Source organism: Acidovorax sp. K2F, assembly GCF_025246485.1.
GTDB classification, from domain to species: domain Bacteria; phylum Pseudomonadota; class Gammaproteobacteria; order Burkholderiales; family Burkholderiaceae_C; genus Acidovorax; species Acidovorax delafieldii.
Window position 1 is genome coordinate 1 of the sequence record NZ_JAOBSQ010000013.1, and the last position, 54,930, is coordinate 54,930.

General features: G+C 62.4%; 60 protein-coding genes and 3 tRNA genes (1 of these 63 only partly in view). 36 read left to right on the forward strand and 27 right to left on the reverse strand.

The genetic code is table 11. The features are described from left to right. The 6 genes from N4G42_RS05315 to nudB form a co-directional block, all read left to right on the forward strand. On the forward strand, positions 1–266 hold a 266-nt coding region (locus N4G42_RS05315), incomplete at its 5' end, for an HNH endonuclease (protein WP_260666431.1). A gap of 141 nt (positions 267–407) precedes the next feature. Beyond that, entirely contained in the window at positions 408–758 is a 351-nt protein-coding gene (locus tag N4G42_RS05320; protein WP_056060401.1) for an FmdB family zinc ribbon protein, read from the forward strand. An 8-nt stretch (positions 759–766) separates the two neighbouring features. Continuing rightward, positions 767–1,387, forward strand: a complete 621-nt coding sequence (locus tag N4G42_RS05325) for a DUF502 domain-containing protein (protein WP_056747297.1) — start codon at positions 767–769, stop codon at positions 1,385–1,387. Between the two features lie 53 nt (positions 1,388–1,440). After that, on the forward strand, positions 1,441–3,258 hold the full coding sequence (aspS, locus tag N4G42_RS05330) for an aspartate--tRNA ligase (protein ID WP_056060406.1): 1,818 nt from the start codon (positions 1,441–1,443) through the stop codon (positions 3,256–3,258). A 137-nt stretch (positions 3,259–3,395) separates the two neighbouring features. Beyond that, positions 3,396–4,223 (forward strand): CsgG/HfaB family protein, encoded by an 828-nt coding sequence (locus tag N4G42_RS05335; RefSeq protein WP_056060409.1) that lies wholly within the window; start codon positions 3,396–3,398, stop codon positions 4,221–4,223. Positions 4,224–4,234: 11 nt separating this feature from the next. After that, a complete protein-coding gene (gene nudB, locus N4G42_RS05340) occupies positions 4,235–4,711 on the forward strand; it encodes a dihydroneopterin triphosphate diphosphatase (RefSeq protein ID WP_192418240.1) in 477 nt (158 codons plus the stop codon). A gap of 52 nt (positions 4,712–4,763) precedes the next feature. Here the strand turns inward: nudB and N4G42_RS05345 are convergent, their stop codons facing one another. Then, positions 4,764–6,530: a response regulator gene (locus tag N4G42_RS05345; RefSeq protein ID WP_056060415.1), complete on the reverse strand. Its 1,767-nt coding sequence runs from the start codon at positions 6,528–6,530 to the stop codon at positions 4,764–4,766. Between the two features lie 356 nt (positions 6,531–6,886). On the opposite strand from N4G42_RS05345, the gene N4G42_RS05350 reads away from it, so the two are divergent. From N4G42_RS05350 to N4G42_RS05385, 8 genes are all read left to right on the forward strand, one after another. Next, positions 6,887–7,624, forward strand: a complete 738-nt coding sequence (locus N4G42_RS05350) for an endonuclease/exonuclease/phosphatase family protein (RefSeq protein ID WP_260666432.1) — start codon at positions 6,887–6,889, stop codon at positions 7,622–7,624. 37 nt (positions 7,625–7,661) lie between these two features. Further along, positions 7,662–8,906, forward strand: coding sequence for a cardiolipin synthase ClsB (gene clsB, locus N4G42_RS05355; protein WP_121943675.1), 1,245 nt, complete (start codon positions 7,662–7,664; stop codon positions 8,904–8,906). A gap of 117 nt (positions 8,907–9,023) precedes the next feature. Then, positions 9,024–9,749: a GTP cyclohydrolase I gene (gene folE, locus N4G42_RS05360; RefSeq protein WP_060986750.1), complete on the forward strand. Its 726-nt coding sequence runs from the start codon at positions 9,024–9,026 to the stop codon at positions 9,747–9,749. 2 nt (positions 9,750–9,751) lie between these two features. Then, a complete protein-coding gene (locus N4G42_RS05365) occupies positions 9,752–10,174 on the forward strand; it encodes a BLUF domain-containing protein (RefSeq protein WP_056060427.1) in 423 nt (140 codons plus the stop codon). A gap of 206 nt (positions 10,175–10,380) precedes the next feature. After that, positions 10,381–11,262: a DMT family transporter gene (locus tag N4G42_RS05370; RefSeq protein ID WP_056060430.1), complete on the forward strand. Its 882-nt coding sequence runs from the start codon at positions 10,381–10,383 to the stop codon at positions 11,260–11,262. After that, entirely contained in the window at positions 11,259–12,113 is an 855-nt protein-coding gene (locus N4G42_RS05375; RefSeq protein ID WP_260666434.1) for a DUF429 domain-containing protein, read from the forward strand. Before N4G42_RS05370 ends, N4G42_RS05375 begins: the two co-directional genes overlap by 4 nt. 81 nt (positions 12,114–12,194) lie before the next feature. Beyond that, a complete protein-coding gene (locus N4G42_RS05380; RefSeq protein WP_260666435.1) occupies positions 12,195–12,413 on the forward strand; it encodes a hypothetical protein in 219 nt (72 codons plus the stop codon). Between the two features lie 124 nt (positions 12,414–12,537). Further along, positions 12,538–13,209, forward strand: coding sequence for a histidine phosphatase family protein (locus N4G42_RS05385; RefSeq protein WP_260666436.1), 672 nt, complete (start codon positions 12,538–12,540; stop codon positions 13,207–13,209). A gap of 15 nt (positions 13,210–13,224) precedes the next feature. Here the strand turns inward: N4G42_RS05385 and N4G42_RS05390 are convergent, their stop codons facing one another. The 10 genes from N4G42_RS05390 to N4G42_RS05435 all read right to left on the reverse strand — a co-directional run bounded on the left by N4G42_RS05390 (position 13,225) and on the right by N4G42_RS05435 (position 24,674). After that, a complete protein-coding gene (locus tag N4G42_RS05390) occupies positions 13,225–14,328 on the reverse strand; it encodes a hypothetical protein (protein WP_260666437.1) in 1,104 nt (367 codons plus the stop codon). Positions 14,329–14,330: 2 nt separating this feature from the next. Further along, the gene (locus tag N4G42_RS05395) at positions 14,331–15,227 is read right to left on the reverse strand and encodes a hypothetical protein (protein ID WP_260666438.1); all 897 of its coding nucleotides are present in this window, start codon (positions 15,225–15,227) and stop codon (positions 14,331–14,333) included. Positions 15,228–15,522: 295 nt separating this feature from the next. After that, entirely contained in the window at positions 15,523–16,866 is a 1,344-nt protein-coding gene (locus tag N4G42_RS05400; protein ID WP_260666439.1) for a tetratricopeptide repeat protein, read from the reverse strand. 23 nt (positions 16,867–16,889) lie between these two features. Next, complete coding sequence (locus tag N4G42_RS05405) at positions 16,890–17,498, reverse strand: hypothetical protein (RefSeq protein WP_015012762.1); 609 nt, start codon at positions 17,496–17,498, stop codon at positions 16,890–16,892. A gap of 105 nt (positions 17,499–17,603) precedes the next feature. Beyond that, complete coding sequence (locus N4G42_RS05410) at positions 17,604–19,007, reverse strand: amidase (protein ID WP_260666440.1); 1,404 nt, start codon at positions 19,005–19,007, stop codon at positions 17,604–17,606. A gap of 130 nt (positions 19,008–19,137) precedes the next feature. After that, positions 19,138–20,628: an ABC transporter substrate-binding protein gene (locus N4G42_RS05415; RefSeq protein WP_056747308.1), complete on the reverse strand. Its 1,491-nt coding sequence runs from the start codon at positions 20,626–20,628 to the stop codon at positions 19,138–19,140. 106 nt (positions 20,629–20,734) lie between these two features. After that, complete coding sequence (locus tag N4G42_RS05420) at positions 20,735–21,616, reverse strand: ATP-binding cassette domain-containing protein (protein WP_260666441.1); 882 nt, start codon at positions 21,614–21,616, stop codon at positions 20,735–20,737. Continuing rightward, on the reverse strand, positions 21,613–22,650 hold the full coding sequence (locus N4G42_RS05425) for an ABC transporter ATP-binding protein (protein WP_260666442.1): 1,038 nt from the start codon (positions 22,648–22,650) through the stop codon (positions 21,613–21,615). The genes N4G42_RS05420 and N4G42_RS05425 overlap by 4 nt, the downstream gene beginning before the upstream one ends. 177 nt (positions 22,651–22,827) lie before the next feature. Continuing rightward, the gene (locus N4G42_RS05430; protein ID WP_260666443.1) at positions 22,828–23,706 is read right to left on the reverse strand and encodes an ABC transporter permease; all 879 of its coding nucleotides are present in this window, start codon (positions 23,704–23,706) and stop codon (positions 22,828–22,830) included. 5 nt (positions 23,707–23,711) lie between these two features. Beyond that, entirely contained in the window at positions 23,712–24,674 is a 963-nt protein-coding gene (locus tag N4G42_RS05435) for an ABC transporter permease (protein ID WP_260666444.1), read from the reverse strand. 208 nt (positions 24,675–24,882) lie between these two features. On the opposite strand from N4G42_RS05435, the gene N4G42_RS05440 reads away from it, so the two are divergent. Further along, the gene (locus N4G42_RS05440) at positions 24,883–25,140 is read left to right on the forward strand and encodes a YfhL family 4Fe-4S dicluster ferredoxin (protein WP_056060470.1); all 258 of its coding nucleotides are present in this window, start codon (positions 24,883–24,885) and stop codon (positions 25,138–25,140) included. A gap of 101 nt (positions 25,141–25,241) precedes the next feature. Here N4G42_RS05440 and pth read toward each other — a convergent pair whose 3' ends face one another. The 7 genes from pth to N4G42_RS05475 form a co-directional block, all read right to left on the reverse strand. Then, positions 25,242–25,850: an aminoacyl-tRNA hydrolase gene (pth, locus tag N4G42_RS05445; protein WP_260666445.1), complete on the reverse strand. Its 609-nt coding sequence runs from the start codon at positions 25,848–25,850 to the stop codon at positions 25,242–25,244. 202 nt (positions 25,851–26,052) lie between these two features. Next, entirely contained in the window at positions 26,053–26,688 is a 636-nt protein-coding gene (locus N4G42_RS05450) for a 50S ribosomal protein L25/general stress protein Ctc (protein WP_056060476.1), read from the reverse strand. A gap of 160 nt (positions 26,689–26,848) precedes the next feature. Further along, positions 26,849–27,823 (reverse strand): ribose-phosphate pyrophosphokinase, encoded by a 975-nt coding sequence (locus N4G42_RS05455; protein WP_056060480.1) that lies wholly within the window; start codon positions 27,821–27,823, stop codon positions 26,849–26,851. A 46-nt stretch (positions 27,824–27,869) separates the two neighbouring features. Continuing rightward, positions 27,870–27,946, reverse strand: a tRNA-Gln gene (locus tag N4G42_RS05460). A gap of 30 nt (positions 27,947–27,976) precedes the next feature. Next, entirely contained in the window at positions 27,977–28,834 is an 858-nt protein-coding gene (gene ispE, locus N4G42_RS05465) for a 4-(cytidine 5'-diphospho)-2-C-methyl-D-erythritol kinase (RefSeq protein ID WP_260666447.1), read from the reverse strand. A 70-nt stretch (positions 28,835–28,904) separates the two neighbouring features. Beyond that, on the reverse strand, positions 28,905–29,321 hold the full coding sequence (locus N4G42_RS05470) for a lipoprotein insertase outer membrane protein LolB (RefSeq protein ID WP_108499518.1): 417 nt from the start codon (positions 29,319–29,321) through the stop codon (positions 28,905–28,907). Positions 29,322–29,431: 110 nt separating this feature from the next. Beyond that, positions 29,432–31,210, reverse strand: coding sequence for a tetratricopeptide repeat protein (locus tag N4G42_RS05475; protein ID WP_260666448.1), 1,779 nt, complete (start codon positions 31,208–31,210; stop codon positions 29,432–29,434). 29 nt (positions 31,211–31,239) lie between these two features. On the opposite strand from N4G42_RS05475, the gene mutM reads away from it, so the two are divergent. From mutM to mutY, 3 genes are all read left to right on the forward strand, one after another. Beyond that, positions 31,240–32,055 carry a bifunctional DNA-formamidopyrimidine glycosylase/DNA-(apurinic or apyrimidinic site) lyase gene (gene mutM / locus N4G42_RS05480; protein ID WP_056747316.1) on the forward strand — a complete coding sequence of 272 codons (816 nt, stop codon included), beginning with the start codon at positions 31,240–31,242 and terminating at the stop codon, positions 32,053–32,055. A 101-nt stretch (positions 32,056–32,156) separates the two neighbouring features. Continuing rightward, a complete protein-coding gene (locus N4G42_RS05485) occupies positions 32,157–34,118 on the forward strand; it encodes a dynamin family protein (protein WP_260666449.1) in 1,962 nt (653 codons plus the stop codon). Continuing rightward, complete coding sequence (mutY, locus tag N4G42_RS05490) at positions 34,115–35,185, forward strand: A/G-specific adenine glycosylase (protein WP_260666450.1); 1,071 nt, start codon at positions 34,115–34,117, stop codon at positions 35,183–35,185. Before N4G42_RS05485 ends, mutY begins: the two co-directional genes overlap by 4 nt. Before the next feature lie 116 nt (positions 35,186–35,301). Here mutY and rapZ read toward each other — a convergent pair whose 3' ends face one another. From rapZ to N4G42_RS05510, 4 genes are read right to left on the reverse strand one after another with little or no spacing between them, the layout of a single operon-like run. Continuing rightward, positions 35,302–36,165, reverse strand: coding sequence for an RNase adapter RapZ (rapZ, locus tag N4G42_RS05495; protein ID WP_056060499.1), 864 nt, complete (start codon positions 36,163–36,165; stop codon positions 35,302–35,304). Further along, complete coding sequence (recN, locus tag N4G42_RS05500; RefSeq protein WP_260666531.1) at positions 36,165–37,874, reverse strand: DNA repair protein RecN; 1,710 nt, start codon at positions 37,872–37,874, stop codon at positions 36,165–36,167. Before recN ends, rapZ begins: the two co-directional genes overlap by 1 nt. A gap of 2 nt (positions 37,875–37,876) precedes the next feature. Then, positions 37,877–38,773, reverse strand: coding sequence for an NAD kinase (locus tag N4G42_RS05505; RefSeq protein ID WP_056060503.1), 897 nt, complete (start codon positions 38,771–38,773; stop codon positions 37,877–37,879). Positions 38,774–38,788: 15 nt separating this feature from the next. After that, entirely contained in the window at positions 38,789–39,052 is a 264-nt protein-coding gene (locus N4G42_RS05510) for a hypothetical protein (protein WP_260666452.1), read from the reverse strand. A gap of 129 nt (positions 39,053–39,181) precedes the next feature. Between N4G42_RS05510 and N4G42_RS05515 the strand changes: the two genes are divergently transcribed. The 11 genes from N4G42_RS05515 (at position 39,182) to N4G42_RS05565 (ending at position 45,572) form a co-directional block, all read left to right on the forward strand. Then, positions 39,182–39,349, forward strand: a complete 168-nt coding sequence (locus N4G42_RS05515; RefSeq protein WP_260666453.1) for a hypothetical protein — start codon at positions 39,182–39,184, stop codon at positions 39,347–39,349. Beyond that, the gene (locus N4G42_RS05520; RefSeq protein ID WP_260666454.1) at positions 39,346–39,492 is read left to right on the forward strand and encodes a hypothetical protein; all 147 of its coding nucleotides are present in this window, start codon (positions 39,346–39,348) and stop codon (positions 39,490–39,492) included. The genes N4G42_RS05515 and N4G42_RS05520 overlap by 4 nt, the downstream gene beginning before the upstream one ends. 253 nt (positions 39,493–39,745) lie before the next feature. Beyond that, positions 39,746–40,969 carry a replication initiation factor domain-containing protein gene (locus N4G42_RS05525; protein WP_260666455.1) on the forward strand — a complete coding sequence of 408 codons (1,224 nt, stop codon included), beginning with the start codon at positions 39,746–39,748 and terminating at the stop codon, positions 40,967–40,969. A 26-nt stretch (positions 40,970–40,995) separates the two neighbouring features. Continuing rightward, positions 40,996–41,316: a hypothetical protein gene (locus N4G42_RS05530; protein WP_056060510.1), complete on the forward strand. Its 321-nt coding sequence runs from the start codon at positions 40,996–40,998 to the stop codon at positions 41,314–41,316. 16 nt (positions 41,317–41,332) lie between these two features. Beyond that, the gene (locus N4G42_RS05535) at positions 41,333–41,551 is read left to right on the forward strand and encodes a hypothetical protein (RefSeq protein ID WP_056060512.1); all 219 of its coding nucleotides are present in this window, start codon (positions 41,333–41,335) and stop codon (positions 41,549–41,551) included. Then, positions 41,544–41,684 carry a hypothetical protein gene (locus tag N4G42_RS05540; RefSeq protein ID WP_260666456.1) on the forward strand — a complete coding sequence of 47 codons (141 nt, stop codon included), beginning with the start codon at positions 41,544–41,546 and terminating at the stop codon, positions 41,682–41,684. The genes N4G42_RS05535 and N4G42_RS05540 overlap by 8 nt, the downstream gene beginning before the upstream one ends. Beyond that, positions 41,684–41,896: a hypothetical protein gene (locus N4G42_RS05545; protein WP_260666457.1), complete on the forward strand. Its 213-nt coding sequence runs from the start codon at positions 41,684–41,686 to the stop codon at positions 41,894–41,896. The genes N4G42_RS05540 and N4G42_RS05545 overlap by 1 nt, the downstream gene beginning before the upstream one ends. A 77-nt stretch (positions 41,897–41,973) precedes the next feature. Next, a complete protein-coding gene (locus N4G42_RS05550; protein ID WP_056060519.1) occupies positions 41,974–42,216 on the forward strand; it encodes a hypothetical protein in 243 nt (80 codons plus the stop codon). Positions 42,217–42,323: 107 nt separating this feature from the next. Next, a complete protein-coding gene (locus tag N4G42_RS05555; protein WP_260666459.1) occupies positions 42,324–43,742 on the forward strand; it encodes a hypothetical protein in 1,419 nt (472 codons plus the stop codon). 1 nt (position 43,743) lies between these two features. After that, the gene (locus N4G42_RS05560; RefSeq protein WP_056060526.1) at positions 43,744–44,082 is read left to right on the forward strand and encodes a DUF2523 family protein; all 339 of its coding nucleotides are present in this window, start codon (positions 43,744–43,746) and stop codon (positions 44,080–44,082) included. Continuing rightward, positions 44,079–45,572: a zonular occludens toxin domain-containing protein gene (locus N4G42_RS05565; protein WP_260666460.1), complete on the forward strand. Its 1,494-nt coding sequence runs from the start codon at positions 44,079–44,081 to the stop codon at positions 45,570–45,572. The genes N4G42_RS05560 and N4G42_RS05565 overlap by 4 nt, the downstream gene beginning before the upstream one ends. A gap of 35 nt (positions 45,573–45,607) precedes the next feature. On the opposite strand, the gene N4G42_RS05570 is transcribed toward N4G42_RS05565, so the two are convergent. Next, complete coding sequence (locus tag N4G42_RS05570; RefSeq protein WP_260666461.1) at positions 45,608–45,970, reverse strand: hypothetical protein; 363 nt, start codon at positions 45,968–45,970, stop codon at positions 45,608–45,610. 551 nt (positions 45,971–46,521) lie between these two features. On the opposite strand from N4G42_RS05570, the gene N4G42_RS05575 reads away from it, so the two are divergent. The 5 genes from N4G42_RS05575 (at position 46,522) to greB (ending at position 49,181) form a co-directional block, all read left to right on the forward strand. Then, positions 46,522–47,112, forward strand: a complete 591-nt coding sequence (locus N4G42_RS05575) for a recombinase family protein (RefSeq protein ID WP_260666462.1) — start codon at positions 46,522–46,524, stop codon at positions 47,110–47,112. 9 nt (positions 47,113–47,121) lie between these two features. After that, the gene (gene hrcA / locus N4G42_RS05580) at positions 47,122–48,126 is read left to right on the forward strand and encodes a heat-inducible transcriptional repressor HrcA (RefSeq protein WP_260666463.1); all 1,005 of its coding nucleotides are present in this window, start codon (positions 47,122–47,124) and stop codon (positions 48,124–48,126) included. 50 nt (positions 48,127–48,176) lie between these two features. After that, positions 48,177–48,253, forward strand: a tRNA-Ile gene (locus N4G42_RS05585). Positions 48,254–48,458: 205 nt separating this feature from the next. After that, positions 48,459–48,535: transfer RNA gene (locus N4G42_RS05590), tRNA-Arg, on the forward strand. Between the two features lie 79 nt (positions 48,536–48,614). Then, positions 48,615–49,181: a transcription elongation factor GreB gene (gene greB, locus N4G42_RS05595; RefSeq protein WP_260666464.1), complete on the forward strand. Its 567-nt coding sequence runs from the start codon at positions 48,615–48,617 to the stop codon at positions 49,179–49,181. A 71-nt stretch (positions 49,182–49,252) separates the two neighbouring features. Here greB and N4G42_RS05600 read toward each other — a convergent pair whose 3' ends face one another. The 4 genes from N4G42_RS05600 to N4G42_RS05615 form a co-directional block, all read right to left on the reverse strand. After that, entirely contained in the window at positions 49,253–51,532 is a 2,280-nt protein-coding gene (locus N4G42_RS05600; protein WP_260666465.1) for a RelA/SpoT family protein, read from the reverse strand. Between the two features lie 97 nt (positions 51,533–51,629). Further along, positions 51,630–51,833, reverse strand: coding sequence for a DNA-directed RNA polymerase subunit omega (gene rpoZ, locus N4G42_RS05605; protein WP_005794722.1), 204 nt, complete (start codon positions 51,831–51,833; stop codon positions 51,630–51,632). 16 nt (positions 51,834–51,849) lie between these two features. Further along, a complete protein-coding gene (gene gmk / locus N4G42_RS05610; protein ID WP_056060545.1) occupies positions 51,850–52,470 on the reverse strand; it encodes a guanylate kinase in 621 nt (206 codons plus the stop codon). Between the two features lie 36 nt (positions 52,471–52,506). Further along, positions 52,507–53,424 carry a YicC/YloC family endoribonuclease gene (locus N4G42_RS05615; RefSeq protein ID WP_192418269.1) on the reverse strand — a complete coding sequence of 306 codons (918 nt, stop codon included), beginning with the start codon at positions 53,422–53,424 and terminating at the stop codon, positions 52,507–52,509. Positions 53,425–53,499: 75 nt separating this feature from the next. On the opposite strand from N4G42_RS05615, the gene N4G42_RS05620 reads away from it, so the two are divergent. Continuing rightward, entirely contained in the window at positions 53,500–54,516 is a 1,017-nt protein-coding gene (locus N4G42_RS05620; protein WP_015012787.1) for a serine/threonine protein kinase, read from the forward strand. A gap of 82 nt (positions 54,517–54,598) precedes the next feature. Further along, positions 54,599–54,930 carry the 5' portion of a PP2C family protein-serine/threonine phosphatase gene (locus N4G42_RS05625; RefSeq protein WP_056747320.1) on the forward strand. 571 nt of this gene lie beyond the right edge of the window, so 332 of the gene's 903 nt are visible here — the first part of the coding sequence; its start codon is at positions 54,599–54,601; the stop codon falls past the right edge of the window.

Sequence of the window (54,930 nt, forward strand, 5' to 3'; positions counted from 1 at the left end):
CGGCAAGGAGCCTGCGCCATCGTTACGAAGCGTCAATGCTGTATATCTCCCAGGACGGGCGCTGTGCACTCTGCACAGAACCGCTCGATCATGAAGGCGGTTGGCACGATCATCACATTGTTTACAAGGTGAATGGCGGGTCGGACGCTATGTCTAACCGGGTGCTCCTGCACCCGGTGTGCCATCAGAGGCTGCATGCCCTTGGGTTGCCGGTCGCGAAGCCGGCCTCAACAAGGCTTAGGGTTCAGGATAAGAAAGGCGCGTAGAGTAAAATCGCGTGTTTTGCTTATTGCTGGACTAAGTTGTGCTTGAGCCGTGTGCGGTGAAAGTCGCACGCACGGTTCTTAGGGGGGGATGGTCCAGTAATGGGCTGTCCCTACCCTCCCACTTTCCCTCAACACACTGACATGCCTATTTACGCCTACAAATGCGGCTCCTGTGGCCATGCCAAGGATGTGCTGCAAAAAATCTCCGACGCACCCCTGACGGTGTGCCCCGCCTGCGGCGCCGAAGCCTTCTCCAAGCAGGTCACTGCCGCAGGTTTTCAGCTCAAGGGCTCGGGCTGGTACGTGACCGATTTCCGTGGCGGAAACGGTGGCAACTCCGCCCCGGCCACCGAGGCCAAGTCGGAGTCCAAGACTGAATCAGCGGCACCTGCCAGTGGCGGTGATGCTCCTAAAAAGGAAGCGGCCAGCACAAGCACTGCTAGCGCTACCGGCACCACCGGTACCAGTGGCACTTCTTCCTCTTCGAGCTGAGGACCTGCATGGCTGCCCTGCGCAAATGGCTGTTGACAGGCCTTCTGGTCATCGTGCCCGGTGTCATCACGGCCTGGGTGCTCAACTGGATTGTGAGCACGCTCGACCAGACCCTGCAGATCCTGCCCGGCGCGTGGCAGCCCGACAAGCTGCTCGGAGTGCATGTCCCGGGCTTTGGTGTGGTCCTCACGCTGGCCATCTTGCTCGTGGTGGGCGCCATTGCCAGCAACTTTGCGGGCCGCAAGCTTGTGCAGTGGGGCGACGCGCTGGTGCACCGCATTCCGGTGGTGCGCTCTATCTACTCCAGCGTCAAGCAGGTGTCGGACACGCTGTTCTCCGAGAGCGGCAATGCCTTTCGCAAGGCCGTGCTCGTGCAGTGGCCCCGCGAAGGGGTATGGACTGTGGCGTTCGTCACCGGCGCCCCCAATGGTGAAGTGGCTGCGTACCTGCGCGACGAGTTCGTCAGCGTATACGTGCCCACCACCCCCAACCCCACGGGGGGGTATTTTGTGATGGTTCGCAAGAGCGACTGTGTCGAGCTCGAAATGAGTGTGGACAGCGCCCTCAAGTACATCGTCTCCATGGGTGTGGTGGCTCCAGCGGACCCCACGCTGCCCCCACCCAAGTAAGAAAAGCAATCTCTTTCAACGTCAACGCGCCCTGCGGCGCCGGAAGTTTTGTCATGGCCATGCGTTCCCACTATTGCGGTCTTGTGACCGAAGCCCTGTTGGGCCAAACCGTTACCCTGTCGGGCTGGGTGAACCGCCGCCGTGACCATGGGGGCGTGATCTTCATCGACCTGCGCGACCGCGAAGGCTACGTGCAGGTGGTGTGCGACCCCGACCGCGCCGAGATGTTCAAGGTCGCTGAAGGCGTGCGCAACGAGTTCTGCGTGCAGGTCAAGGGTGTGGTGCGCGCACGCCCCGCAGGCACCACCAACGACAAGCTCAAAACCGGCCAGATCGAAGTGCTGTGCCATGAGCTGAACGTGCTCAACCCCTCCGTCACGCCTCCGTTCCAGATCGACGAGGAAAACCTGTCGGAAACCACGCGCCTCACGCACCGCGTGCTGGACCTGCGCCGCCCGTACATGCAGAACAACCTGATGCTGCGCTACAAGGTGGCAATGGAAGTGCGCAAGTTCCTCGATGCGAATGGCTTCATCGACATCGAAACCCCCATGCTCACCAAGAGCACGCCCGAAGGCGCGCGCGACTACCTCGTGCCCAGCCGCGTGCACGATGGCCATTTCTTCGCATTGCCCCAGTCGCCCCAGCTGTTCAAGCAGCTGCTGATGGTGGCGGGCTTCGACCGCTACTACCAGATCACCAAGTGCTTCCGCGACGAAGACTTGCGTGCTGACCGCCAGCCTGAATTCACCCAGATCGATATCGAGACATCGTTCATGGAAGAGCAGGACATTCGCGACATGTTCCAGGGCATGATCAAGACGGTGTTCCAGAACACGCTGGGCGTGGACTTGGGCGAGTTCCCCGTCATGACCTACCAGGACGCTGCGCGCCTGTATGGCTCCGACAAGCCCGACCTGCGCGTGAAGCTCGAATTCACCGAGCTGACCGACGTGATGAAGGACGTGGACTTCAAGGTGTTCTCAGGCGCCGCCAACATGAAGAATGGCCGCGTGGTCGGCCTGCGCGTGCCCGGTGGCTCGGTCGAAGGCGGCGGCATCAGCCGTGGCGAAATCGACGCCTACACTGAGTTCGTCAAGATCTACGGCGCCAAGGGCCTGGCCTACATCCGCGTCAATGAACTGGCCAAGGGCCGTGACGGTCTGCAGTCGCCCATCGTGAAGAACATCCACGACGCAGCCCTGCAAGCCGTGCTGGAGCGCACTGGCGCACAGGATGGCGACCTGATCTTCTTCGGTGCCGACAAGGAAAAGATCGTCAATGACGCGATTGGCGCGCTGCGTATCAAGATCGGCCACAGCGAGTTCGGCAAGAAGAACGGCCTGTTCGAGAACCGCTGGGCCCCGCTGTGGGTGGTCGACTTCCCGATGTTCGAGTACGACGAGGAAAACCAGCGCTGGAACTCGGTGCACCACCCCTTCACCAGCCCCAAGGATGGTCACGAAGACTGGATGGTCACTGCGCCCGAGAAGTGCATCTCCAAGGGCTACGACATGGTGCTCAACGGCTGGGAAATGGGTGGCGGCTCCGTCCGTATCCACCGCGCCGACGTGCAGCAGAAGGTGTTTGACGCCCTCAACATCACGCCCGAAGAAGCCCAGCTCAAGTTCGGCTTCCTGCTGGATGCGCTGCAGTACGGCGCGCCTCCGCACGGCGGCCTGGCCTTTGGCCTGGACCGCATCGTGACGCTGATGACCGGTGCCGAGTCGATCCGCGACGTGATCGCCTTCCCCAAGACCCAACGCGCCCAGTGTCTGCTCACACAGGCGCCCAGCCCTGTGGACGAAAAGCAGCTGCGCGAGCTGCACATCCGCCTGCGCAACCCCGACGCGGTCAAGACTGCGGCCTGATTCCGGACGCACACGTCCTTCGCGCATGCAGCCATGCATCGCACACCGAGCGGCTCGGGCCTTGCGCCCTGGCCGCTTTTTTCATGCACGGCGCATCGGGCACTGGCCGCCGTGCACGGACTGAAAGAGGTACTTCCATGCGTTTGTTGACACGCTCCCATTGGCTGCTTGCGGCCGCATGCATCGCCCTGGCCGGATGCGGCGAGAAGAAGACCGAACTGGGGCAGGGCGGCTCGGTGGTCACGGGCTCGGCCGGGCCCCAGGGCGCGCAGAACGCGGCCCGTGAGCTGGTGCGTTGCGATGCACCGGTGGCCACACTGGCGCTGGCCGAGAACCCCAATGGCTACATCATGGGCTCGGGCTACCAGCTGCCCGCGTCGCCGGTGCCGCTGGTCAAGCTGCTGGCCCAGCAGAGCGGGTGTTTCCGCGTGGTGGACCGGGCAGCGGGCCTGAAGGGCACTGTGCAGGAGCAGGAATTGAAGGACGCAGGCATCCTGCGCAAGAACAACTCCACCGTGGCCAAGGGCAAGGGGTACGAGGCGCAGTACACGCTCACGCCCAGCCTCACGTTCAGCGAGCAGGATGCGGGCCGGGGCCTTGCCGGAGTGATTGCCATGATCCCGGTACTGCGCGACATCGCAGGCCTGGCCGGGCTGGTGGAGCAGGTCAAGTTCAAGGAAGCACAGACGGCCTTGCTGCTGTCGGACAACGAAACCACCGAACAGGTAGCAGCGGCCACCGGCTCAGCGCGCACCACCGACCTGGGGGTGGGCGGCCTGGTGTTCGGCAAGCTGGGGGGGGCTGCGGGCGCTGGCTGGAGCAATACCAACGAAGGCAAGGTCATTGCTGCGGCGTTTCTGGACGCGCACAACCAGCTGGTGGTGCAGGCGCGTGCGTTGCAGGCCAAGGAGCTGCCCCCGCCCGTGCCCACCACCACGGCAGCCCAGCGCCCCAAGGGGGGCTGAAGGCACAGGCCATGGCAGCCGCCGGGCCACCGCGGCCTTACAAGCTTCCAGAGTCGGTGCTGGTGGTGATCCACACCCCCGCGCTGGAGGTGCTGCTGATCCGCCGCACCGGGGGCGAGGGGCATTGGCAGTCGGTCACCGGTAGCAAGGATGCGCTGGACGAGCCTTTTGCCGAGACCGCACGCCGTGAAGTGGCCGAAGAAACCGGGATAGACACCCAGGCACCGGGTTGCCTGCTGACCGACTGGGCGCTGGAGAACGTGTACGACATCTGGCCCCAATGGCTGCACCGTTATGCCCCTGGCGTGGTGCGCAACCGTGAGCGCGTGTTTGGCCTGCGTGTGCCCGCAGGCACGCCCGTGGTGCTGAGCCCACGTGAGCACGACGCCTATGAGTGGCTGCCCTGGCAGCAGGCCGCTGACCGGTGCTTTTCCGCGTCCAATGCCGAGGCGTGCCTGTTGCTCCCCCGGTTTTTGCATCTCGGGTGAGTGGACTCCGAATGGCCCGGCGGCAACAGGGGCAAGGCCGGGCGGCGTCGCCTCAAGAGGCGTCTGGAGGCCGCAAGCGCAGGGCGGCAGCAGGATCGTCGGCATCGTCTGCGGGCGACGGGCCGAGGGCCGAGCTGTCGGGCGATGGCTGCGGAGTGCGCGTGGGCGTGTTGTCGCTGCTGCCCCGCACCCTCAGCGCCACACCGCCTGGGTGACGTTCACTGTCTTGCCCCAGGATGGCCCTCGCCGGGGTGCTGCCCATGCGGGCGCGCAGTGCGTCGATGCTCTCTTGCAGCGGTTGCGGGGCAGCCATGCGCGCGCCATGGCGTAGCAGCACTTGCTGTGCCATATCGAGCAGTTTGGAGTTGAGTGTGCGTTCGGCTTCGGCCAGCAGGTTTTGCACGGCACCGCCAGGGTCGCCGCCCAGGCTTTGCGCCATGGCGACTTCGGCCGTCTTGTTGACGCGTTGCAGGCAGTCTCGCACCAGTTGGCTATAAGGCTCATGCAGATTGCAGGCGTTGGCCATCAGCTCGGTCAAGCCGCGTGTGTTGGCATAGCGCATGCCCAGTGCCAGCACCCAGCTGTCGCCCTCGGGCAGCTCGATCGACGTGACGGCCAATACGGCCAGCAGGCTGCCCAGGTTGCAGGCAGCCTCAAAGTCGAAGGTGCTGGACGTGATCTCGCGGGCCATGCCACGCACCGATTCAACCGCTTGCGAGAACTGCCGCTGCTGGATGAGCTGCAGCGCCCGCGCCACCTCGGCAAAACGCCGGATGCGCGCGCTGCCGTAGTGGCGCTCCAGGATGCGCGCAAAGTCGGCCATGCAGCGCTCGATGCCCTTGCGGTCGTTCTCGGCGTAATACGCAAACGTCAGCAGCACCAGCGACTGGTAGTCGAACAGCTTGGAGTCAATGCCCAGCACTGTGGCGCGTGCCAGCACCTTGGTGGCGGTGGCGCGGTCGCCCATGTAGTACGACATCATCCCCAGCTTCTGCAGCCGCACCACCGAGTCGGGCGTGAGGGTGCTGGCCGTGCGGTAGGTTTCGATGGCCTGCGAAAAATTGCCCATCTCCACCTGCGCGCGGCCCAGCACGTCGTAGGCGTCGGCGAACGACGCGTCTTCGCCAATCAACTCCTGCAAGGTGGTGATGGCGCGCGCGGCCTGGCCTGATTCGATCTGTGCGCGGGCCACGCCCAGCTTGGCCCAGGGCAGGGCCCGTGCCGCGATGACGGCCTCGAACAGGGTGCGCGCCTCGTCGTGGCGGCCCAGGCGCAGCAGCAGCTCCGACCCGATGCGGGCGGCGTACAGCCAATAGGGCTTGCGGGCCTCGAAACGCTCCACGCACAGCGCGGCGGCCTGCTCGAAGTCCTCGGCCTCGATGGCATCGAAAATGGGCTTGAGGTGGATCTTGCGCAGGCGCGCCAGGCTCAGGCGCTCGAACAGCGCGCTGGGCGTGAAGGGCTTGAGCAGGTAGCCGTCCAGGGCCGACTCGGCGGCCTCGGCCACTGCGGCGTACGACGCCTCGGCCGTGACCATGAAGAACACCGTAGAAAACGGCAGCAACTGCGCGCGCCGCAGGTCGTCCAGCAGGGTCTGGCCCGAGTAGTTGGATTCGCCAAAAAACTGGTCGCACAACACGTAGTCGAACACCGTGTGCTCCAGTCGGGCGCGCGCGTCCTGCACACGGGAGCATTGCACGATGCGGGTCACGCCGTACTCGCGCAGCTGCCCCACCAGAATGCTGCGCGATGTGGCATTGCTGTCCACGATCAGCGCCTGGGTCTGTGGGGCGGGATTGGGGCCGCTCTCGGTAGCCATGGGGGTCGGGGCCGTCCCTGCGTGCTCAAAATGTTGGAGTCTCCAGTGTAAAGCGCTGCCGTCCCCTGCCTGCGTCGGGCAAACCCCTTGCCACCACGGCTTGCGACACAATCTCCAGTCCTAGGAGCGGCAATTGACCGCTTGCCGTTTTCAAGGGCGCCTCATGGATACTGACTCTCGCTGCTTCGTTGATGTTCGCTTGTCGAGTGGGCACGCTACGCATTCGCCAGCACCGCGCTGGGCGCGCCATGCGGCGTTGCTCCTTCTTGCGGGCATGAGCCCGCCGCGTCCTCGCGCCTTACCTGGCGCACCCATCGCGACGCTGGCGAGCGCGTTCAATTACCCCTCCTAGGACCATGCAACACGACGACATCCTGCGCGTAGCCACCTACAACATCCACAAGGGTGTGCAAGGCATCGGGCCCGCGCGGCGGCTGGAGATTCACAACCTGGGCCTGGCGGTGGAGCAGCTCGACGCCGACATCGTTTGCCTGCAGGAGGTGCGCAAGCTGCACCGGCGCGAGGCGGCCTACTTTCAGCGCTGGCCTGATCTGCCGCAGGCCGAGTTCCTGGCGCCCGAAGGCTACGAGGCGGTGTACCGCACCAATGCGGTCACCAAACACGGCGAACATGGCAACGCGTTGCTGACCCGCTGGCCGGTGATCGGGCACCAGCATGAAGACATCTCGGACCACCGTTTCGAGCAGCGCGGGCTGCTACATGTGGAGGTGGATGTGCAGGGCCGCAACGTGCACGTGATCGTGGTGCACCTGGGCCTGATCCCTGGCAGCCGCATCCGCCAGGTCGAGCGTCTGCAGGGCTTCATCGAGCGCGAGGTGCCGTCTGGCACGCCGCTGGTGGTGGCCGGTGACTTCAACGACTGGGGGCAGTTGCTCAAGCGCATGCTGGCTGGCTTTGGCCTGTATGAATGGGATGCGCCCCGCACCTTCACCTACCCCGCGCGCCTGCCGCTGGCGCAGCTGGACCATGTGTACGCGCGTGGGCTCACGCCGCTGTCGCTGCAGGTGCCCCGTGGGCGCATCTGGTGGCGCATGTCGGACCATCTGCCCCTGATCGCGGAGTTCCGGCTGTGAGGCGCTGCCGGGGTGTGCGCGGTGGCGGGGTGGCGGGATGAGGCGCAAGCCCTTTGCGCAGACCCCGGGCACCGGGCCCGCCGACGACCACCAGGTCCGACTGCTGCAAGGCGCCGAGGAGTTCTTTCCGGCGCTCACCGAGGCCATGGATGCTGCGATGGCGGACATCCAGTTCGAGACCTACATCTTTGACTTCACCGGCGCCGGAGCCACAGTGGCCCAGGCGCTGATGCGCGCTGCAGCGCGCGGCGTGCGCACCCATCTGGTGGTCGATGGCGTGGGCACGGGTGCGTTGCCCAAGGCCTGGGCCGATCAGTTTCAGGCCGCCGGGGTGCTGTGCAGCGTGTATTCGCCGCTGGGGCCGCTGGGGCTGCTGCTGCCACACCGCTGGCGGCGCCTGCACCGCAAGCTGTGTGTGGTGGATGGGCGGGTGCTGTTTTGCGGCGGCATCAATGTGCTGGACGACTTTCACGACCCCAACCACGGCGCGCTGGAGGCCCCCCGTTTTGACTTTGCCGTGCGGGCCACGGGCAGCCTGGTGGCATCGGCCAGCGACACGATGGACCAGCTTTGGTGGCGCATGCAGGCCGTACGCGATGCACGCCAGCGCCGCTTGCCGGAGGCCCTGCAGGCCTTGCGCGCGGCCAGCGCGGCACGGCACGCGGAGCAGGGCGGCGATCCCGGCGCAGGCCCGCCTGTGCGCGCCACCCTGGTGCTGCGCGACAACGTGCGCAACCGCAGCCGCATCGAGAAGGCCTACCGCCGCGCCATCGGCGCGGCGCGGCACGAGGTCATCATTGCCAATGCCTACTTCATGCCCGGCGGCAAGCTGCGCCGCGCGCTGGTGATGGCCGCACGCCGGGGTGTGCGGGTGCGCCTGCTGTTGCAGGGACGGTACGAATACTTCATGCAGTACCACGCGGCCCGTCCCGTGTACGGCGCGCTGCTGGAGGCCGGCGTCGAGATCTACGAGTACGCCCCCAGCTTTCTGCATGCCAAGGTGGCCGTCATCGATGCGCAGGGCGACCGGCCCTGGGCCACGGTGGGCTCGTCCAACCTCGACCCGCTTTCGTTGCTGCTGGCGCGCGAGGCCAACGTGGTGGTGGAAGACGCCGCCTTCGCCATTGACCTGCGCCAGCGCCTGGTGCACGCCATGCAGCACGCGGGCCGCCGCATGGACCCGGCGCGCTACGCAGGCCGCCCGCTGCGCCAGCGGGTGCTGGACCGCGTGGCGTTTGGTCTCATGCGCCTGGCGCTGTGGGTGACGGGCAAGCGGTATTGAGGGCGCCTTTGTCGAGATTGCTACTTTATTGATAGCTTCTAAGGCATATTCCACTAGCGCTTGCTGCCTAAAACCCTTGTAATTGATCAAACTGGGTTCGCTGGTACGATGCCAGCCATGTCCAGCCAACCTGCCGCCGATATGACGCCCACCTCACCGGACGAAGGCACGCCCGTTTCCGTCAAGATCCGAGAACGCCTTGCCGCCGCGCGCAAGCGCTTTCACGCCAACGACAACATTGCCGAATTCATCGAGCCCGGCGAGCTGGAAAAGCTGCTCGACGAGGTCGAGGTCAAGATGCAAGGCGTGCTCGACAGCCTGGTCATCAACACCGAAGGCGACCACAACACCAACAACACCGCGCGCCGCGTGGCCAAGATGTACCTCAACGAGGTGTTCCGCGGCCGCTATGTGGCACAGCCGCCCATCACCGAGTTCCCGAACGCCGAGCACCTCAACGAACTGATGATCGTGGGCCCGCTCACCGTGCGCAGCGCCTGCAGCCACCACTTCTGCCCCGTGATCGGCAAGATCTGGATCGGCGTGATGCCCAACGAGCACACCAACGTGATCGGCCTGTCCAAATACGCGCGCCTGGTGGACTGGATCATGGGCCGCCCCCAGATCCAGGAAGAAGCCGTGGTCCAGCTGGCCGACCTGATCATGGAAAAGACCCAGCCCGACGGCCTGGCCATCGTCATGGAAGCCAGCCACTTCTGCATGTCCTGGCGCGGCGTGCGCGACAACGACAGCCGCATGATCAACTCGGTCATGCGCGGCGTGTTCCTCAAGGACAGCGCTTTGCGCCGTGAATTTTTGTCCCTCATTCCTGGAAAGAACTGACCATGCTGGTACGCCTGCTTTACGCCAGTCGCGCGGTCGATACCTCGCCCGCCGCCATTGAAGCCATCCTGACGCAGTCGCGCCAGCACAACCCCGGCAGCGGCATCACCGGCGTGCTGTGCTACGGCGGCGGCGTGTTTTTGCAAGCCATCGAGGGCGGACGCTCTGCGGTGAGCGAGCTGTACGGCCACATCCAGAAGGACACGCGCCACAAGAACGTGGAGCTGCTGCACTACGAAGAAATCGCCGAGCGCCGCTTTGGCGGCTGGACCATGGGGCAGGTCAACCTGTCCAAGATCAACCACTCCATCTTGCTCAAATATTCCGAAAAGCCCGAGCTGGATCCGTATGCGGTGTCGGGCAAGGTGTCTTTTGCGCTGCTCGAAGAACTGATGGCCACCGCCTCCATCATCGGAAGAGCCTGAAAAGCGGGGCGCTTTGCTACTGCGCGGCCTGATCCCGGGTCTGCGGTACTCGCCGCACGGGAGTGCGGCTGCGTTCCTCAACCCAGGCTGAGGCCGCTCGCTACGCAAATCACCCCACTTTTCGTCGTTGTCCTGAACTCGCCATTTCAGCCGCAGCCCACAGGGGCTGCGGCTTTTTGCATTCAAGCCCTCTCTCTTTCTCACCCGTGACCTTTACCGCCTTCGCCCTCATCATCCTCGCCGGCCTCATCCACGCGTGCTGGAACATCGTGGCCAAGAAGGCCGGGGGGGACTCGCGGTTTGCGTTCTTCACCTCGGTGATCATGATGGTCGTCTGGGCGCCGCTGGGCTGGTACCTGGGGCGCGACGCGGTGCCGCAGTGGGGTGCGGTGGAGTGGGGCTTCGTGGCCGCCAGCGGGCTGCTGCATGTGGCGTACTTCGTCATCCTGCTGCGCGGCTACCGTGTGGCGGACCTCACCGTGGTCTACCCGCTGGCGCGCGGCTCGGGGCCGCTGTTGTCGTCGCTGGTGGCTATCACGCTGCTGGGCGAGCAGATCTCGGCGCTGGGTGCCTTGGGCATCGTGGGCGTGGTGGGGGGCGTGTTTCTGATCGCGGGTGGCCCGGGCCTGCTGCGCGCCGCGCACGACCCTGCCGCGCGGGCGCGGGTGCACAAGGGCATGTTGTACGGCTTGCTCACGGGGGCTTTCATTGCCAGCTACACGGTGGTTGACGGCTATGCGGTCAAGTTTCTGCTCATGTCGCCCATTCTGGTGGACTACATGGGCAACTTTGTGCGTGTGGGCCTGTTGGCCCCGGTGGTGCTGCGCGACCTGCCCACGGCCCGCACGCTGTGGCTGGCGCAGTGGCGTTTTGCCCTGGCCGTGGCGGTGGTGAGCCCGGTGGCCTATGTGCTGGTGCTTTATGCCATGCAGCAGGCGCCCCTGTCGCACGTGGCCCCGGCGCGCGAGGTGTCCATGCTGTTTGCCGCGCTGATTGGCGGGCACCTGCTGGGCGAGGGGGACCGCCTGGCGCGTATCTGTGGCGCGCTGTGCATTGCAGCGGGTGTCACGGCCCTGGCCTTGGGATGACCACCATGGCACCCCAACCCCCATTCCACCTGCTGGGCTGCGACTTCTCCAGCAGCCCCACGCGGCGCAAACCCATCGTGCTGGCGCTGGGCCAGCGCCAGGGCGCGCGCGTGTCGCTCACCACGCTGCAGCCGTTCGACACCCTGGCCGCGTTCGGCCAGTGGCTGGTGCAGCCCGGCGACTGGGTGGGCGGGTTCGACCTGCCTTTTGGCCTGCCGCGCGAGCTGGTGCAGGCGCTGGGCTGGCCCACTGACTGGCTGGCGTGTATGCAGCACTACCGCAGCCTCAGCCGCGACCAGATCCGCGCGCAGTTTGCGGCGTTTTGCGACGCGCGCCCCGTGGGCGGCAAGTTTGCCCACCGCGCCACCGACGGGCCCGCAGGCTCCAGCCCCTCGATGAAATGGGTGAACCCGCCGGTGGCCTACATGCTGCACGCGGGCCTGCCGCTGCTGCTGGACGCGGGCGTGCACCTGCCCGGCTTGCACGCAGGCGACCCCCGCCGCGTGGCGCTGGAGGCCTACCCCGGTCTGCTCGCGCGCGAGGTGCTGCAGCGGCGCAGCTACAAAAGCGACGACCGCGCCAAGCAGACGCCCGACCGCCTCATCGCCCGCAAAGACCTGGTCAACGCGCTGGAGCTGGGCCACACCCGCCCGGGCCTGCGCCTCAAGCTCAGCCACGCCCAGCGCGACGCGCTGGTGCAGGACGCCAGCGGCGACAGCCTGGACGCCGTGCTGTGCCTGCTGCAGGCCGCCTGGGCCGAGCAGCGCCATGCCGAGGGCGATGCGCTCTATGGCCTGCCGCCGGGACTCGATCCACTCGAAGGCTGGATCGTCACGGCGGACAAGCCCTGACCAACGATTCCGCCGCTTTTCCGGGCATCGGCCCGCCGCAGGCTGCGTAGCATGGGCGGTACACGTAGGACTTTGTTTGCCATGTCTTTTGTCCCCCGCCGCTTGCTGGTCCTGACTCTGCTGGCCCCGCTGCTGGTACAGGCCGCCCCCGCGCCCTGGTACTACTGGCGCAGCCTGGTCGATGGCCAACGTGTGTGCGCGCAAACCTCGCCCGGCCCGGGCTGGGAGCAGGACAGCACCCCCCACGAAGGCCCCGGCTGCCAGCCGCGCCGCAAGGTACTGGTCGTGCCCATGCGGTGACTGGCCGCACGGTGGGTGGTGGACAGGCGGCTGTTATAAAAAACATAGCTATCAGCGCTTATTGCATAAGCGCTAGCAGCCAAAAGTGCTTGCAATCATGTGCATGCATTCGATAATGTCACGCATGACTGAATTGATCCTGATCCGCCACGGAGAGACCGACTGGAACCGCGAACTGCGCTTCCAGGGCCACGTGGATGTGCCCCTCAACGCCACTGGCCACGAACAGGCCCGCCGCCTGGCAGAGCGTGTGGCCGCAGAGCGCCCCGTGGTGCACCACCTCATCTGCAGCGACCTCATCCGCACCCAGCAGACGGCCACGCCCAGCCTGCAGGTGTTGTTCCCCCAGGCCCGCATCGACACCCTCACCGACAGCGCCCTGCGCGAGCAAAACTTTGGCGTGGTGGACGGCAAGCGCGTGGACGACGTCAAGCAGGAACACGCCGACGCATGGAACCAGTGGCTGCGCTTTGAAGCCGACTACGGCATGCCCGGCGGCGAGACCACCCGCCAGTTCCACACCCGCGTGATGGACGCCGTCTACCGCATCGCCCAGCAGCACAGTGGCCAGACGGTGATGGTGGTCACCCATGGCGGCGTGCTCGACATGATCTGGCGCACTGCACGCGGCACGGGGCTGGACGGTCCCCGCCAGAGCGATATCCCCAACGCGGGGCTCAACCGCGTGCGGGTGAGCGGAGAAGCGGTGGAGGTGCTGGACTGGGCCGATGTGCGGCACCTGGCGGATTTGCCAGAGCAGCCGGTGTACGACCAGACGAAGTTGGTGGTGCGGTGAGAAGGCCCGTGGTCTTTACCCGCCTGCATAGATGACACCCGGGCGTGTACCGTCCAGGTCATCGGTATTGGGGTCCTGCACAGGCTCCACACCAAACATACGCCCTAGTGTCACGAAGCGGTAGGTACCGCGTCGATCGGTGTAAACGGCGACTCCCTGCGGCGTCAGCGCGATGGGATACCACTCTCCGGCAACACGCTCATCGGTTTGCTGGCTGACCAGCTTACCGTCCGCTCCGTACAGCCTCAGTTCGCCTGTGGCTGCGAGTTGGCGGCTGCCCTGCTTGGAGGAGAAAGCGCGCACCGAGTGCAGGACAAACTGCCCCCCCGGCGCCAGCGTGAGAGCAGGCTCAGGGTCGCTGCCGGGAACGCCCTCAATCCGTACGATGCTGCGCTGTGTACGGTGCATCAGCGCATAAGCCGCACCGTGGGCATTTTGAGAAGCTGTGTATCCAATCAGCGCGGTGTTGGCAGATGTTGCGAGCGGAGTGGCAAATGTCACCGTGGCGCCGCCCGCGTAACGGCTGAGCTCTGCACGCAGCTCAGAAGTCAGGTCGATTTCAGCCGGCTGGGGCTTGAGCCGCCCGTCGGAGCCACGTGTAATGCGTGGCGGCGTTCCATTGAGTACATCAAAGCTGCCCAGATCCTGTCGGCTCTGCAAAGTCCATGCAGGCACTGAAAATTTGAGGAGACTGTGGGGCATGCGTCCGCTTGTGTCGTCACGCTGCAACTGGGCAGATGCAACGATGAACGCCATTCCTTCATCCTGAGGCAGGGCATCGGTCAACGAGGCCGGTCTGGCCAAGCAGCTGTCTGGTCGCACGCCTGCTGCCGGCAGCTTGGCCACGGCGGGAGGGCTGCCGCTGCGGTCTGACAGTTGAAAGCTTGCTACCTTGGCCTGTTTCGCAAGATCCAGGTGGTCAACGGTGCCGTTGCAATACACCACATACAGATGCTGCGAGTTCTCTCTCCCGCTAGCCGCCGTAGGAGCACGTACTTGCGACGCGGTGTTTGCATTTTCTGGGGAACACGCCGCCAGAAGCAAAGACAAGGCCAGTACGCCGGACGCAGCTAGCAGACCGCGTGGGCGGGTCGCAATGGAATCAGAGGTTGTCAGCACGTTCAGAAGTCCGATTGGGCAAGCACGTTCTCTACATAGTTTGGATCTCCGACCGTGCCTCTGGCGGCTACTGGCACTCGCTCCCATTCGGCGAAACCCCGTTGACCGCTGGAGTCCACAGTGACGAAAAGAGCGCCGTTATCGAGTCGTACCCTGTACTCATGCAAGCCATTGGCATATCCGTTGAAGCCGCGAAGTGTGTCCAACTCAAGTTGCTCTGGCGTGTAGTCAGGTAATTCCACAGGCAAGGCGGGCAGCCCTTGTGCGGTACGAGCGCGGTTCCATGCAGTCACCAGATTACGAAAACGCTCTCCGCTACGTACGTTGCGAGGGTAAGCGCGGGCAATGCGTTCCTTTTCCAAGTACAGCGCCCATCCGCCGCGTACATTCTCTTTCCAGCTCCAGGTCTGATCGGCAGTAGGTGCAGGGCGTGTCAGTTGGCACAAGCCAACGCCGCCAAGACCATCGCTGCTGTACTTCGGCCAGTTACCCGGCGTCCGGAACTGTTGGAGCGAGCTTTCCTGGCGCATTTTCTTTCGAAAGACGGCGCGGTTGGCCCCAATGCTGTTGGCAAAGGCGCGTATGGCCGTGCCAGTGGGATTGGTTCCAGCAATCGTCCATGTCGCCTGAGCGCGCTGCTCTGTCCCTCCAGCTCGCAAAATGACTTGCACCGTCAACACGCCGCCCCGTATTTCGGTGAAGGGTATTCGCCAACTGGCGTTGGCACTTACCTGCGGAGCGATGCGGCTGTGCTGCGTGCTTCTTCCGCCGCCAAAGGTGGCATTGGTGGCTGGTGAACTACCGTCAAAAGCCAACGTGGCCGACCATTCGTATATGGGGGCTGCACCCGAGGGCATGGGCTGGTTTTGTAGCGCCGCCGTCACCACTATGGCGGGCATCTCAGCCTCGGCGGTGATAGAGAAGCGTGGGCCTGTGGGCTGACTGGAAATAACGAGAGGCATGTTGGGTACCGGCTGGGTGTCTCACTCGCTCTCTACGACGCAGCATGTGGATGCGTCGATTGGCACAGCACACAGGTCGGCATGAAGTTAAACGGCCCGCAATTGTCATTTCCAGATTCTCTGGAAACAGGGATTGATCAGCCTGTTGGCTGTATCTGGGTGTGAAAGTCGTTACGCGAATCCAAGTCTGGTTGCGTTTGGTGTGGAGCGCGTTGGGAAGCGGCTTTGGGACTCAACCCGGCAATCTCAGCGCTGCATTCACCACCCCCACCTGCCGCGCCAGCCTCGCCGACTCCGGCTGCCCATTCACCAACGGCTGCAACTCGTTCTGCACCGCCGCCCACTGCCCATTGCGCTTCAGTGCATCCAGCCAGATCTGGTGAAACAGATCCCGCTGCGCGTGGCTGCCGCCAATCTCCACTAGCCGGGGCAGGGCCACGCTCAGCTTCTCCACAGCGGTCGCCCAGTCGCCCTGCGCATGCGCCAGCAGGCCGTGGGCGGCGGGCACGCACACCTGTTGCCACACGGTGCGCTCCTGCGCCTCGGTGCGGGTGGCGGCGTGGGCGGTGATGTTGTTTTGCAGAGTGCGCGCGGCCTCCATGCGCCCGGCGCGGGCCAGGCCGTAGAGGTATTGCAGGTCCAGGAAGGGCAGCACATGGTCGGCAAGGCGTTGCGCGAGGTGGTTGGCCACATCAGCCCAGCGGTCGCCCACATCCACGCCCGCCAGCTCTAGCCGGGCGAGCAGCGACACGGCATTGATCTGGTCCTGGGTGTATTCCTTGACAACGCCCCAGACCTGGCTGTCGTAGAGCGCCAGCACTTCGGCGTGCCGGTCCTGCTCCAGCAGGAACAGCGCCTGGTGCCACCAGTTGTGCGTGACCATGAAGGAGTTCAGGCCCGTCCAGGTGTCGCCCACGCTGGCCATGAAGTCGGTACCTTCGCGGATGCGGCCCTGGGTCAGCATGACGTGGGCCAGCGCGTGGTGGGCCCAAGGCTCTTTGCGGCACAGGGTGATGGCGTGGCGTGCGGCGCTTTCAGCCTCTTGCAGGCGGTGGCATTGCTCCCAGCCAAAGGCCAGCATGCCGTGCAGGTAGGGCACCTCGGCCGCTGCGGGCAGGGCCTGCAGCGCCAGGCGCAGCATGCCCGGCGAGTCCCCCCGGTTGAACAAATGGTATTGACCGAGCTTGAGCGATGCCAAGTCGCGTGGAAACAGGCGTGCCTGCTCCTCATGCAGCGCAATCGCACGGGGCAGGTTGCCATCCACCCAGGCAGCCACGGCGGCGACAAAACGTTGCTCGCGGTCACTGGCTTGTGGGGCGTTGGCCAGCGCCTGGTTGATGAAAGGGCGCGCGTTGCGCGGTGCGTCGGCCGATTCGGCAAACATGTGCAGCGCCGCGCAACTGGCCTGCACGATGGGGCTGGTGTCGGCCGCCGCGTTCAGCACGTTCACCGCGCGGGCCTCGCAGGCGATGAAGCCTTCTACAAAGTCATTCAGCGCTGTCGCGCTGGCCTCGTCGTGCAGCGTGATGGGGTTGCCCAGGCTGTCGGTCATGCGGGTGTGCGTGGAGGATGGCATGGGGCATTGTTGGGTCGCTGGGCTCAGCCGCCGTTGATCAAGGTCAGGTAGGCGTTGCGGGTTTCGGCTGAAACGGAAGCGACGAGCTGTTCGTGCGGTGTCTGGTGCCGCGCCAGCATGCGGGCGCTGGCCACCGTTTTGGACTTGCAGTACCAGTGGCAGGTGTGCTGCATCAGAAACAGCTCGGCCGTCATCATGTAGGCGCGGTCTTTGGGCGACAGGTGGCTGGTGTTCTGCACCACATGGGCAATGCCGCGCGCGTGGATGGCAAGCGCACGACGCACGTCAAAGGTCATGGCGGGCAGCAGCTTGTCGGCAAACGGGATCGGCACGGAGAGCCGGCTGACGCGCGCGTGGGCTTCGTCCACCTTGGCAAAATCGGCCGCAAAGCGGCTGAACTGCTCGCTCAGTTGCGACTCGGTGGTACTCAGCAGGCTCCATATCTGGCTGCGGCGCTCGTCGGTGCTTTCACCCAGGGCGCGCAGGTAGCCGTCGGTCAGCGCCTCCATCAGCTTTTCGATCTGGTAGTTGGCCAGGTGTTTGCCCAGCAGCGCAATGCGCTTGCGCTGCTCTTTGGCGTTGAGCATGAAGGTGCCGGTGGCGATGAGGATCGCCAGGATGATGATGTCCATGCGGTGGTGGGATGGTGGTTTGTGAGGTGGGGGCTCCAGCGGTGGTGCCAGCGTCAGAGCGTATTCCCCCAAGGTTACCAACAACAACGCACGACAGATGCAGGGTTATGCCGCAGGCGGCTGGGGCCATGCCCGCTGGGGTTCGCGGATCAGCTCGAACGCGTGCGCCACCTGCAGCACGCCCAGGTCGTCAAAACGCGCGCCCGCAATCTGCAGGCCGATGGGCAAACCAGCGCGGGTGTAGCCGCAGTTGACCGAGGCCGCAGGTTGCTCGGACATGTTGAATGGCACGGTAAAGCCGATGTGTTCCAGCGGGCGCAGCGGGTCGTTGGTGGGCGAGGGCAGCTCGGCCTGGAAGGCGACGTTGGGCGCCACGGGCGAGATCACGTAGTCGAACGCGCTGCAGGCCTTGACCGTGTTCACCCGGGTCAGGTGGAACTGGTGGCTGGCGGTGAAGACCTCGGTGCCGCTCATGCCGGCGGCACTGTCGGCCCAGGTGCGGATGTAGGGCAGTACCTTGTCGCGCCGCGCGGCAGGCAGGGCCTGCAGGTCGGTGTGCGAGCGCATGCGCCAGAAATGGTCCATGCCGTCGAGCATGGCCTGCGTCATGAAGGGCTGCATGGGCACGATGGTGGCGCCTGCGCTTTCCATGAGGCGGGCCGCGTGCTCGATGGCGGCCTTCACTTCGGGCTCCACGGGCAGGCCGCAGCCTGCATCCAGCAGCAGACCGATGCGCAGGCCGCGCAGGCGCTCGGCGCCCTTGTTGAACTGGCTCCAGGCGATGTCCTGGTAGGGCAGGCTCATGCTGTCGCGCGCGTCGGGCTGGCTCAGCACCTGCATCATCAGCGCGGCGTCGGCCACGGTGCGGGTCATGGGGCCGGCGGCGCGGCCGGTGTAAGGCGGGTCAATCGGGATACGGCCCAGGCTGGGCTTGAGGCTGAAGATGCCGCACCAGCTGGCGGGCAGGCGCAGCGAGCCACCAATGTCGGTGCCGATGTGCAGCGGGCCATAGCCCGCAGCGGCCGCCGCGCCACCGCCGGCGCTGGAGCCGCCCGGGCCCTTGCTCACGTCCCAGGGGTTGCGCGACAGCGGGTGAAAGGTGCTCAGACCGGAGGACAGCATGCCGTAGTCGGGCATGGTGGTCTTGGCGACGATGACGGCACCTGCCTCGCGCATACGGGCGGCGGGCGGCGCATCGGCTGCGGTGGGCACCAGCTCAACGGCGGCCGTGCCCAGCGGGGTGGGGTCGCCTTCGGTGGAGATATTTTCCTTGATGGTGCTGGGCACGCCGTCGAGCAGCCCCTTGGGCTCGCCGCGCAGCCAGCGGGCCTCGGAGGCACGGGCCTGGGCCAGGGCGGCCTCGGGGCGCAGCAGGTAGGTGGCTTTGATGTGGGGCTCCCACCGTTCAATGTGGGCCAGCACGGACTGCGTGACCTCGACCGGTGACAGCTTGCGCTGGCGGTAGGCGGCAATCAGGTCGTGGGCGGGCAGGTCGTGCAGTTCGGTCATGGCGGGGTGGGTGGTCGCCGTAGCGATGTTTATCAATAAAAAAGGCTGCAAGCGCTACTGGATAAAGCGCTGGCAGCTATTGTTTTAGGAGTCTTGACTCCTGCACGCGCCGCGTTACGGCGCGTGGCGGTCAGGACCAGGACAGCGCGGAGATGTCGTTCACGAACACGGGCATGTCTTTCCACAGGCCCTTGAGGTTCTTGTTGGCCACCGTGATCCACTGGTTGGAGTACAAGAAGGCGTGCACCGCATCGTTGGCCAGCAGGCGCTGCGCATCGCCCAGCAGCTTGGCGCGGTCGGCGGGGCGGGCGGCGTTCTTGATCTGGCTGAACAGGTCGTTGAACTTGGGCGAGTTGTAGGCCCAGTAGTAGTCGGGCTTGGCAAAGTTGCCCAGGTCAAAGGGCTCCACGTGGCTGATGATGGTCAGGTCGTAGTTCTTGCTGCCGTAGGTGCCGCTGAGCCACTGCGCCCATTCCACGTTCTGGATCTTGGCGATGATGCCGACCTTGGCCAGCTGGGCAGCCACCACCTCGCCGCCCTGGCGGGCGTAAGGCGTGGGGGGCAGCGTCATGGTCAGCTCCAGCGGAGTCTTGATGCCGGCCTCGGCCAGCAGCTTCTTGGCCTTCTCGGGGTCGTAGGGGTTCACGCCCGTGGTGTCTACATAGCCAAACGCGCCGGGCACGTAGTGGCTGCCGATGGGTGCGCCGTAGCCGTCGCCCGCGCCTTCGATCACGGCCTTGCGGTCAATGGCTGCGGCAATGGCGCGGCGCACGCGCACGTCGTCCAGCGGCTTCTTGCCGTTATTGATGGCCACGATGGTTTTGGCGCGCGAGCCGCTGACCACCACTTGGAACTTGGGGTTGGCCTTGAACTGCGCCACGCTGCGCGGCGTGACGCGGGGGAATGCGTCCACGTCGCCCGCCAGCAGGGCGGCCACCTGGGCGGCTGGGTCGGAGATAAAGCGGAAGGTCGCGCGCTTGATCTTGATGGCCTTGGCGTCGCGGTAGCCGTCCCAGGCGGTCAGCACGACTGAAGAGCCCTTGTTCCAGGCCTGCAGCTGGTAGGGGCCGGTGCCCACGGGCTTGTTGGCGTTGGTGTCGGCGCTCTTGGGCTCCACGATGATGGAGGTGGCCTGGCCCAGCACGAACAGCAGGTCGGGGTCGATCTCCTTGTTGAGCAGCACCACGGTGTAGTCGTCCACCACCTGGGTGGTGATGCCGGCAAAGGTGCGCTTGTCCTTGTTGGTGCTCTTCTCGCCGCCTGCGCGGTCGTACGAGAACTTCACGGCCGCAGCGGTGAAGGGCTCGCCGTTCTGGAACTTCACGCCACGGCGCAGCTTGAAGGTGTAGGTCTTGAGGTCGGGCGAGACCTCCCAGCTTTCGGCCAGCAGGGGCGACACGCTGCCGTCGGGGTTGATCTTGGTGAGCGTCTCGAAGATGTTGTACTGAACGATCTCGGCGATGGCAGATGCCGCACCGGCGGTGGGGTCCAGGCCTGGGGGTTCCAGCGTCATCGCCAGCGTCACCGCATCTTTGCGGCCTTGCGCCAGGGCGCCAAGCGAGGTGGTCAAGGGCACAGCGGCGATGGCGCCAGTGGCAAGGACGGTACGGCGGTTCAGCATGTTCGGACTCTCCAGACAAAAAACCAGACAACAACCATAAAGACCCCCGGTGCAATTTGTTACCGGGGAGGAAAGAAGCTTTTTACACCATCACACCTGCATGTGGTTATGCGGTTTTTGCCGTTGCCGCAGCGGCTGCCGCACGGCGCGCCCGAGCACGGCCGGGCAACACCTGCGGCACGGCGCCCACCAGCGACTGTGTGTACGGGTGCTGCGCGTTGCGGAACAGCTCGCCCGGCGAGCCGCGCTCCACGATGCGGCCCTGGTACAGCACCACCACCTCGTCGCACAGGTGGTTGACCACCGCGAGGTCATGGCTGATGAGCATGTAGGTGATGCCGAACTGCTGCTGCAGGTCTTGCATCAGGTTCAGCACCTGGGCCTGTACCGACACGTCGAGCGCGCTCACGGGCTCGTCGGCCACGATGAGGCGCGGCCGGGTGATGAGGGCGCGTGCAATGGCAATGCGCTGGCGTTGGCCGCCCGAAAATTCGTGCGGGTACTTGCCCAGGTCGTTGGTGCGCAGGCCCACTTGCGATAGCACCTGGGCGGCCTGCTCGCGCTGCTCGGCGCGCGTGGTCTGGCCTTGCGCCTGCAGGGGCTCGGTCACGATGCGCTCGACCGTCTGGCGCGGGTCCAGCGATCCATACGGGTCCTGGAACACCATCTGAAAGTCGCGCCGCGCCTGGCGCAGCTGCTCAGCGGGCAACTGGTGCAGGTTGCGGCCCAGCAGCTCGACCGTGCCGGAGGTGGGGGTATCCAGCGCCATCACCAGCCGTGCCAGGGTGGACTTGCCCGAGCCCGATTCGCCGACGATGCCGAGGCTGCGGCCAGAGGCAATCGAGAAGTTCACGCCGTTGAGCGCATGCACCTTGCCCGGGGGGCGAAACAGGTGCTCGCGGGGTAGTGTGTATTCGCGCACCAGGTCGGTCACCTGGAGCAGTGGCGCGGTGGCTGGCGCAACGGTGGTGTGGGGTGCCTGGGTCATGCAGCCACCCCGATGATGTTCACAACGTCCGCACTCTGCGCCTCGGCAATGGCCTCGCGCCGCAGGCAGCGCACCAGGTGCTCGCCGTCGGCATCGGTGGCCACCAGCGTGGCCTCGGGTTGTTTGTGATGGCAGTCATCCACCGTGTAGCTGCAGCGCCCCGCAAAAGGGCAGCCGGCGGGCAGGTCCACCAGTTCGGGCACCGTGCCCGGAATGGTGGAGAGGCGAGGGCGCTGGCCGGGCGCGTGCACCGCACCCAGGTGGGGCCGGGCGGCGAAAAGCCCGCGTGTGTAGGGGTGCGCCATGGCCGAAAAGACCGAGGCGGTGGAGCCGCTTTCGACCACGCTGCCGCCGTACATCACCATCATGCGGTCCACGTTCTGCGAGATCACACCCAGGTCGTGCGAGATGAGGATCAGCGCCATGTTGCGCTCGGCCACCAGGTCGCTGATGAGGTCCAGGATCTGCTGCTGGATGGTCACGTCCAGCGCCGTCGTGGGCTCGTCGGCAATCAGCAGGTCGGGCCCGCAGGCCAGCGCCATCGCAATGGTGATGCGCTGGCGCTGCCCGCCCGAGAACTGGTGCGGGTAGGCGTCAAAGCGCTGTGCGGCGTTGGGGATGCCCACGCGGTCCAGCAAGGCAATCGCTTCGGTGCGTGCGGCTGCTGCATTCATGCCCCGGTGCAGGCGCAGCGGCTCCGCCACCTGGCGGCCAATGGTGTGCACGGGGTTCAGGGCCGTCATGGGCTCCTGGAACACCATGCCAATGCGGTTGCCGCGCATCTTGCACATCTGTGCATCGGTGCGGCCCACCAGCTCTTGCCCATCAAAGCGGATGCTGCCGGTGACCTGTGCACTCTCGGGCAGCAGGCCCATGAGCGACATGGCGGTGATGGACTTGCCGCAGCCGGACTCACCGATCAGGCCCAGGGTTTCACCGCGCGCCAGCGAAAAGCTCACGCCGCGCACGGCATCGGCGGGGCCCCGGTGCGTCTGCAGGCGGATGCGGAGGTTGGAGACTTCAAGCAAAGGCATGGCAGAGGATCGTCATCGTTCGCAGTAATTTCATCTCAGCTAAACGGGTCTGTGAAACTGGCGCGACCCAAGCCAGCGCCCCCGTGCAAGGGCCGTCCCGCCGCACTGGGGGTGTCCCCCTCCCGCATTGCGCAGCAATGCGAGAGAGGGGGAAGGCGCGAAGCGACTCAGGGGGTGTCATCTTTTTCTGGAGAGGCGGGGGTCGAGCAAATCGCGCAGCCCGTCGCCCAGCAGATTCAGCCCCAGTACCGCCAGCGCAATCGCCATGCCGGGCCACACCGCCAGCAGCGGGGCCTGGAACATCAGCGTCTGTGCCTCGCTGAGCATGCGGCCCCAGGAGGGCTGGGGCGGCTGGGTGCCCAGGCCCAGGTACGACAGGGCGGCCTCGGCCAGGATGGCGATGGCGAACTGGATGGTGGCCTGCACGATGAGCACCGACAGGATGTTGGGCAGCACGTGTTCCAGCGTGATGTGCCAGCTGCCTTTGCCGCAGGCACGTGAGGCCAGGATGTATTCGCGCGACCACACGGCGTTGGCCGATGCGCGCGTGACGCGTGCGAACGTCGGGATGTTGAAGATGCCGATGGCGATGATGGAATTCACTATGCCTGCACCAAACACCGCCGTCATCATGATGGCTGAGAGGATGGCGGGGAAGGCGAACGTGAAGTCTGCCAGCCGCATGATCAGTTCTTCCACCCAGCCGCGCTTGGCGGCGGCCAGCAGGCCCAGGGCCGTGCCGATGGTGAGGCCGATGCCTACCGCGATCACGCCCACCAGGATGGAGTTGCGGGCGCCCACCAGCAGCAGCGAGGCTACGTCGCGGCCAAAGGCATCCGTGCCCAGCCAGTGGGTGCCGGAGGGACTCGCCAGCTTGTTGGCCAGGTCCATCTCGTAGGGCGACCAAGGCGTCCAGACAAAAGAGAGCAGCGCAGCAAGGATCAGCAGCGCCGACAACACCGCACCGATGACAAAACTGCGGTGGCGCAGCGCGCGGTGCAGCCAGCCGGGGGCGGAGGGTGTGGAAGAGGAGAGGGTGGACACGGCGGCGCTCATGGGGATCAGATGTCGGAAGCCTTCACGCGGGGGTCGATCACGGCGTAGAGGATGTCCACGACGAAGTTCACGATCACCACCATGGCGGCGAGCAGCATCACGCAATTGCGCACCACGATCAGGTCGCGGTTGGAGATGGACTGGAAGATCAGGCGCCCGAGGCCGGGCAGATAGAACACGTTCTCGACCACGATGGTGCCCGCCAGCAGGTTGGCGAATTGCAGCCCCATCACGGTGACCACCGGGATCATGGCGTTGCGCAGCACATGGCCCCACAGCGCTGCGCGCTGCGTGAGACCTTTGGCGCGGGCCGTGCGTACAAAGTCTTCACGCAGCACCTCCAGCACGGCCGAGCGGGTGATGCGCGCGAGGATGGCAGCCTGCACCACAGCCAGCGCAATGGCGGGCAGCAGCAGGGCTTTGAGGGCTTCTAGCGGGCTGCCGCCAGCGTCTTCCGTCCAGCCCGGAAAGCCGCCGGCCGAGAACCACTGAAGCTTCACCGAGAACAGCAGGATCAGCAGGATGGCGAACCAGAAGTTGGGGATGGCAATGCCGATCTGCGCCAGGCCCATCACGCCCACGTCACCCAGCTTGTTGTGGCGCGCCGCGGCGTACACACCGGCGGCCAATGCCAGCACCGTGGTGATCACCATGGCCATCAGGGCCAACGGCACGGTAAGCGCCAGGCGCTCCACCACTAGGTCGAGCACGGGCGAGCTGTAGGCGTAGCTGTCGCCCATGTTGCCCACCACCAGGCCGCTCACCCATTGCCAGTAGCGCAGGCTGGCGGGCTGGTCCAGACCCAGCTTGGTGGCCAGAGCCGCCACCGCATCGGGAGAGGCATCGGGACCCATCAGAATCTGCGCGGCATTGCCCGGCAGGATTTCCAGCACCAGGAACACGACGATGGAGGCGCCAATCAACGTGGCCAGGAGGGTGACAAACCGCTTGAGAAAAAACAGGCCCATGGGTGGGGTGCGTTGGCAGGTGGGTCAGACGCAGGGGCGTCAAAATTAATGTGTATACACAGCATAACGGTAAAAACGTCCCCGTCAGCGGTGGTGGGTTGCAGTGTGGCACGCAAGGCACATGCCACCGGCGCGGGATAATACGGAGCATGAACTGCGCCGCTCGCTCCGTTGCCCCTGTTTTTGGCCCTGTGCACTGGGAGGCTGTATGGCGCTGATGATCACGGACGAGTGCATCAACTGCGATGTGTGCGAGCCCGAGTGCCCCAACCAGGCGATCTACCTGGGGCAGGAGATCTACGAAATCGACCCGAACAAGTGCACAGAATGTGTAGGGCATTTCGACGAGCCCCAGTGTGTGCAGGTCTGCCCTGTGGCCTGCATTCCCGTGAACCCGCAGCACGTGGAAAGCCGCGAAACCCTGTGGCAGAAGTTCCAGCGGCTGCAGGCGTCCACACCGACGTAATTTGAGCCAAATCGACAGCTTGCGCTAGTAGGTCATGCCTTGGGTGCTATTGAATAAATAGCAATACCCATAGCACAACGGCTGGATGGACTGGTGGCCCCTCAGTCCTCCACAGGCCGAGGGGGCTTGGGGCGGGGCGGTTTGGTGGTGTGGATGAGCAGCGTGGCCTTTTCCATGTCCCCCGCCAACAGAGCGGGGTAGGCCTTGAGCGAGTGGGCGATGCTGTCCTCGATCAGCGTGCGCTGGTCTGGCGACGGCTTCTTGAGCACCCAGTTGGCGACTTCGCTTTTGACGCCCGGATGGCCGATGCCGATGCGCAGGCGCCAGTAGTCGGGCGAGCCCAGCTGTCCGTGGATGTCACGCAGGCCGTTGTGCCCCGCATGGCTGCCGCCGCGCTTGAGCTTGACCTGGCCCGGTGCAATGTCCAGTTCGTCGTGCACCACCAGGATTTCCTCGGGCAGGATCTTGAAAAAGCGCGCCAGCGAGGCCACGGACTTGCCCGAGAGGTTCATGAAGGTCTGCGGCTCCAGCAGCCACACGTTCTGGCCATGCACCGTGGTGCGTGCCACCAGGCCGTGGTAACTGCGCTCGGGCACCAGCGTGGTCTTGAGTTCGCGCGCCAGGGCATTAATCCACCAGAAGCCGGCGTTGTGCCGCGTGTCCTCGTAGTCTGGCCCGGGGTTTCCCAGGCCTACAAACAGCTTGATCATGTGCGGGATTATCGGTGGCTGGGGGTGGAGAAAGGCCGTCAGCATTGCTGCCGCTGCCTGAGGATGCAGTCGGCGAGAGAGAGGTGCGGCGTGCAAAGTGCGCCACACCAATGAAAACGGCCCACGCAAGGTGGGCCGTTTCGTGGTCAACACCGCAAAGCGGGTTGACCGGGTGAAGTGATCGAGGTCGTTGACCGGCGAATTACTTCTTGCCCTTGCCCTTGCCCTTGGCATCGGCAGCAGGAGCGGCTTCAGCAGGGGTCTCGACGACCACGACTGGAGGCACCACGGACACCAGCACGGGGTTGTTGTTCTGGCCACCACGGACCTTGGCCACCACGCCCTTGGGCAGCTTGATGTCCTTCAGGTGCAGGGAAGCACCCTTTTCCAGCTTGGACAGGTCCACAGCGATGAATTCGGGCAGGTCCGAAGGCATGCAGGTCACGTCCAGTTCGTTCACGATCGGGTTGACCATGCACTTGTCCACCTTGACGGCGTTGGACTCTTCTGCACCGCTGTAGTGCAGTGGCACCTTCAGGTGCAGCTTGGTCTTGTCGTCCACGCGCTGGAAGTCGATGTGCAGCACCAGTTGCTTGTAGGGGTGGTATTGCACGTCACGCAGCACAACCTTGGACGTGGCGCCAGCCACTTCCATGTCCAGCACGCTGGAGTGGAACGCTTCCTTCTTGAGGGCGTGCCACAGTGCGTTGTGGTCCACCTCGATCAGTTGTGGCTCGGTAGCACCACCGTACACGATGCCAGGCGTCTTGCCCGAATTACGCAGACGGCGGCTCGCACCCGTACCCTGCTTGGCGCGCTCAAAAGCGACGAAGTTCATAGTTAGCTCCTGAAAAGGGTGGACCGCGACCAGTCGTACCCCGATTAAAAAAGACCTGTGACGCCTTCATGGCGGCAGGCCTGCGCATTGCTCTCGAACAGACAAGCCTCCCGAAGGAGGCCTGCGTGCAATCCGACTGCAACGCTCCCGGGGGAGCGTGTCAGAACAGGTTGTCCTGGTCCGAGAACAGACTCATGACCGACTCACCCTTGGCAATGCGCTGGATCGTTTCGGCGATCAGCGGGGCCACGGAGAGTTGGCGAATCTTGGAACATCCCTTGGCGTTGTCGCTCAGCGGGATGGTGTTGGTCACCACGACTTCATCGAGGGCTGTGCCCTTGGCGATGCGTTCGATGGCAGGACCCGAGAAAATGGGGTGCGTGCAGTAGGCGTACACCTTCTTGGCACCGCGCTCCTTGAGCACTTCGGCAGCCTTCACCAGCGTGCCGGCGGTGTCGATCATGTCGTCCATGATCACGCAGTTGCGGCCTTCGATCTCGCCGATCACGTGCATCACTTCCGACACGTTGGCCTTAGGACGGCGCTTGTCGATGATGGCCAGATCGCAGTTCAGTTGCTTGGCCAGGGCGCGTGCGCGCACCACGCCGCCCACGTCGGGGGAGACGACGATCAGGTCTTCGTAGTTCTTCTGGCGCAGGTCGCCCAGCAGCACCGGCGACGCATAGATGTTGTCCACGGGAATATCGAAGAAGCCCTGAATCTGGTCAGCGTGCAGGTCCATGGTCAGCACGCGGGCCACGCCCACGGCTTGCAGCATGTTGGCCACCACCTTGGCCGTGATGGGCACACGGGTGGAGCGGGGGCGGCGGTCCTGGCGGGCGTAACCGAAATAAGGAATCACGGCGCTGATGCGCTCAGCCGACGCGCGCTTGAGCGCATCGACCATGATCAGCAGTTCCATGAGGTTTTCGTTGGTGGGTGCGCAGGTGGACTGCACCACGAAAACATCACGTGCGCGCACGTTTTGTTTGATTTCGACGGTGACTTCACCGTCAGAGAAGCGACCCACGTCAGCCGCACCGAGGGTGGTGCCGAGGTGTTGGGCAATTTCAGCTGCCATGCCAGGATTGGCATTGCCGGTGAAAACCATGAAGTCGGGGTGGTTGGCTTGCATGAGCGTCCCAGCAGTCTGAAATAAAAGCCCGTACGCGGAAAGCGTTTGGCAGGGGAAGAAGGATTCGAACCTTCGCATGCCGGAATCAAAATCCGGTGCCTTAACCAGCTTGGCGACTCCCCTACACAGGTCAATTGCCGAGGGCAACCAACCTTAAATTTCTCCTGACGCCCAACCTGCCAGAGGATGAATCATCAGATTTTCACATGCCTTCACTTGCCAGCCCTCGGGGGCTCCGCTCAAGTCAACTGCGTGTGACATATGCGCAAACACCGCACTGCCTGAGCCTGTCATTCTGCCTTTGAGGCCGCGATCTTTGAGCCATTCAATGGCTTGCAAAACATCGGGGCAAAGAGCCTGAGCAACTGGCTGCAAGTCGTTTCGACCGAAGTCAAAGTGTGCTGCAGCAAAGCCTAAGATTGTAGCACTATCTGAATCGCGTTTCAAACTTGGTGACGAAAAAATTTCTTTTGTCTCCAAACCTGCTGCGGGCTTCACGATCACAAAGCTCGCTTGCGGTAGCTGGTGCACTTTCTCAAGCGGCGTGATTGTCTCACCAATTCCCTCCACCCAAGCGTTGTGGCCGCATAAAAAAAACGGAACGTCAGCGCCCAGCTGCAAACCGATCTTTGCCAATGCGTGTCTTGGCAGGTTCAGCCCCCACAGCCGGTTCAATGCCAGCAGCGTGGTGGCGGCATCTGAAGAGCCGCCTCCCATGCCTGCCTGTGCCGGCACGCGTTTCAGAACGCCAATGTGAGCGCCCTCGCTGCAGCCCGTTGCAGCCTGCAGTGCATGTGCAGCGCGGACCGAGAGGTCCACTTCGGGCAGCGCTGTGGACAGGTCTTCCCGCGAAATCAATCCATCCGTGCGGCGGTGGAAGTGCAGGGTGTCGCACCAGTCCACAAGCATGAACACGGACTGCAGCAGGTGATAGCCGTCAGCACGCCGTCCGGTGATGTGCAAAAAAAGATTGAGCTTGGCCGGGGCTGGCACGTCATACAAGGCTTGCATGGGGCGAAAGAGTGGGGAGCGAGGTTTTGCTGTGCGAACGGCTCTGCTGGCCGCAGCAGTTTGCAGGCCGTCAGGGAGTCAGCGCAATGCGCAGCGTGGCGGTAGGCTGCGGGTCGCTGCGGCGTGCCGTCAGCCGCCCGTCTGCAATGCCGGTAAGGTCTGCTTGCCACCCCGTCGCACTGGCCTGGGTGCCCTTGAGCCAGCTGAACAAGGCGGTCACGGGAATGCGAGTGCCGGTCACGTCCTGGAGCAGCGTGTCCAGGGAATCAGAGGTGCGGGTGTCCTGACCGCTAAGCAGCTGCGCGTGACCATCTTTCCAGTCGAGTTGCGCAATGCGATTGCCGAAGGGGCTGAGCAAAACGAGTCCACCCGCCTGGGCGGTGCCGCGCAGCTCGAACATGGCAGAAAAAGACTGCGAGGCCTGCCCGTCGATCTGAAGGGCAATGCGCCCACTCCAGCTGTCTTCGTCCGTGGGGGCTGTGGCCATTGGCTGCGCACAACCTGCAAGCCACAGCGCCCACAACACCAGCCACCATGCCCACCGGTGAGGGAGAGTCCGTAGCCGACTGTTTGAAGTGGCTCTGAGAAGGCCCGGCATCAGAGGGAGGCCCCGAGGCGTTTCAGGGTCTCTTTGAGGGTGTCATTATCAGGACTGGCACGCTGACCTTCTTTCCAGACGCGTGTTGCACCGTCCCTGTCGCCCATGCTCCAGAGCACCTCACCCAGATGTGCAGCAATCTCCACATCAGGCCGTGCCTTGAAGGCTACTTCGAGGTGTTTGCGGGCGTCTGCCTTGTTGCCCAGGCGAAACTCCACCCAGCCAAGGCTGTCTAGGATGAAGGGATCGTTGGGGGCGAATTCCAATGCCTTCAGGATGAGCTGTTTGGCCTCGTCCAGCCGCACTCCGCGGTCTGCGAGCGAATAGCCAAGGGCGTTGTAGGCGTGGTGGTACTCTGGCTGGCGTGCGATCACCTGACGCAACAGCTTCTCCATCGTGTCTGGCTGGCCCGCCTTTTCTGCCAGCATGGCCTGGTCGTAGACCAGCTCGGCGTCGTCCGGGGCCAGGGCCACCAGTTCGACTTGTACCTTGTAGGCTTCCTGGTACAGGCGCTGGTCGCGTAACAGTTGCACTTCGGCCATCAGCTTCATGCGTTGGCTGTCTGCTGAATTGCCTGGCAGGTTGCGCAACAAGGCCCGCGCCTGGGCGAGCTTGCCCTGGCGTGCCAGCAATGATGCGCGGCGCGTCTGCGCACCAAAGACTTCCTCTGCGTTGTCGATCCGTGCGAGCCAAGCTTCTGCGCCTGCAAAGTCTTTCTTTTTCTCGGCAATCTGCGCGTGCAGCAGGTACGCTTGCGTGAGGCTCTTTCGCCGCAGGTCGGTGTCACCAGATGCAGATGCCAGTTCCATAAACCGTTGCAGCGATGCCTCTGCGGCAGGCAGGCGGTTGTCCTGGTACTGCAAGGTGGCGGCCACCAACCACGCCTCTGCCAGGTCAGGCTTTTCCTTGGTGACCGTCTCCAACTGGCGACTGGCCTCTGGGTAGCGCTGAAGGCCCAGCAATACCCTGGCGTACGCCATGCGCAGGGCTGGGATGGGCTGTTTGGACAGCGTTTGCGTCACGATGGGCTCTGCGTCTAGCAGGCCTTCGTCCATCAGCTCCAGCGCCAGCCGGGCCGCGCTTTCGCTGGCATTGTCCAGACCCTGTGCCCTGCGTGCTGCGTCGAGCGCACCGGCCTTGTCGCCCGCTGCAAGCCTCAATCGGCCCAGCGACACCCAGGCCTCGGGTCCGGTGGCAGGGTTGGTGAGTTCATTGACCAGGGCCTGTTCCACCACCTTGGCGGCCAGCGCTTTGTCACTCGCGCGTCCATACAGTTGTGGCAAAGATGCCAGCGTTGACGCCTTGGTCCTAGGAGCGGCTTGTGCGAGTTCCTGGCGCAGCAATTCTGGTGTTTCTGCGATGCGGTTCAATGCGATCAGGATCTGTAGCACATACTGATTGGCCTCGCGCGACTGGGGCAGGGCTTCCTTCCAGGCTCGGGCTGCAGCCAGGGCGTATTCGCCTGATCGTGATTGCAAGGCAATGTCTGCAGCCCTTTGGTAGAGCTGCCCGTCAGCGCTTCGGCGGGCAGCCTCCAGCATGAACGCGTAGCCTGCGCCTGGGTCCCCGGTTCGTGCACTGATCTCGCCCAGAAAGATTTCGTAGAAGAGCTCTGCGTCCAACGCGGGGTTGGACTCTACCGGTGGGGGCTCGCTCGGGGGGCGGCTTTCACCGGCGGGCCTTTGGGCCCAAGCTGAGTGGGCGGACGCCGCAATCACGGTGACCAAGGCGACGGTACGAAAGCTGTGGGATAACACCATCGGGCCATAATAATCCATGCCTGTTAAGCCGTTGCCCGGTTGTTTGTATGCCTGAGTTGCCTGAAGTGGAAGTGACGCGGCGCAGTTTTGCTACCGCGATCGCTGGAGCCCGGATCGAGGCTGTGATGATGGGTAAGCCCCTGCGGTGGCCTCTGGGTTGTGACCCCCAGTTGCTGGGAGGCCAACAAGTGGTCGGATTGCGCCGGCGGGGCAAGTATCTGTTGCTCGATATGAACCAAGGCGTTCTGCTTCTGCATTTGGGGATGTCGGGTAGCCTGCGTTTTGCTTCAGATATGCCAGAAGCGGGGGTGCATGACCACTTTGACCTTGTCACCGACCGGGGCACGCTGCGCCTGCATGACCCGCGACGATTTGGTGCGGTGGTCTATGCGCCATCAGAGAACTCGCCGGTAGCCGCCAAATTGCTGGGCGGCTTAGGTATGGAGCCCTTGTCTGAGGAGTTTCTACTTCCGACTTTTCAGGCAGGACTCAAGAAAAGCCGGATGCCTATCAAGCAGTTGCTTCTGGCGGGGCGCGTGGTTGTGGGGGTCGGGAATATCTACGCCTCTGAGGTGCTTTTTTTGTCTGGCATCCGTCCTACTACCGTTGCATCACGCATTGGTCCGGCACGAGTACATAAGCTGCATCAGGCCATTCGCTCGGTGCTGGCCCGCGCTGTGGAGATGGGCGGTAGCACGCTGCGCGATTTTTCGAATGCCGAAGGAATGGCTGGCCACTTTCAGACGGCCGCGAACGTGTATGGCCGCGATGGTCAGCCTTGCCATGTGTGCGGTACAGCCATCGAGCTGATTCGCCAGGGACAGAGAAGCACTTACTTCTGCCGCCAGTGCCAGCGCCCATAGATGCTGCCGCCGATGGACGGTTTGTGACAGCTGGCGGACGGTCGATGCTATATTTTGTATATACCTGCCTCGCGGGCCATCCATAGATCTCTGGGAGCAAAGTGGGACCTTCATTCAACGAACAGTTTGACCAGCATGGCGTCTGGCGACGGGAGTTCGCCCAGCAGCTCAAGCGGCTGGCCGATTGGATGGCCGCGCACGACCTGATGGATGCAGCAGTGCAAGAGCGCCTGCAGCGGCTGGAAGAGCAGGTACGCAGCGACAAGGTCATGGTGGCTTTTGTGGCGGAGTTTTCGCGTGGAAAATCCGAACTGATCAACGCGATCTTTTTTGCTGACTATGGTCGCCGCATCATGCCTGCCAGTGCGGGCCGCACGACCATGTGCCCCACCGAACTGGGGTACGACGCGAATGTTGCACCCAGCTTGCGGCTATTGCCCATTGAGACTCGACTTCAGATGCAGAGCCTGGCGGAGTGGCGGGTCAAAACCGACCGTTGGCAGGAGATCCCGCTGGATGTTGGCAACGCAGACCAGATTGCCAAAGCACTGGAAAAAGTGGCCGAGGTTCGCAAGGTCAGTCTGGACAATGCGCGTGCGCTGGGTTTCTGGCATGACGATCTGACAGATGAAAACCCTGTGCCTGACGCGCAGGGCTTGGTAGAGGTGCCCATGTGGCGCCACGCCATCATCAATATTCCCCATCCGCTCTTGAAGCAGGGTTTGGTGATTCTGGATACGCCTGGCCTGAACGCAGTGGGTGCAGAGCCCGAGCTGACGGTCAACCTCATCCCCCAGGCACATGCAGTGGTGTTCATCCTGAGTGCGGACACCGGCGTGACGCGCTCTGACCTGTCGATCTGGCGCGAGCACCTGGCCATCTCGCCCGAGAGCATGGAAGCGCGTTTGGTGGTGCTGAACAAGATCGACACCCTCTGGGATACGCTCAACACCGCCGAGCAGGTCCAGGCGCAGATGGAGCGCCAGTGCGCGACTTCCGCCGAGATGCTCGGCGTGTCTCTGGACCGTGTGGTGCCTGTGTCTGCGCAAAAAGGCTTGGTGGCCAAGATCACTGCGGACGACGTTTTGCTGGAAACCAGTGGACTGCCAGCGTTGGAAGAGGCCCTTGCCAAAGGCATCATGGGCAGACGGCAGTCCATACTGCGCGCCGCGGTAGCGGCGGGGGTGGCGAGCCTGCGTACAGAAACGTCGCGGGTCATCAATATCCGACGCCGCGACCTCGATGACCAAATGGCCGAGTTGCGCAGTCTCAGGGGCAAGAACGCATCGGTGATCGAATCCATGCGCCATCGCATTGAGCAGGAGCAGCGTGAGTTTGATCTCAGCACTGCCAAGATCCAGGCGGTGCGTGCGGTTCACCTCAAGTTGCTGCGTGACGTTTTTCAGCAGTTGGGCGCCAAGGCGCTCAAAGCAGAGCTGGCCGAGCTGGCCCAGACACTGCAGCAAAAGGGGCTCAAGCTGGGCGTGAAGAAAATATACGTCCAGACCTTTGACAAACTGCGCGGCACCTTGGACAAGGCGCAAGCCTCTGGTACCGAGATTCAGGCCATGCTCAGCGGGACCTTCAGGCAGCTCAATGCAGAGTTCGGTTTTTCTTTGCAGGTGCCCACGCCGCCGCAGCTTGAACACTTTGCGCAAGACCTGCACCAGATCGAGCAGAGTCATTTGCAGTACCTGGGTATGGGCAATGCTCTCAAGTTGGCGCAACCCGAGTTTGCGGAGCGCCTGGTGCGCGCGCTGGCCATGCGTTTGCGCACGGTGTACGAGTCAGCGGCCAATGATCTGGAACTGTGGAGCAAATCAGCCACTGCGCAATTGGACGCACAGCTGCGAGAACGGCGTCGCAGCTTTGCTCGCCGCATGGAGGCCGTAGACCGCATACAACAGGCTGCCAGCGGCTTGGTGGAGCGCATCTCGGAGATCGAGGCTGGTGAGGAGGAACTCGGCCAGTTGGAGAACAAGTTGCATGAGCTGACTTCCAAGTTGGTGGCTCTGCCAGGGGCTGCACCGGCATTGACTGACGCGCATCCGGTTTCCGCATGAGTGCTGAATCCCGGGAGGGTGTGGCCGCGCGGGTAGTCGCTTGGCAAGCTGTACACGGGCGCAACCATCTGCCCTGGCAACAGACCCGCGATCCATACCGGGTTTGGCTGTCGGAGATCATGTTGCAGCAGACCCAGGTCACCACTGTGCTGGACTACTACGCCCGCTTTTTGGGCCGATTTCCTGATGTGAGTGCCCTGGCGGCAGCCCCTCAAGATGAGGTCCTGGGCTTGTGGAGTGGTTTGGGCTACTACAGTCGTGCACGCAATCTCCATCGCTGCGCTCAGCAGATCATGACCGACCATGGTGGCGCCTTCCCGCGAAAGGCGTCGCTGTTGGCGTCTTTGCCGGGCATTGGGCGTTCAACCGCAGGCGCTATTGCCGCGTTTTGTTTTTCAGAGCGCGTGCCCATTCTGGATGCCAACGTGCGGAGGGTGCTCACGCGCCTGCTGGGCTTTGGCCAAGATCTGGCTTCTGCCAAGAACGAACGCCTTCTATGGGAGCATGCCGATGCGCTGTTGCCAGTGCGCGATCTTGATGTGGCGATGCCCCGTTACACCCAGGGCTTGATGGACTTGGGGGCGTCCCTGTGCACACCCCGCTCTCCAAAATGTTCCGATTGCCCTTTGGTGGGCGATTGCGCAGCTTTCGAGGAGGGGGATCCTGAACGCTATCCCGTCAGAACCCGCAAACTGTCACGCCGGGCTGAATCCTGGCAATTGGCGATCCTGCGCGATGGCAAGGGTCGCATCTGGCTGCAACGCCGCCCACCCACTGGGATCTGGGCGGGAATGCACTGCGTGCCCGTGTTCGCTGACCTGGAGTCGCGGGATGTTTTTGTGAGTGCTTTGGGTAGCAATGGGCAGTATGCGCAGCAAGAGCTGCAGCCATTTGTGCATGTCCTCACGCACCGGGACTTGCATCTTCACCCGTTGTTGATACAGACCGACGGAATGGTGCCTCCTGTGGAGGGCGGAGAGTGGCTGGGGCCAGATCAGTGGTCCTTGGTGGGGTTGCCAGCGCCCATTCGTAAGTTGCTGGACACCACGCAATCTTCGCTATGGTGAACTCAAACGGGGGCGCTCTCTCAGTCGCAGGGGGCTCGTCTCGTTTCGCTGGCGCCAAGCTCCACAACTTGTTCCCCAGAAGTTCGGCTCCAAGAGCTCGCTTGTGAAGGCAATGGTCAGCGCCCATCCAGTTCACGATGCCGCTTCAATGCAGTCCATCGGTCGCTGAACGCTTGCGCCAGTTTCTCCACCAAATAGACAGAGCGGTGTTGTCCACCGGTGCAGCCGATGGCTACGGTGACGTAGCTTCGGTGATTGCGATCCAGCATGTCCAGCCAGTGTGCTAAAAATTTTTCAATGTGGGCCCGCATCAGGTCCACCTCGGGTTGCAGGTCCAGAAAGTCAGCCACCGGCTGGTCCAGTCCTGTGAGGTCCCGGAGCGCGATCTCATAGTGTGGGTTGGGCAGCATGCGGACGTCGAAGACGTAGTCGGCATCCATGGGAATACCGCGTTTGAACGCAAATGACTGGAAAACCAAGGTCAATTGCCCTTGCGCAGTGGACATCAGGCCTTTGACATAACTTTGCAACTGGGAGGCGCGGATGGTGCTGGTGTCGATCACGTGTGACTGTTCGCGCAGTTCAGCCAGCAACTCCCGCTCCAGCTCAATGATCTGAACTAAGGCCCTGCGTCCTTGCTGGAGGTCGTCGTGCGACAGGGGATGGCGGCGGCGCGTCTCGGAGAAACGCCGCACCAGAGTATCAATCGTGGCATCCAGAAAAAGGGATTTGACGGCCACGCCCTGACTGCGCAAACGGCTCAACTCTTGAGGCACTTGATGCAAGGACGTTGCGCTGCGGACATCCACTGCAATGGCTACGCGGTTGCCATGGTGTTTGTGTTCGAGCGCTACGAAGGCTGGCAGTAGCTCCGGCGGCAGGTTGTCTACGCAGTAGTAGCCAGCATCTTCCAGTGCGTGCAAGGCGACGGATTTTCCAGATCCCGACATGCCCGTGATGACAACAATTTCAAGGGCCATCAGCGTTTCCTAGCGGCGTTAGAGGAGGGGGCGGGTGGGATAGGCGTAGCGACCAATGCCGGTGCCGCAGTACCCAGCATTTCACGCGCGTGCGCCAGCGTGGTTTCGGTAGCGCGCTCCCCACCCAGCATGCGGGCGATTTCTGCCACACGCTCGTCTTGCTGCACGACCAGCACGGTGCTGGTTGTGCCTTGAGCGCTTTTGTTTTTTGCCACCTTGAGGTGGTGATGCGCACATGCGGCTACTTGGGGCAGGTGAGTTACTGCCAGCACCTGGCGGTCGCGTCCCAGCTGCTGCATTAGACGTCCCACGGTTTCGGCGACTGCGCCACCCACGCCGGAGTCCACCTCGTCAAAAATGAGTGTGGGGGCTGAGCCCAATTCACTGGTTGTGACTGCGATAGCCAGCGAAATGCGGGACAACTCCCCGCCGGAGGCGACTTTGCCGACCGCCTTGGGGGTCATGCCGGGGTGTCCTGCCACCAAAAACACGACATCATCGATCCCGTCTGGAGAGGGCTCCGACGCCTTCGTCACTGACACCTCGAATTTGCCGCCCTCCATCCCGAGACCTTGCATGGCCTGAGAGATGGACACGGAGAGCTTGGGTGCTGCTTTGGCGCGAGCTAGAGACAGTGCGCGCGCCGCCGCATGGTACGCCTTGGCGCTGGCGGATTCGTTGGCTTGCAGCTTTCCCAGATCGGTGGCGGCATCAAGCTGGCGCATGGATGCTTTCCAGTCCTTGAGCAGAGCGGGCAGTTCCGCAGGAGGGCGTTTGTACCTGCGAGCCAGTCCCATCCACAAGGACATGCGTTCGTCCAGTTCTGCCAAACGTTGGGGGTCAATGTCCGCATGGCGTAAATAGGTGTGCAGAGAATGCACCACGTCTGTCGTCTGCGCCAGACTCGACGCCAGGATATCGGCCAGATTGGCGAACTCTGGCTCAATGTGTTCTTGCGCCTGAAGCAGCGAATGTGCGTGGGTCAGTGCGGAAACGGCTCCCGCGTCGTCTTCTTGCAAAACTTGAAGCGCTCCATGGGCCCCATCCAGCAACGCCTGCGCGTGCGATAGGCGCTTGTGTTGCGTGTCAAGATCCTCCCACTCCAGGTCGCCTGGCGCGAGTTTGTCCACTTCGCTGATTTGCCACTGCAGGCGCTCGCGCTCTTGCTGAAGCGTTGCCTGTGCTGCGCGTGCCTGCTGCAGTGCCTTGAGGTCAGCGCGCCATTGCGTCCAACGTGATGCTGTATCGCGGGTATTCACACCGGCAAAAGCGTCCAGCAAGCCGCGCACCGACCCTGGGCGGGTCAGGCTTTGCCATGCGTGCTGACCATGGATGTCGAGAAGCATCTCGCCCAAGGCACGTAACTGTGAAGCTGTCGCTGGTGTCCCATTGATCCAACCGCGGCTCTTGCCCTGTGTGTCTACGGTGCGGCGCAGTAGCAGCCAGTCATCGGTTTCAAACCCGGCTTCTTCCAGCCATGGGCGGGCATGAGCAGGGCATTCGAATTCTGCGCAAACGTCAGTTTTGCTGCTTCCTTCCCGTACTACCCCGGCATCTGCGCGAGCCCCCAGTGCCAGTTGCAATGCGTCAATCAGGATGGACTTGCCCGCCCCGGTTTCACCGGTCAACACGGTAAAGCCGCTGCGCAAGTCAAGTTCCAGCGTTTGAACGATCACAAAATCCCGCAGGGTTATCCGCCGCAGTGCCATGGTCATGAGCCCCCTTCGTTCCAGCGCAGCTTCTTGCGCAAAGTCGCGAAGTAGTTCCAGCCTTGAGGGTGTAAAAATCGCACGCGGTGCTCAGAGCGTTTGACGAGGATGCGGTCGCCATGCAGCAAGGACGCAAGGGATTGCATGTCAAAGTTCGCGCTGACATCGCGCCCGCTCACCACTTCGACAGCCACTTCAGTCGCATCGGAGAGCACGATAGGGCGGTTGGACAGCGTATGTGGCGCTATAGGAACCAACACCCAGCCCGGGATGGATGGGTGAAGCATGGGCCCGCCCGCAGACAACGAATATGCGGTCGATCCGGTGGGGGAGGCAATGATGAGGCCGTCGGCCCTTTGATTGGCCACAAACTGCCCACCAACTTCGACACGCAATTCCACCATGCCCGACGTCGCACCACGGTTGACCACCACATCGTTCATGGCTAAGGCCTCAAACACCACACGTTCATCGCGAACGACTGTTGCATGCATCAAAGGCCGCTGGTCTTCTTCGTAGGCACCTCGCAGCATCGGTGGCAATGTGGTCTGATAGGTGTCGAAGGGAATGTCGGTGATGAATCCGAGCCGGCCCTGGTTGATGCCGATCAGCGGCGTTCCAAAGCGCGCCAAGCGTCGGCCAATGCCGAGCATCGTTCCATCCCCCCCCACCACCAGCCCCAAATCGCACCGTGCACCGATTTGGTCTACATTCAAGGAAGGGTAGTGTGTCAATCCGGTATTGCTGGCGGTCTCCGCTTCCAGCACCACCTCACATCCCTGGCGCTCCAAGAAATGCGCAATATCCTCCAAAGCCCGGCGAGAGCCATCACCGGGGGCGCCTGCAGCTGAAGTCTGGTACTTGCCTATAAGTGCGACATGGCGGAAATTGGACGTCATCGCGAAATTACATCATTAAACAGATGTGAGCTTTGCGACGCGCTTCATCATCCGCGTCTTGCAAGCGCTGTCGCGCTCTGATTCCAGAGCGGCAACCACTATCCAAGTTTTTACGTCCTGGCCGAGTTCTTCCGCCAGCGCTCCAGCAATCGCTGGGCTCAGGTGCCCGCGAGTTTTTGCAGTGTGCAGCGCACTCCTAGATAACTTCAATTTGTCCGTCCAGTAGGGCGCTGGCTGTGTTGAAAGCGCAGCCTCTAGCAGATTCATTGTCGATTGCATATTGGGGACTCCTACATGTTGTAGTCATGCCTACAGGTTGAGGGCATCGTATCAAAAGGGTTGACTACAAGGTGTAGTCATCGCGAAACTCCGTATCGCTTACGTGATGTAAGCATATCCGGAGCCGCCATGAACGCCACGCCACCTTTTCGCACACCCCCAGCCACCAAAGGCGCTGCACGCGCTGTGGCGGCTCCTGCAGCGCCTGCGCTGGGGGTGTGCACCCGCTCTTACGTCAAGGTCTCTACCTCCTTGTTGCGCTGGTCGCGTATCGAGATCAAGGGGCACTCGGTATGAGCTATCAAGCTGTAGAGGCCTTGAACCTCGCTCATTTCGTTCTCGGCTGCGCAATGCTGGTTTTTGTCGCTGTATTTGGTCTATTGGCCGTGGTTTCTTTTGCCCTGAGATTGGTTCGCCCAACCACTGGAGCGGAAAAATGACCCGCCCCCGCAACCTCTCGCAGTGGCTGCACATCGCGGCCTTTCTTGACCTCTTCCCCAATCGCCCGCTTGAAGACCACGCCCGTCGTATTGGCGCACTGGCGGCGCAGCGCACGGCAGAAGGGGCCCCGCCCCGCGGGGAAGTGGCCGTGCGCGTAGCGCCTTCTGCTATCAATTTTGGGGGGTGCGTAGCACCTCAGACAGCTTCGGTCCCCGATGGTAATCACGGGGACAACTTTCCAGGGGGCGCAGCATGACCCACCCCACATCACTCGTTCTAGAGGGCAATGAGGTCAAGCTCCGTTTGCAAGCGGAACGCGTCCAAACCGGCTCACCCGTTCATGTCGATTGGCTCCGCTTCACGGTCAATCTGCGGTTCGCTCCCATCCCCACGGTTGAGCATCTTTTCCCGCCCGCCCAGGCATCGGAATTCGACCTCCGGTCAGAGCATCAACTGAGCGAAGACGACCGCCGCCGCGCCAAGCTATGCAACCTGCTGCGCGACATTCCAGACCCGGACTTTGCCGCCAGCACACAAGCGCTTGAGCTCGCCAACAACGTGTGCGCAATCCTCGGTGAAGGCTTCACCGTGGACCCTGAACTCAAGAAGGGCCATGACTTCTACCGCCACCGCTGGAGCATCCTGCGCGCTGGCAATGAATGCGGCTGGGTCGGCTTCCTCGCCTCCGGCGAAAGCCCACGGCAGCGCGCCCAGTCAAAGACCATCCATTGCAACCTGTACGGCGTCGCCTGCACGTTTGCTGCCCCAGGCTGGGCACCACGCATGGCCGACTACATGGACGAACACCGCGCCCTGGTCACGCGCTGCGATCTGGCCTTGGACTTCTTCGACGGCATCAGCGGTGGTATGGACCGCGTTGCAAGCGACTACGACGCCGGAGCCATGGACCACTACGGCCACCGGCCCGAACACAACTGTGTGGGCGCATGGCGCGCTGGTGGTGTGGGTCGCTCCTTCTACTTCGGCAGCAAGGCCGCAGGCAAGCAAACCAACGTCTATGACAAGGGCGTGCAGCTCTACGGCAAACAGGACGCCACCGGCTGGCAACGCATCGAGTTGCGCTATGGAAACCAAAAGCGCCTGCTCCCTACGGACATTCTCCGCAGGCCTGCCGACTTCTTCGCAGGTGCCAGCGATTGGCATGCCCTGATGTTGGCTGAACACGGCGCTATCGCATTGCCTGAGCCCATCAAAACAGAACCGCGCCTGCCGCTCGAAACGCTCATGGCCGAGTGCACGCGCAACGCCCGTTGGTTCTTCTCCACCGCTGGCAAATCAGCCGCGCTCGCGTTCCTCTACATGGACCGCGAAACCCTCATGCAATTCATCGAGAACTGCGCAGAGCTGCCCGGTCGGCTGTCCAAGTTCAAGCGCTCCGAAGTCGAGCGCATCTATCAGCAGATGTTCAAAAAGATCTCGGGCTCCGGTGCTGGCCACACCGCATACGCCCACTAACCCAGGCCACACAAGGAAACCCAAAAATGCGTATGCAAAGCCAAGCCGTGTTGCACGGTATCAAGTCCAGCAAGGGCGACTACGAAGGCCGCGCCTTCGACTCCACCACCTTCCACTTGTCGGTGGACATGGGCCAAAGCTCCAGCGGCGAAAGCATCGGCGTCGTCACACGTCCGTTCAAGCTGGGTGACTCGTCGGAGTTCCAGAAGTGGGCTCACCTGAAAAGCAAATGGCCCATCACTGGCGTCATGTGCGATTGCGAATTTGATGTGGTCGCCGGTGCCGACAACAGCACAAAGCTCACGCTGCTGGCGATCAAACCCGCTACCCAGGCCAAGGCCGCGTAACCGCAAGAGCCGAGCCATGCGCAACGTGATCCAGTCCCGCACAACAGGCGCTTTCCTTGCGCCGTCTTTCGAGGACGGTCAACCGGAATGGGTCATGTTGCTCTGCGAAGCCGCCATCGTGGAAGACCTCGAAACCTGTGTGCAGCTCATCGAAGACCACACCGAGCCATTTCACCGGCCACAGGTCATCGACCTCGATGACCTCTACAAAAAGCAGGAGCCAACCCATGGATGAAATCGAACTCGAGTGCCCCAAGTGCGGCGCCCTGATTGGCTACGACCACGTTCAAGAAGTCGAAGGCGATGAAGGCGCTTGTGGCTGTCCTGAATGCGGCCAATCGTCCCCCACAGATGACTGGTTTGCGTGATGCGCTTCCTTGTCTGCTACTCCGAGGCCAACCCCTGCCCAGAAGCCTCCACCGCGTGGGTTTCCATGTCCGATCTGATGGACCTCGCCCAGCTCGGCATAGACGCCCCAACCGTGCTTTACGTCATCTCCTGGGGTTTCGCGTTCGTTCTCGGTTCCTTCTTGCTGGGTTGGGGTCTTTCTCTCGCCGTCGGCCTCATCAAAAAGCTCTAGCAGTCGCCAGCGTCAAGCCCACGCGGCTTCGCGGTGTCGATTACCGGCATCACTTCATCAACTCAAAGGAAACTCAAATGCGTCTCTTCAAACAAGCTCAAAAGTACGGTTCCAAGGCTCTGGTCGTTGCCGCCGTCGCAACCCTCGGCGCTAGCTCCGCCATGGCCCAGACCGCAACCAATCCCATCGTTCAGATGCTCGAAGCCATTGGCCTCGACGGTACGACGGCTGCTGTAATCGCAGCCGGTTTGATCATCGTCGGCATCGCCCTGGCAATGAAGGGTCCCGACGTTGCCAAGCGCGTGATCCGCAAGGTCTAAGGCGGTCCCATGCTGATCGGCGCTCATGTCGTCCTGTTCTGGGGCCTGATGGCCATCTTGGGCGGCATGGGCGCCGTCTGCTTTGTGCTCGGATTCAGGAGCAACTGATGACTAAAAAACTCCTTGCCCTGTCCGTCCTCGCCGCTTGTTCTTTCTCCGCGCACGCCTTCGTGGCGCCGTCGCCACCCCCTGGCTTTGGCGGCTCCCCTGGCAATTGGACTGTCGCACCATCCCCAGGTGACACCGTTGTAGATCGGGTTCTGAGGCAATCCAAAGTTCTACCTGTGCCGGGCTCAGCCGGTCAGAAAGTCGGCGTTGCGTACCGCCTTGGCAACGCTGCAGGGCGCGTCGCAGCGGCAGTCATTTATGTGAGTCCACACCTGCGCACTGCCGTGGGCATTGCCGCGTGGCTTCTTGCTGCGAATCTGGTGTGGGATGAGGCATCCAAAACATGGAAGTCCTCCAAGCCTGGAGACGACGCATATCTATCGGACGGCAAAAGATATCTAGCTTGGCCCGGCGCCTCACAGTATCACTATTCGCTGGAGGCGGCTTGCTCTGCAAGGGGCGCGTTCATGTCCAATTCTTCCGTCACTTACACGCTCTCTGGCACCAGCAACGGCTATCAGTGCAATTTCTCCTACCGCATGAGCGACGGCCGCACCGGCAACTACACCGTAGGGGTCGAGGTGTTCGGCAATTCCACATGTCCTGCTGGTTGGTACTACACGCCCGCAGGCTGCGTGCAAACACCTCCACCAAAGCAAGTCACTCAACAGGAATTCGAAGAAGCACTGGCCCCAAAGCCCATGCCGCCTACTGTGCCCGGTGAGTTGCCCCAGCCTACCCCCCTGCCTGTCGAATCTCCTTCGCCGTGGGTCAATCCATCCCCAGGCGCTAACCCCACGTCTCAGCCTTGGCGCGTTCCTACCGGCAATCCAGAACCTAACCCCAACTACGACCCCAACGCGCCGGCCTCTCCCACCAACCAGCCATACCGGCAGCCGTACACCGACTACATACCCAGTCCGACCTACGACCAGCCCTGGCGCCTGGATACGCGCCCTGGTTATCGCTACCTGCCAACGCCCCAAGGCATGAATGACCCCATCACGATTGATCCGGTTGCTGATCCCTCCAACAAGCCCACAGAAGACGAAAAACAGGACTTGTGCGAGAAGCATCCGAACATCGTCGCTTGTGAAGATGGCGAGATAACCGACCAGCCGTTACCCCCCATTCCCAAGCTCTACGAGCGCAAATATCCGGACGGCCTCGTAGGCATCTGGAACCAAAAAAGCCAGCTGATTAAGCAGTCCAGCACGTTTACCCTTGCCGGGCAGCTCATGCCCACGACCCTCACGGTTGGCGCTTGTCCCTCCTGGGTGATCCCTTTGAACTTCGGCTCATGGTCCAGCTACGGGGAATACAACGTCGCGCCCCCATGCTGGATATGGGACGTTGCAAAAACCATCATCATCATTTCTGCGCTGATGCTGGCCCGCTCTTTGATCTTTGGCGGCTGACATGCTTGCGAAGTTCTTCAATCTCATCATCGAGAAAATCTCAGCCGTCCTCACCTGGATTGGCAACCTCTACAAGGCCGTTATGACGGCTGGCTGGGACTTCATCCGCGACGCAGCCTGCTGGCCCTTTGAGCAGATCATGGACATCGTGGTGTCTGCCATTCAGGCCATTGACATGACCGGTCTAGCCTCCCAGGTCGGCGCCTGGGGATCGCTGCCCGCTGAGCTGTTGAACATCCTCGGCCTGCTTGGTATCGGCACCGCCTCAGCCATCATCGTTGCCGCCATCGGCGTGCGCCTCGTGCTGCAGCTCATCCCGTTCGTCAGGCTCGGATCATGATCAACGGGCTGGAAGGGATTCCCGGCTCTGGCAAGAGCTATGAGGCTGTCGTTTACCACGTGCTGCCGATGCTGCAGCAGGGGCGCAAGGTCATCACAAACCTCCCGCTGATCGTGGAAATGTTTGCGGCAATCGATCCCAGTTACACGCACCTGGTCGAGCTGCGCCGCAGGCCAAAACCTGTGATGGGCACATGGGACGCTGACGCCATGGACGATGAGGGCAATGGCAATGCCTTCACGCTGTTTGACGACTCCGCAAGGCAGCACAAGCCCACTGAGGCGGTTTCTGTCTTCGGCCATGTGTGGGACTACTACAGCACGTGGAAGCACCCTGAAACCGGGCAAGGCCCGGTGTTCATCATCGACGAATGCCACCTTGCGTTGCCCGCTGTTGGAACGGCAAAGGAGGTGGTCGAGTTCTTCAAGCTCCACCGCCATTTCAACTGCGATATCTTGCTGATGACGCAGAGCTTTAGGGACATCAACCAGCCCATTGCCCGGCTGATGGCAATGCTGGTGCGCTGCCGTAAAGCGGACATTCTCGGCAAGAAGGGTTGCTACATCCGCAAGGTGCACGCGGGCTATCGCGGTGCGGTCATCAGCGTGGAAGAGCGCCCCTACAAGCCGCAGTATTTCCCGCTGTACAAGAGCCACACGCAAGGCAACAGCGTTGCCGAATCAGGCGCCCAGGATGTGGCCCCGTTGAGCGTCAAGCTGCGCCGCTTCACGTGGGGTTTCTGGATCTTCACGGCCATCGTGATTGCCTGGATGTACTGGCCCAAGTCGGATGCAAAAAGCCAGGTCCAAAAGACCTCCGACATGCAATGGACGAAAGACCTGAAGGCCCTTCCACCCGGTGGCACCTTGCGCGCACCAGACCAGCCTGCGCACATCATCAAAACCGCCAGTGATATCCAGGCGCCAGCCCCTGCACAAGCGGCCTCCAGCGCTGATCCTGATGCCACGCCGGAGCCTTATGCAAGCAAGGGCTTGCACCTGACTGGCCGCATCACTATGGGCGCTCAGACCGTGTACACCTTCGCAGTGTCGAACTCAGGGCAGCGCATCAGCACGATTGACAGCAGAGACTTGCAGGCGATGGGCTACACATGGCAACCGCTCACGGATTGCGCGGGCACGTTGCGGTGGAAGGGCAAGGCCCAGGCCATCACCTGCGACGCTCCTGTATTGGCTCAGGGCGCGCAGGATAGGCCGGTTGTGGTGGAGGTTGAATCAGGCCGCTCTAGCGCTTCGGGCGCCGGAACTGAACGGGGTTATAGACCGTCGAGCGCCAGTCCTTCTGCTTCCCCTTCGGCAGTATCCGAAGCTGCAGCATATTTGCCCGGCGTCGTGAACCCAAGAGCCGAGCAGACCCCGCAAAGAGTGCTACCGCCAGGATCACCATTCCAGCCGACGCCAACCACGGATGCATTGCGGCCCATTGGACCGCCAACGTTACAAAGTCCATACCGGCACTTTACCGGATGACCAAATGTCGCCAAAACGGATCTGGCCAAGACAATTCACGCGCTGATCGCGATAGGGCACCGGGCCAGCGGGCGCATTGCGCGCATGCGGTCGATGTGCCCGCCGAAGCCCTTGCGCTTCACTGGCTCAGCGAACACCAGCGCCACCTGCGCAGCCTTCACCAGCTTGCCCAGGTCGCGCACCTTCTTCGCCAGCTCACGCGCCCAGCTCGGCGTCGTCTTGCGCACTGGATAGGCCACCCGGCCCGCTGCCTTGAAAGCTGCGCCGCGCTCTGCCCTGATCGCCCGCAGCAGCCGCGTCGTCGGCCGCGACGTAGCCCACACCAGCAAGCGCCCGAACTGCAAAGGCATCTGCAGCGCCAGAGCTTCAGGAAATTTGCGGTAGTTGCTTGCGATCATGGAGTTCCCCTTCATGTGTACCGGGCCCCTAGATTCCGAGCCGGACAACTGTTGTCTGTTGCCCGTGCAAGCTGGCCTCGCTTGCACCGATCCCCTGAGTTCTTCGCCGTGCCATTAGCGTTGCCGGGATTGGGTTGCGGAGGGGGGAGGGTTTGTAAAGCGCAGCTTTATGGATTCCCCCCGCAGCAACCCAAAGAGCCGCAGGCGCGGTCCTGGCTTAGCGTTGGCCGAAGAGGCGAAGAAATCTGGGGAATGGTGCTGGGCGCTACCTCTCACGGGCAACGGACGCTGCGCGGCGAGCGCCTAAAGCTGCGAAGCAAGCTCAATCTAATGGCTGTTTGTTCTCTTGCCCTTTGTTACGATCCATCAATGGGAGCAGACAACAGAGATTGGTATCGGGATTGGTGGCGAAAGAAAACAGGCTACGTAGAGCGCGCGGCTTTTCGCATGTCAGAAGCTGATAGGAGGCGCGCAGTGCGTGCTTCCAGGTGGCGCACTGTTTTGGCCTTGCTTGTGGTGATCGTCATCAGCTTTTTATTCAACAGATACCGGTGACCATTTACGGCTACGCCCGCGTTTCAACCCTTGAACAGAACACGGCAGCACAGCTAGCAGCCTTCCGGCGCGCTGGCATTGACAAGGTTGTGCAAGAAAAGCGCTCTGCTGTGAAGCAGCGCCCCGAGCTCGATAAGCTGTTGACCGTGTTGGTCAAGGGCGATGTGTTGGTGGTCTACAAACTGGACCGCCTTGCGCGGTCTGTTTCCCACTTCGTCAAGGTCTTTGAATACCTGAAAGCGAAGGGTGTAGGCTTCCGTTCGTTGACCGAGTCAATTGAAACTGACACGGCTCATGGCCGCATGTTCCTTCACCTGCTCTCTGCCTTCGCCGAGTTTGAGCGCGAATTGATCAGGGAGAGGTGTTTAGCTGGTCAGCGTGCTGCGCGGGCTGCGGGGAAGACTTGGGGCCGGAAGCGTGCCTTGTCTGATGACGATGTGGCCCAGGCTGCAGCCTGTTGGCGCTCCGGTTGGTATGACCAGCGCACCCTTGCGGATATGCTGGGGGTTTCCGTCAGTAGCTTACGTGACCACATCCACCGCCATGAGGGGCGCGGACGCTGGGCCAAAACACGATTACAAAAGTAAAATCATTCCATGCTCGATGACCGTGCCAAGTTGTTGCTCAAAGCCCTGGTCGAGCGTTACATCGCTGATGGGCAGCCCGTAGGGTCGCGTACCCTTTCCCGCGCGTCCGGGTTGGATTTGTCGCCTGCCACGATACGAAACGTGATGGCGGACCTGGAAGAGCTGGGGCTGATTGCGAGTCCCCATACCTCCGCTGGCCGTATTCCCACAGCGCGTGGATACCGATTGTTTGTGGACACGATGCTCACGGTGCAGCGGGAGTCTGTCATGCCGCCCCAGCTGGCACCTGAACAGCCACAAAAAGTCATTGCCAACGCTGCGCAGCTGTTGTCCAACCTCTCCCAGTTCGTTGGAGTGGTGATGGCACCTCGGCGTACCTCGGTATTTCGCCACATAGAGTTTCTTCGACTTTCCGAAAAGCGCTTTCTCGTCATCATCGTGTCGCCGGAAGGTGACGTACAGAATCGCGTGATCTTCACCGAGGTGGATCACTCTCAGTCGCAACTGGTAGAGGCCTCCAACTTCCTGAATGCCCACTACGCCGGACTCGCAATGGAGCAGGTGCGAGAACGTTTGAAGTCCGAGGTCGATGTACTGCGCGGAGAGATCGCATCGCTTATGCAGGCGGCAGTCAACGTAGGCTCAGAGGCACTGTCCGAGGCGCAGGACGAGGTGGTGATTTCTGGAGAGCGCAACCTGCTGTCCGTCAGTGATTTCTCCAGCGACATGGGCAACCTGCGCAGGGCATTTGACTTGTTTGAGCAGAAGACACAAATCCTTCGCCTTCTGGACATCTCCAGCCAAGCGGAAGGGGTGCGCATCTACATCGGTGGCGAGAGCCAGGTTGTGCCCTTTGAAGAGCTTTCGATCGTCAGCTCCCCCTATGAGGTTGATGGCAAGGTGGTGGGGACTTTGGGCGTGATTGGTCCTACGCGCATGCCATACGACCGCATGATCCAGATTGTAGACATCACCTCCAAGCTGTTGTCCAACGCGCTCAGCCACCGCAAGTAAGCCCCTACAATACGGCGCTTGCCCCGTTGTATAGCGCTGGAGCATGGCTGGGGGCGTTAGCTCAGTTGGTTAGAGCAGAGGACTCATAATCCTTTGGTCGTTGGTTCAAGTCCAACACGCCCTACCACCCTCGCTTGCAGGGTGAATCCATCAACAAACGATGTGTTTTGTGATCCAAAGCGCTCAGTTTGTTTTTGGAGCCTTCATCGTGCATTACAATCTCGGCTTGCGTTGAATTGACTGTCTGTTTGCATGGCCTGATTCAGGAAAGCAATCAGAAAAAAAGCAAATTTCAAGGGTCGCCAAGAAATCATGCTATAATTCGAAGCTTAGCGGCTGTAGCTCAGCTGGATAGAGTACTTGGCTACGAACCAAGGGGTCGTGGGTTCGATTCCTGCCAGCCGCACCAATGTTTAAAGCCTGCAATCGTAAGATTGCAGGCTTTTTCATTTGTCCAGGCGCTTTGCGCTGATTGGAGAGTTCTGGCAATGAGCAAGGCTTTTACCAAGGAAACCGATAGCGCCGACGATGACGAAGGATTGGCACTGCCTCCTTTGCCGCCGGGTGGCAAAAACTACATCACCCCGTCAGGCTATGCACGTCTAAGGGCGGAGCTGTTGGATCTCATCGATAGCGAGCGGCCGAAGATCGTGGATGTGGTGCACTGGGCGGCCAGCAACGGAGACCGGTCTGAAAACGGCGACTACCTCTATGGCAAGAAGCGCCTGCGCGAAATTGATCGGCGCATTCGTTTTTTGACCAAGCGGCTGGAGATCGCCGAGGTGGTGGACCCTAGTTTGCATGCGGGCAGTGAACAGGTCTTCTTTGGAGCCACCGTCACCTACTCCGACGACGAGGATGGTGAGCGCACGATCACCATCATGGGCATTGACGAGGCTGACAGCCGTATGGGTCAGGTCAGTTGGATTTCACCTGTGGCCCGGGCGCTGCTGAAGGCGCGCGTTGGGGACGAGGTGCAGTTACCCACGCCGGGCGGAGTGCGCCATTTGGAGGTGGTGGAGGTGCAGTACCCGCCTCGTAGTGCCGCTACGTAACCCGTTCGCACACAGACGCCGACCTGCGCGTCTGTTGTATCGACCTCAGGGCTTGGTGCCGTGCTGAGGTGTCAGGGTTGTGGAGTAATCCTGGCTGCACGCAGCACAGCCTGTGTGCGGCGCAGGTTGCGCAATGCCAGCTCGAGATGGGCCTGATCGCGAACCGCCACGATGAATCGCAGATCCGTGGTGTCCAAGGCCGCCTCATCGTCCATGTCCACGTGGGTGATGTCGGCCTCTGAATTGGCAAGCTCCGCTGCCACGCGTGCCAGCACCCCCTTGCCGTTGTTCACGGTAACGACCACGCCCGTTTCGAACATTCGGGTGGGCTCGTCCGACCAGTCCACGGCAATGAAGCGTTCGCTGTCTTTATGCTGCAGACGTTTGGCGACACTGCAATGTGCGTTGTGCACGACCAGTCCCTCACCGCGGCCCAGATAACCGACGATGCTGTCGCCCGGCACGGGACGGCAGCAGGTGGCATATTGCACAGAGGCATTCTCGCTGCCATCCAGCGTGACGGCCCCTTGCGACAGGGTTTCGTGAGATGTGTAGCGCTCACGAGTCATGAGCAGAGCATCCGGACGGTGGCCATGCTCCGACATCAGCACCATCAACCGTTTGGCGACGATGCTGGCAATGCGTTTGCCCAGGCCCAGATCGGTCATCAGCTCGCTGCGCGTGCGATTGCCGGTGAAGCGCAGCAGCTTGTCCCACAGCGGTTGGGTCTCAGCGCTGACGGGGGGCAGTTGTTCGAGGCCTTCCGCTCGGATGGCTTGAGTCAACAGTTTTTCACCCAGCCCTTCGGACTCGGTTTGGGCCAAGGTTTTGAGGTAATGGCGGATCTTGGACCGTGCTCGACCCGTGCGCACAAAACCAAGCCACGCTGGGTTGGGTGTGGAAACGGGGTCGGTGATGATCTCCACCACGTCCCCGTTCTTGAGTTCGGTGCGCAGCGGAACCTGCTCGTTATTGATCTTGGCGGCGGTCGTCCGATCACCCACATTGCTGTGAATGGCATAGGCAAAGTCCACCACCGTGGCGCCGCGCGGCAACGCCATGATCTGGCTTTTGGGTGTGAAGACGTAGACCGCATCGGGAAACAGGTCCACCTTGACGTGATCCCAGAACTCCGCCGCATCCCGTGTTTCGTTCTGTATGTCCAGCAAGGACTGCAGCCACTTGGTGCCAAGGCGCTCGGCTGCCGTACCTTCCCCGTCCTGGGCCTTGTACAGCCAGTGTGCTGCCACGCCGGCTTCGGCAATCACGTGCATCTCATCGGTGCGCATCTGGAACTCGATGTTCACGCCCGAGGGCCCCACCAGGGTGGTGTGCAGAGACTGATAGCCGTTGAGTTTGGCAATGGCAATATGGTCCTTGAACTTTCCAGGTACCGGCTTGTACATCTGGTGCAGTACACCCAAGGCGGTGTAGCAATCGGTCACAGTCGGCACGATGACTCGAAAGCCGTAGATGTCCGTCACCTGGGCAAAGCTCAGGTGCTTGAGGTCCATCTTTTGATAGATGGCATACAGCGTTTTCTCGCGGCCTGCCAGGCGCACCTTCATGCCGATCTTGGAGAAGGCGGCATCCACTTCGGCCTGCACCTTCTGAACCAGATCGCGCCGGCGGTTGCGGGATTTGTTGACGGCCTTGGCCAGTGTGGCATAGCGCCAGGGGTGCAGGTGTCGGAAGGCCAGGTCCTGCAGTTCACGATAGGTCTGATTCAGGCCCAGGCGGTGGGCAATGGGGGCATAAATTTCCAGCGTCTCGGACGAAATGCGGCCCCATTTGCTGCGCGGCATGTCCGACAGCGTGCGCATGTTGTGCGTTCGGTCGGCCAGCTTGATGAGGATGACGCGTACATCACGCGCCATGGCCAGCAGCATTTTGCGAAACGACTCGGCCTGATTTTCTTCGCGAGTGTTGAACTGCAGCTTGTCCAGCTTGGTGAGGCCATCCACCAGTTCGGCCACCGGGGCGCCAAACCGGTCGATCAGGTCGGCCTTGGTCACGCCGCAGTCTTCCATGGCGTCGTGCAGCAGCGCGGCCATCAGCGCCTGGGCATCGAGCTTCCACGCCGCGCACTGCGCGGCCACTGCAATAGGGTGGGTGATGTAGGGCTCACCGCTGTTGCGCAGCTGCCCCAGGTGGGCTTCATCGGCAAAACGGTACGCCTGGCGCACCTGCTCGATGCTGACGGCGTCCAGGTAGTCCAGGCTATCGGTCAGTGCGGCGAAGCTGGCCGCAGCCGCATTGGCGGCCGCAGCGGCTGCCGATAGATTGCCTGCCTGAGATGGGTCGCCCGGGCGAGGCTGCGTTGCAGAAGGTGAATTGAGCACCGCGTTCATGCCTTAAATGTAGCGCGGGACTGCGCCAGAGGACTTTCGGGCAAAAAAAAGCACCGCTGGCGCGGTGCTTTTGGATGGGCATTGCCCAACAGAACGTTCAACCGGGAACCTTCTTGAGCATCTCCAGACCCACTTTGCCTTCGGCGATTTCACGCAGGGCAGTCACGGCGGGCTTGTTGCGGCTTTCGATGCGTGGAGCATGGCCCTGGCTGAGCATGCGGGCACGGTACGTGGCGGCCAGTACGAGCTGGAAGCGGTTGGGGATCTTTTCCAGACAGTCTTCTACGGTGATGCGTGCCATCGTTTACTCCGGGGATTCAGGTGATATTGAGCGACTGAAAGGTGTCAGCACGGGCGCGGCGCTGAGCGGCGTACTTGAGTCGCTGGGCGTGAACTACGGCTTTCAGGTCGAAAAGCGCGCGCTCAAACAACTCGTTAATTATAACGAAGTCGAATTTGCTGACCTGGGCCATCTCGATGGCAGCATTTTTGAGGCGTACCTCGATGACATCCGCAGAGTCTTCGCCCCGCCGCTCCAGCCGCGATCGCAGTTCTTCCCAGCTGGGCGGGAGGATGAAAACCAGCACCGCATTGGCAAATGCCTGCTTGATCTGCAGTGCGCCCTGGAAATCGATTTCCAGAATCACATCTGAGCCCTGGGCAATGCGCTCTTCAATGGCTTTCTTGGATGTGCCATAGCGGTTGCCGTGCACATGGGCCCATTCGACAAACGCGTTGCCTTGCACCATGGCGTCGAACTCGGACTCCGACGCGAAGAAGTATTCGCGGCCATGCTTTTCCTGGCCGCGGGGCGCACGGGTGGTGTGCGAGATGGAGGGGTGGACATGCGAGTCCAGCTCCAGCAAGGCCTTGACCAAGCTGGACTTGCCAGCACCACTGGGTGCTGCCACGACGATGAGATTTCCTGGATAGTCCATGGTTGATGTGCGCCAGGCGCTATCAAAAAATGAGTGTTATTCGATATTTTGCACTTGCTCGCGCATCTGCTCGATCAGCACCTTCATGTCCACGCTGATGCGGGTGAGGTCGAGCGCGGCAGATTTGGAGCCCAGCGTGTTGGCTTCGCGGTGGAGTTCCTGGATCAGGAAGTCCAGGCGCTTGCCCACTTCGCCACCTTTTTTCAGCAGGCGCTCGATTTCATCCAGATGCGAATCCAGCCGCGTGATCTCTTCTGCCACGTCGATGCGGATGGCAAACGCCGTGGCCTCGGTCAATGCGCGGTCACGGGCAGCCTCGGGGAGGGTAGAACCGTCGGTGAGGGCCATCGCCTCTTTCCAGCGCTCCATGAAGCGCAGGCGTTGCTGCTCCACCAGCAGCGGAACCATGGGGACCGCCTGTTCGGCCAAGGCCCGCAGCTGCTTGACGCGATCCAGCAGCATGGTTGCGAGGCGTTTGCCCTCACGTTCGCGGGCGGCCAGCAGGGCGGTCAATGCTTCTTCCGCGAGGGCCGGAACGGCTTCGCTCCAGTCCTCGGTGCCCGAATGTGCATTGGCACACAGGCGCAAGGCGTCGGCCACGGTGAGGGGGGCAGCGCTGGGCAGCCAAGCCCTGACGGAGTCCTGCAAAGAGTTGAGCCGCTGCAGCAGTCGTGCAGGCGGGTCTTGCAGGCTGTTGCTGTCGTCGGTGTCGAGGGCGGCTCGCACTTCGACCTTGCCGCGTTTCAGGCGCGCTGTGAGCAAGCTGCGCAGCGTGGGCTCCATAGCGCGCAGCTCGTCAGGCAGGCGAAACGACAGGTCCAGAAAGCGGCTGTTGACGGATCGGATTTCCAGTCCCAGCCGGCGCGTCTGGGGGGCGCGGGCGTCGGTTTCAGCGCCAGTGGCAGATGCGCCATGCTGTGCGCTGGCGTATCCGGTCATGCTGTAAACTGGCATTGGACTTTTTGATGGTTGCTTGCGATCCGGCGATTATCCGGGTTCCGCCTTACCCCCGAATCATCTTCGCAAAATATGTCAAAAATCAAACCGGCCCCCTTGCCGCCCGATACCGCAATTGGCGGTTACCGTGTGGTGCGCCGGTTGTCCTCCGGTGGTTTTGGTGTGGTTTATCTGGCCCTCGACGCCGAAGGCCAGCAGGTGGCCATCAAGGAGTACCTTCCTTCGTCCCTGGCGACCCGCGCTCCTGGTGAGTTGCTTCCGAAGGTGCCGCCCGAAAAGCTCTCGCTGTACCGCCTGGGGCTCAAGAGCTTCTTTGAAGAGGGCCGCTCGCTGGCCCAGATCTCGCACGCCTCCGTGGTGAGCGTGCTCAATTTCTTCCGCGAGAACGAAACCGTTTACATGGTGATGAACTATCTGGAGGGCGCGACCCTGCAGGACTTCATCATCACCGCCCGCGACCTCAAGACACAGAAGGTGTTCCGCGAGTCCACCATCCGCTCGTTGTTCGACGAAGTGCTGCGCGGCCTGCGCATCGTGCACCAGCACAAGATGCTGCACCTGGACATCAAGCCCGCCAACATCTTCATCACCGACGACAACAAGGCCGTGATGATCGACTTCGGCGCGGCGCGCGAAGTGCTGAGCAAGGAGGGCAATTTCATCCGCCCCATGTACACCCCCGGCTTTGCTGCGCCCGAGATGTACCGGCGCGATTCGCAGATGGGGCCGTGGACCGACATCTACGCCATCGGCGCCTGCATTTACGCCTGCATGCAGGGCTTTCCGCCCAACGAGGCGCCGCAGCGCGTGGACAAGGACCGCCTGTCGCTCGCCCTGACCAAGTTGCGTGGCGTGTATTCCGACAACCTGATCGAGGTGGTGGAGTGGTGCATGGCGCTTGACCCGCTGTCCCGCCCCCAGTCGGTGTTTGCCTTGCAGAAAGAGCTCAGCCGCGAGGGTGAGCGCCGCTACACCAAGCTCACGGTGGCCGAGAAGATGCGACTGCAATTGGACACCCTGGTGTCTGACACCAAGAAAAATGTGCAGAAGGTGGGTGAAGCCACCGGTATCGGAGCCAAGCCCAAATGAACCAGACGCACGCAATGCGGGTTCGGGCGAGGTACATGTCCACGGATGGCGCCCGGGTGCATCCTTGTTTGCGTGAGTCCTTATGAAGTTCTCGGTATTCCAGATCAGCCGCCGTGGCGGCCGCGAGAAGAACGAAGACCGCATGGGCTATTGCTACACGCGCGAATCGGGCCTGTTTGTATTGGCCGACGGCATGGGTGGCCACCCTGAAGGTGAAGTGGCCGCACAGATCGCGCTGCAGACCATCTCGGCGCTGTTCCAGCGCCAGGCCAAACCCCAGCTCAAGGATGTGCAGGAGTTCCTGTCCGGCGCGTTGCTCGCGGCACACCACCAGATCCTGCGCTACGCCACAGAGAAAGGCATGCTCGACACACCGCGCACCACCTTGGTCGCGGCGGTGTTGCAGGCCGGTAC

Bases quoted from the DNA above. Each gene is read 5' to 3' on its own strand.
- N4G42_RS05320 (WP_056060401.1), top strand. From the start codon at position 408: ATGCCTATTTACGCCTACAAATGCGGCTCCTGTGGCCATGCCAAGGAT.
- N4G42_RS05325 (WP_056747297.1), top strand. From the start codon at position 767: ATGGCTGCCCTGCGCAAATGGCTGTTGACAGGCCTTCTGGTCATCGTG.
- aspS (WP_056060406.1), top strand. From the start codon at position 1,441: ATGGCCATGCGTTCCCACTATTGCGGTCTTGTGACCGAAGCCCTGTTG.
- N4G42_RS05335 (WP_056060409.1), top strand. From the start codon at position 3,396: ATGCGTTTGTTGACACGCTCCCATTGGCTGCTTGCGGCCGCATGCATC.
- nudB (WP_192418240.1), top strand. From the start codon at position 4,235: ATGGCAGCCGCCGGGCCACCGCGGCCTTACAAGCTTCCAGAGTCGGTG.
- N4G42_RS05345 (WP_056060415.1), bottom strand. From the start codon at position 6,530: ATGGCTACCGAGAGCGGCCCCAATCCCGCCCCACAGACCCAGGCGCTG.
- N4G42_RS05350 (WP_260666432.1), top strand. From the start codon at position 6,887: ATGCAACACGACGACATCCTGCGCGTAGCCACCTACAACATCCACAAG.
- clsB (WP_121943675.1), top strand. From the start codon at position 7,662: ATGAGGCGCAAGCCCTTTGCGCAGACCCCGGGCACCGGGCCCGCCGAC.
- folE (WP_060986750.1), top strand. From the start codon at position 9,024: ATGTCCAGCCAACCTGCCGCCGATATGACGCCCACCTCACCGGACGAA.
- N4G42_RS05365 (WP_056060427.1), top strand. From the start codon at position 9,752: ATGCTGGTACGCCTGCTTTACGCCAGTCGCGCGGTCGATACCTCGCCC.
- N4G42_RS05375 (WP_260666434.1), top strand. From the start codon at position 11,259: ATGACCACCATGGCACCCCAACCCCCATTCCACCTGCTGGGCTGCGAC.
- N4G42_RS05380 (WP_260666435.1), top strand. From the start codon at position 12,195: ATGTCTTTTGTCCCCCGCCGCTTGCTGGTCCTGACTCTGCTGGCCCCG.
- N4G42_RS05385 (WP_260666436.1), top strand. From the start codon at position 12,538: ATGACTGAATTGATCCTGATCCGCCACGGAGAGACCGACTGGAACCGC.
- N4G42_RS05395 (WP_260666438.1), bottom strand. From the start codon at position 15,227: ATGCCCGCCATAGTGGTGACGGCGGCGCTACAAAACCAGCCCATGCCC.
- N4G42_RS05400 (WP_260666439.1), bottom strand. From the start codon at position 16,866: ATGCCATCCTCCACGCACACCCGCATGACCGACAGCCTGGGCAACCCC.
- N4G42_RS05405 (WP_015012762.1), bottom strand. From the start codon at position 17,498: ATGGACATCATCATCCTGGCGATCCTCATCGCCACCGGCACCTTCATG.
- N4G42_RS05410 (WP_260666440.1), bottom strand. From the start codon at position 19,007: ATGACCGAACTGCACGACCTGCCCGCCCACGACCTGATTGCCGCCTAC.
- N4G42_RS05415 (WP_056747308.1), bottom strand. From the start codon at position 20,628: ATGCTGAACCGCCGTACCGTCCTTGCCACTGGCGCCATCGCCGCTGTG.
- N4G42_RS05420 (WP_260666441.1), bottom strand. From the start codon at position 21,616: ATGACCCAGGCACCCCACACCACCGTTGCGCCAGCCACCGCGCCACTG.
- N4G42_RS05425 (WP_260666442.1), bottom strand. From the start codon at position 22,650: ATGCCTTTGCTTGAAGTCTCCAACCTCCGCATCCGCCTGCAGACGCAC.
- N4G42_RS05430 (WP_260666443.1), bottom strand. From the start codon at position 23,706: ATGAGCGCCGCCGTGTCCACCCTCTCCTCTTCCACACCCTCCGCCCCC.
- N4G42_RS05435 (WP_260666444.1), bottom strand. From the start codon at position 24,674: ATGGGCCTGTTTTTTCTCAAGCGGTTTGTCACCCTCCTGGCCACGTTG.
- N4G42_RS05440 (WP_056060470.1), top strand. From the start codon at position 24,883: ATGGCGCTGATGATCACGGACGAGTGCATCAACTGCGATGTGTGCGAG.
- pth (WP_260666445.1), bottom strand. From the start codon at position 25,850: ATGATCAAGCTGTTTGTAGGCCTGGGAAACCCCGGGCCAGACTACGAG.
- N4G42_RS05450 (WP_056060476.1), bottom strand. From the start codon at position 26,688: ATGAACTTCGTCGCTTTTGAGCGCGCCAAGCAGGGTACGGGTGCGAGC.
- N4G42_RS05455 (WP_056060480.1), bottom strand. From the start codon at position 27,823: ATGCAAGCCAACCACCCCGACTTCATGGTTTTCACCGGCAATGCCAAT.
- ispE (WP_260666447.1), bottom strand. From the start codon at position 28,834: ATGCAAGCCTTGTATGACGTGCCAGCCCCGGCCAAGCTCAATCTTTTT.
- N4G42_RS05470 (WP_108499518.1), bottom strand. From the start codon at position 29,321: ATGGCCACAGCCCCCACGGACGAAGACAGCTGGAGTGGGCGCATTGCC.
- N4G42_RS05475 (WP_260666448.1), bottom strand. From the start codon at position 31,210: ATGGATTATTATGGCCCGATGGTGTTATCCCACAGCTTTCGTACCGTC.
- mutM (WP_056747316.1), top strand. From the start codon at position 31,240: ATGCCTGAGTTGCCTGAAGTGGAAGTGACGCGGCGCAGTTTTGCTACC.
- mutY (WP_260666450.1), top strand. From the start codon at position 34,115: ATGAGTGCTGAATCCCGGGAGGGTGTGGCCGCGCGGGTAGTCGCTTGG.
- rapZ (WP_056060499.1), bottom strand. From the start codon at position 36,165: ATGGCCCTTGAAATTGTTGTCATCACGGGCATGTCGGGATCTGGAAAA.
- recN (WP_260666531.1), bottom strand. From the start codon at position 37,874: ATGGCACTGCGGCGGATAACCCTGCGGGATTTTGTGATCGTTCAAACG.
- N4G42_RS05505 (WP_056060503.1), bottom strand. From the start codon at position 38,773: ATGACGTCCAATTTCCGCCATGTCGCACTTATAGGCAAGTACCAGACT.
- N4G42_RS05510 (WP_260666452.1), bottom strand. From the start codon at position 39,052: ATGCAATCGACAATGAATCTGCTAGAGGCTGCGCTTTCAACACAGCCA.
- N4G42_RS05515 (WP_260666453.1), top strand. From the start codon at position 39,182: ATGAACGCCACGCCACCTTTTCGCACACCCCCAGCCACCAAAGGCGCT.
- N4G42_RS05520 (WP_260666454.1), top strand. From the start codon at position 39,346: ATGAGCTATCAAGCTGTAGAGGCCTTGAACCTCGCTCATTTCGTTCTC.
- N4G42_RS05525 (WP_260666455.1), top strand. From the start codon at position 39,746: ATGACCCACCCCACATCACTCGTTCTAGAGGGCAATGAGGTCAAGCTC.
- N4G42_RS05530 (WP_056060510.1), top strand. From the start codon at position 40,996: ATGCGTATGCAAAGCCAAGCCGTGTTGCACGGTATCAAGTCCAGCAAG.
- N4G42_RS05535 (WP_056060512.1), top strand. From the start codon at position 41,333: ATGCGCAACGTGATCCAGTCCCGCACAACAGGCGCTTTCCTTGCGCCG.
- N4G42_RS05540 (WP_260666456.1), top strand. From the start codon at position 41,544: ATGGATGAAATCGAACTCGAGTGCCCCAAGTGCGGCGCCCTGATTGGC.
- N4G42_RS05545 (WP_260666457.1), top strand. From the start codon at position 41,684: ATGCGCTTCCTTGTCTGCTACTCCGAGGCCAACCCCTGCCCAGAAGCC.
- N4G42_RS05550 (WP_056060519.1), top strand. From the start codon at position 41,974: ATGCGTCTCTTCAAACAAGCTCAAAAGTACGGTTCCAAGGCTCTGGTC.
- N4G42_RS05555 (WP_260666459.1), top strand. From the start codon at position 42,324: ATGACTAAAAAACTCCTTGCCCTGTCCGTCCTCGCCGCTTGTTCTTTC.
- N4G42_RS05560 (WP_056060526.1), top strand. From the start codon at position 43,744: ATGCTTGCGAAGTTCTTCAATCTCATCATCGAGAAAATCTCAGCCGTC.
- N4G42_RS05565 (WP_260666460.1), top strand. From the start codon at position 44,079: ATGATCAACGGGCTGGAAGGGATTCCCGGCTCTGGCAAGAGCTATGAG.
- N4G42_RS05570 (WP_260666461.1), bottom strand. From the start codon at position 45,970: ATGATCGCAAGCAACTACCGCAAATTTCCTGAAGCTCTGGCGCTGCAG.
- hrcA (WP_260666463.1), top strand. From the start codon at position 47,122: ATGCTCGATGACCGTGCCAAGTTGTTGCTCAAAGCCCTGGTCGAGCGT.
- greB (WP_260666464.1), top strand. From the start codon at position 48,615: ATGAGCAAGGCTTTTACCAAGGAAACCGATAGCGCCGACGATGACGAA.
- N4G42_RS05600 (WP_260666465.1), bottom strand. From the start codon at position 51,532: ATGAACGCGGTGCTCAATTCACCTTCTGCAACGCAGCCTCGCCCGGGC.
- rpoZ (WP_005794722.1), bottom strand. From the start codon at position 51,833: ATGGCACGCATCACCGTAGAAGACTGTCTGGAAAAGATCCCCAACCGC.
- gmk (WP_056060545.1), bottom strand. From the start codon at position 52,470: ATGGACTATCCAGGAAATCTCATCGTCGTGGCAGCACCCAGTGGTGCT.
- N4G42_RS05615 (WP_192418269.1), bottom strand. From the start codon at position 53,424: ATGCCAGTTTACAGCATGACCGGATACGCCAGCGCACAGCATGGCGCA.
- N4G42_RS05620 (WP_015012787.1), top strand. From the start codon at position 53,500: ATGTCAAAAATCAAACCGGCCCCCTTGCCGCCCGATACCGCAATTGGC.